58 protein-coding genes, 2 pseudogenes and 1 riboswitch (1 of these 61 running past the window's edge) are annotated in these 57,671 nt (G+C 36.9%); of the genes and pseudogenes, 45 read left to right on the top strand and 15 right to left on the bottom strand.

Going from position 1 to position 57,671, the window contains the following annotated elements; all coding sequences use genetic code 11:
* The 13 genes from A2U94_RS10455 to A2U94_RS10395 all read left to right on the top strand — a co-directional run.
* Window positions 1-187, top strand: partial view of a copper homeostasis protein CutC gene (locus A2U94_RS10455; RefSeq protein WP_231882756.1) — the final stretch only. It extends 503 nt beyond the left edge of the window; 187 of the gene's 690 nt are visible here — the last part of the coding sequence; its start codon lies beyond the left edge, outside the window; the stop codon is at window positions 185-187.
* Window positions 188-384: 197 nt separating this feature from the next.
* Window positions 385-1,749 (top strand): aspartate aminotransferase family protein, encoded by a 1,365-nt coding sequence (locus A2U94_RS10450; protein WP_035320144.1) that lies wholly within the window; start codon window positions 385-387, stop codon window positions 1,747-1,749.
* 1 nt (window position 1,750) lies between these two features.
* Window positions 1,751-3,274 (top strand): pyridoxal phosphate-dependent decarboxylase family protein, encoded by a 1,524-nt coding sequence (locus tag A2U94_RS10445; RefSeq protein ID WP_025908297.1) that lies wholly within the window; start codon window positions 1,751-1,753, stop codon window positions 3,272-3,274.
* Entirely contained in the window at window positions 3,252-4,994 is a 1,743-nt protein-coding gene (locus A2U94_RS10440; protein ID WP_025908298.1) for an IucA/IucC family protein, read from the top strand. The genes A2U94_RS10445 and A2U94_RS10440 overlap by 23 nt, the downstream gene beginning before the upstream one ends.
* Window positions 4,994-5,590, top strand: a complete 597-nt coding sequence (locus A2U94_RS10435; protein WP_090752718.1) for a GNAT family N-acetyltransferase — start codon at window positions 4,994-4,996, stop codon at window positions 5,588-5,590. The genes A2U94_RS10440 and A2U94_RS10435 overlap by 1 nt, the downstream gene beginning before the upstream one ends.
* Complete coding sequence (locus A2U94_RS10430; RefSeq protein WP_025908300.1) at window positions 5,569-6,852, top strand: lysine N(6)-hydroxylase/L-ornithine N(5)-oxygenase family protein; 1,284 nt, start codon at window positions 5,569-5,571, stop codon at window positions 6,850-6,852. Before A2U94_RS10435 ends, A2U94_RS10430 begins: the two co-directional genes overlap by 22 nt.
* Window positions 6,853-6,858: 6 nt before the next feature.
* Entirely contained in the window at window positions 6,859-7,431 is a 573-nt protein-coding gene (locus A2U94_RS10425; RefSeq protein ID WP_025908301.1) for a hypothetical protein, read from the top strand.
* On the top strand, window positions 7,428-9,233 hold the full coding sequence (locus tag A2U94_RS10420) for an IucA/IucC family protein (protein ID WP_025908302.1): 1,806 nt from the start codon (window positions 7,428-7,430) through the stop codon (window positions 9,231-9,233). Before A2U94_RS10425 ends, A2U94_RS10420 begins: the two co-directional genes overlap by 4 nt.
* A 412-nt stretch (window positions 9,234-9,645) precedes the next feature.
* The gene (gntK, locus tag A2U94_RS10415; protein ID WP_025908303.1) at window positions 9,646-11,196 is read left to right on the top strand and encodes a gluconokinase; all 1,551 of its coding nucleotides are present in this window, start codon (window positions 9,646-9,648) and stop codon (window positions 11,194-11,196) included.
* A gap of 63 nt (window positions 11,197-11,259) precedes the next feature.
* Window positions 11,260-12,162, top strand: a complete 903-nt coding sequence (gene purU, locus A2U94_RS10410) for a formyltetrahydrofolate deformylase (RefSeq protein ID WP_025908304.1) — start codon at window positions 11,260-11,262, stop codon at window positions 12,160-12,162.
* 355 nt (window positions 12,163-12,517) lie between these two features.
* A complete protein-coding gene (locus tag A2U94_RS10405; RefSeq protein WP_025908305.1) occupies window positions 12,518-13,312 on the top strand; it encodes a thymidylate synthase in 795 nt (264 codons plus the stop codon).
* Window positions 13,309-13,788 carry a dihydrofolate reductase gene (locus tag A2U94_RS10400; RefSeq protein ID WP_025908306.1) on the top strand — a complete coding sequence of 160 codons (480 nt, stop codon included), beginning with the start codon at window positions 13,309-13,311 and terminating at the stop codon, window positions 13,786-13,788. Before A2U94_RS10405 ends, A2U94_RS10400 begins: the two co-directional genes overlap by 4 nt.
* Before the next feature lie 27 nt (window positions 13,789-13,815).
* On the top strand, window positions 13,816-14,166 hold the full coding sequence (locus A2U94_RS10395; protein ID WP_025908307.1) for a lysophospholipid acyltransferase family protein: 351 nt from the start codon (window positions 13,816-13,818) through the stop codon (window positions 14,164-14,166).
* A gap of 48 nt (window positions 14,167-14,214) precedes the next feature.
* Here the strand turns inward: A2U94_RS10395 and A2U94_RS21510 are convergent, their stop codons facing one another.
* Window positions 14,215-14,739, bottom strand: a complete 525-nt coding sequence (locus A2U94_RS21510) for a hypothetical protein (protein WP_064484035.1) — start codon at window positions 14,737-14,739, stop codon at window positions 14,215-14,217.
* Between the two features lie 164 nt (window positions 14,740-14,903).
* Between A2U94_RS21510 and ilvA the strand changes: the two genes are divergently transcribed.
* The 7 genes from ilvA to A2U94_RS10355 all read left to right on the top strand — a co-directional run bounded on the left by ilvA (window position 14,904) and on the right by A2U94_RS10355 (window position 21,653).
* Complete coding sequence (ilvA, locus tag A2U94_RS10385; protein ID WP_025908503.1) at window positions 14,904-16,175, top strand: threonine ammonia-lyase IlvA; 1,272 nt, start codon at window positions 14,904-14,906, stop codon at window positions 16,173-16,175.
* Between the two features lie 190 nt (window positions 16,176-16,365).
* Window positions 16,366-16,617 carry a DUF2535 family protein gene (locus A2U94_RS10380; protein ID WP_025908502.1) on the top strand — a complete coding sequence of 84 codons (252 nt, stop codon included), beginning with the start codon at window positions 16,366-16,368 and terminating at the stop codon, window positions 16,615-16,617.
* 167 nt (window positions 16,618-16,784) lie between these two features.
* Complete coding sequence (locus tag A2U94_RS10375) at window positions 16,785-17,627, top strand: DegV family protein (protein ID WP_025908501.1); 843 nt, start codon at window positions 16,785-16,787, stop codon at window positions 17,625-17,627.
* A gap of 146 nt (window positions 17,628-17,773) precedes the next feature.
* Complete coding sequence (locus A2U94_RS10370; protein ID WP_025908500.1) at window positions 17,774-19,396, top strand: ATP-binding protein; 1,623 nt, start codon at window positions 17,774-17,776, stop codon at window positions 19,394-19,396.
* Window positions 19,397-19,444: 48 nt separating this feature from the next.
* Window positions 19,445-20,002, top strand: coding sequence for an SCO family protein (locus tag A2U94_RS10365; RefSeq protein ID WP_035320222.1), 558 nt, complete (start codon window positions 19,445-19,447; stop codon window positions 20,000-20,002).
* 214 nt (window positions 20,003-20,216) lie between these two features.
* Window positions 20,217-21,068 (top strand): SGNH/GDSL hydrolase family protein, encoded by an 852-nt coding sequence (locus tag A2U94_RS10360; protein ID WP_025908498.1) that lies wholly within the window; start codon window positions 20,217-20,219, stop codon window positions 21,066-21,068.
* Between the two features lie 12 nt (window positions 21,069-21,080).
* A complete protein-coding gene (locus A2U94_RS10355) occupies window positions 21,081-21,653 on the top strand; it encodes a YpmS family protein (RefSeq protein WP_025908497.1) in 573 nt (190 codons plus the stop codon).
* 45 nt (window positions 21,654-21,698) lie between these two features.
* Here A2U94_RS10355 and A2U94_RS10350 read toward each other — a convergent pair whose 3' ends face one another.
* Window positions 21,699-22,454: a DUF4397 domain-containing protein gene (locus tag A2U94_RS10350; protein WP_025908496.1), complete on the bottom strand. Its 756-nt coding sequence runs from the start codon at window positions 22,452-22,454 to the stop codon at window positions 21,699-21,701.
* 302 nt (window positions 22,455-22,756) lie between these two features.
* On the opposite strand from A2U94_RS10350, the gene A2U94_RS10345 reads away from it, so the two are divergent.
* The 4 genes from A2U94_RS10345 (at window position 22,757) to A2U94_RS10335 (ending at window position 26,619) form a co-directional block, all read left to right on the top strand.
* Window positions 22,757-23,167, top strand: a complete 411-nt coding sequence (locus tag A2U94_RS10345; RefSeq protein WP_025908495.1) for a hypothetical protein — start codon at window positions 22,757-22,759, stop codon at window positions 23,165-23,167.
* Between the two features lie 87 nt (window positions 23,168-23,254).
* Window positions 23,255-23,395: a YjcZ family sporulation protein gene (locus A2U94_RS20625; RefSeq protein ID WP_081801821.1), complete on the top strand. Its 141-nt coding sequence runs from the start codon at window positions 23,255-23,257 to the stop codon at window positions 23,393-23,395.
* Between the two features lie 383 nt (window positions 23,396-23,778).
* The gene (locus A2U94_RS10340) at window positions 23,779-24,951 is read left to right on the top strand and encodes an ATP-binding protein (RefSeq protein WP_231882755.1); all 1,173 of its coding nucleotides are present in this window, start codon (window positions 23,779-23,781) and stop codon (window positions 24,949-24,951) included.
* Between the two features lie 198 nt (window positions 24,952-25,149).
* On the top strand, window positions 25,150-26,619 hold the full coding sequence (locus A2U94_RS10335) for an NAD(P)/FAD-dependent oxidoreductase (protein WP_025908493.1): 1,470 nt from the start codon (window positions 25,150-25,152) through the stop codon (window positions 26,617-26,619).
* Between the two features lie 34 nt (window positions 26,620-26,653).
* On the opposite strand, the gene A2U94_RS10330 is transcribed toward A2U94_RS10335, so the two are convergent.
* The 4 genes from A2U94_RS10330 to A2U94_RS10315 form a co-directional block, all read right to left on the bottom strand.
* Window positions 26,654-28,564, bottom strand: coding sequence for an ABC transporter permease (locus A2U94_RS10330; RefSeq protein WP_025908492.1), 1,911 nt, complete (start codon window positions 28,562-28,564; stop codon window positions 26,654-26,656).
* Window positions 28,539-29,309, bottom strand: coding sequence for an ABC transporter ATP-binding protein (locus tag A2U94_RS10325; RefSeq protein ID WP_025908491.1), 771 nt, complete (start codon window positions 29,307-29,309; stop codon window positions 28,539-28,541). The genes A2U94_RS10330 and A2U94_RS10325 overlap by 26 nt, the downstream gene beginning before the upstream one ends.
* A gap of 130 nt (window positions 29,310-29,439) precedes the next feature.
* Window positions 29,440-30,441, bottom strand: a complete 1,002-nt coding sequence (locus A2U94_RS10320) for a sensor histidine kinase (protein WP_025910006.1) — start codon at window positions 30,439-30,441, stop codon at window positions 29,440-29,442.
* Window positions 30,438-31,139 carry a response regulator transcription factor gene (locus A2U94_RS10315; protein ID WP_025910007.1) on the bottom strand — a complete coding sequence of 234 codons (702 nt, stop codon included), beginning with the start codon at window positions 31,137-31,139 and terminating at the stop codon, window positions 30,438-30,440. Before A2U94_RS10315 ends, A2U94_RS10320 begins: the two co-directional genes overlap by 4 nt.
* A gap of 571 nt (window positions 31,140-31,710) precedes the next feature.
* Window positions 31,711-31,865, top strand: a riboswitch (cyclic di-AMP (ydaO/yuaA leader).
* Between the two features lie 213 nt (window positions 31,866-32,078).
* Between A2U94_RS10315 and A2U94_RS10310 the strand changes: the two genes are divergently transcribed.
* From A2U94_RS10310 to A2U94_RS10275, 8 genes are all read left to right on the top strand, one after another.
* A complete protein-coding gene (locus A2U94_RS10310) occupies window positions 32,079-33,305 on the top strand; it encodes a dicarboxylate/amino acid:cation symporter (protein WP_025910008.1) in 1,227 nt (408 codons plus the stop codon).
* Window positions 33,306-33,506: 201 nt separating this feature from the next.
* Window positions 33,507-34,871: an aspartate aminotransferase family protein gene (locus A2U94_RS10305; RefSeq protein ID WP_025910009.1), complete on the top strand. Its 1,365-nt coding sequence runs from the start codon at window positions 33,507-33,509 to the stop codon at window positions 34,869-34,871.
* The gene (locus A2U94_RS10300; RefSeq protein ID WP_025910010.1) at window positions 34,864-35,565 is read left to right on the top strand and encodes a CoA transferase subunit A; all 702 of its coding nucleotides are present in this window, start codon (window positions 34,864-34,866) and stop codon (window positions 35,563-35,565) included. Before A2U94_RS10305 ends, A2U94_RS10300 begins: the two co-directional genes overlap by 8 nt.
* Complete coding sequence (locus A2U94_RS10295) at window positions 35,550-36,212, top strand: 3-oxoacid CoA-transferase subunit B (protein ID WP_025910011.1); 663 nt, start codon at window positions 35,550-35,552, stop codon at window positions 36,210-36,212. Before A2U94_RS10300 ends, A2U94_RS10295 begins: the two co-directional genes overlap by 16 nt.
* A 12-nt stretch (window positions 36,213-36,224) precedes the next feature.
* A complete protein-coding gene (locus tag A2U94_RS10290; RefSeq protein WP_025910012.1) occupies window positions 36,225-37,493 on the top strand; it encodes a peptidase in 1,269 nt (422 codons plus the stop codon).
* A 27-nt stretch (window positions 37,494-37,520) separates the two neighbouring features.
* Window positions 37,521-38,357 (top strand): putative beta-lysine N-acetyltransferase, encoded by an 837-nt coding sequence (gene ablB, locus A2U94_RS10285; protein WP_035320758.1) that lies wholly within the window; start codon window positions 37,521-37,523, stop codon window positions 38,355-38,357.
* Between the two features lie 92 nt (window positions 38,358-38,449).
* Window positions 38,450-39,853, top strand: coding sequence for a lysine 2,3-aminomutase (gene kamA, locus A2U94_RS10280; RefSeq protein ID WP_025910014.1), 1,404 nt, complete (start codon window positions 38,450-38,452; stop codon window positions 39,851-39,853).
* Window positions 39,854-39,869: 16 nt separating this feature from the next.
* Window positions 39,870-40,145: a YokU family protein gene (locus tag A2U94_RS10275; protein ID WP_025910015.1), complete on the top strand. Its 276-nt coding sequence runs from the start codon at window positions 39,870-39,872 to the stop codon at window positions 40,143-40,145.
* 330 nt (window positions 40,146-40,475) lie between these two features.
* Here the strand turns inward: A2U94_RS10275 and dat are convergent, their stop codons facing one another.
* Both dat and A2U94_RS10265 read right to left on the bottom strand, forming a co-directional pair.
* Entirely contained in the window at window positions 40,476-41,324 is an 849-nt protein-coding gene (gene dat, locus A2U94_RS10270; protein WP_025910016.1) for a D-amino-acid transaminase, read from the bottom strand.
* Window positions 41,325-41,452: 128 nt separating this feature from the next.
* Window positions 41,453-42,490 (bottom strand): acyltransferase family protein, encoded by a 1,038-nt coding sequence (locus A2U94_RS10265; RefSeq protein WP_025910017.1) that lies wholly within the window; start codon window positions 42,488-42,490, stop codon window positions 41,453-41,455.
* Window positions 42,491-42,871: 381 nt separating this feature from the next.
* Here A2U94_RS10265 and A2U94_RS10260 point away from each other — a divergent pair, with 381 nt between their 5' ends.
* The 3 genes from A2U94_RS10260 to A2U94_RS10255 all read left to right on the top strand — a co-directional run bounded on the left by A2U94_RS10260 (window position 42,872) and on the right by A2U94_RS10255 (window position 44,884).
* Window positions 42,872-43,087 carry a YozE family protein gene (locus A2U94_RS10260; RefSeq protein WP_025910018.1) on the top strand — a complete coding sequence of 72 codons (216 nt, stop codon included), beginning with the start codon at window positions 42,872-42,874 and terminating at the stop codon, window positions 43,085-43,087.
* 172 nt (window positions 43,088-43,259) lie between these two features.
* Window positions 43,260-43,397: a YodN-related protein gene (locus A2U94_RS21505; RefSeq protein ID WP_175384188.1), complete on the top strand. Its 138-nt coding sequence runs from the start codon at window positions 43,260-43,262 to the stop codon at window positions 43,395-43,397.
* A gap of 11 nt (window positions 43,398-43,408) precedes the next feature.
* Complete coding sequence (locus tag A2U94_RS10255) at window positions 43,409-44,884, top strand: recombinase family protein (RefSeq protein ID WP_025910019.1); 1,476 nt, start codon at window positions 43,409-43,411, stop codon at window positions 44,882-44,884.
* 8 nt (window positions 44,885-44,892) lie between these two features.
* Here the strand turns inward: A2U94_RS10255 and A2U94_RS10250 are convergent, their stop codons facing one another.
* The 4 genes and pseudogenes from A2U94_RS10250 to A2U94_RS10235 form a co-directional block, all read right to left on the bottom strand.
* The gene (locus tag A2U94_RS10250; protein WP_281999035.1) at window positions 44,893-45,234 is read right to left on the bottom strand and encodes a CBO0543 family protein; all 342 of its coding nucleotides are present in this window, start codon (window positions 45,232-45,234) and stop codon (window positions 44,893-44,895) included.
* A gap of 350 nt (window positions 45,235-45,584) precedes the next feature.
* A pseudogene (locus tag A2U94_RS10245) lies at window positions 45,585-46,229 on the bottom strand (phospholipase D-like domain-containing protein); the annotation flags it as partial.
* A 134-nt stretch (window positions 46,230-46,363) separates the two neighbouring features.
* A complete protein-coding gene (locus A2U94_RS10240; RefSeq protein ID WP_035320762.1) occupies window positions 46,364-47,743 on the bottom strand; it encodes a S8 family peptidase in 1,380 nt (459 codons plus the stop codon).
* Between the two features lie 485 nt (window positions 47,744-48,228).
* Window positions 48,229-48,558: a hypothetical protein gene (locus A2U94_RS10235; RefSeq protein ID WP_062954519.1), complete on the bottom strand. Its 330-nt coding sequence runs from the start codon at window positions 48,556-48,558 to the stop codon at window positions 48,229-48,231.
* Window positions 48,559-48,742: 184 nt separating this feature from the next.
* Here A2U94_RS10235 and A2U94_RS10230 point away from each other — a divergent pair, with 184 nt between their 5' ends.
* The 3 genes from A2U94_RS10230 to A2U94_RS10220 all read left to right on the top strand — a co-directional run bounded on the left by A2U94_RS10230 (window position 48,743) and on the right by A2U94_RS10220 (window position 49,736).
* Window positions 48,743-49,024 (top strand): hypothetical protein, encoded by a 282-nt coding sequence (locus A2U94_RS10230; RefSeq protein ID WP_025910021.1) that lies wholly within the window; start codon window positions 48,743-48,745, stop codon window positions 49,022-49,024.
* A gap of 13 nt (window positions 49,025-49,037) precedes the next feature.
* Window positions 49,038-49,385: a spore coat protein gene (locus A2U94_RS10225; protein ID WP_025910022.1), complete on the top strand. Its 348-nt coding sequence runs from the start codon at window positions 49,038-49,040 to the stop codon at window positions 49,383-49,385.
* Window positions 49,386-49,541: 156 nt separating this feature from the next.
* Window positions 49,542-49,736 (top strand): hypothetical protein, encoded by a 195-nt coding sequence (locus A2U94_RS10220; RefSeq protein ID WP_025910023.1) that lies wholly within the window; start codon window positions 49,542-49,544, stop codon window positions 49,734-49,736.
* 706 nt (window positions 49,737-50,442) lie between these two features.
* On the opposite strand, the gene A2U94_RS10215 is transcribed toward A2U94_RS10220, so the two are convergent.
* Both A2U94_RS10215 and A2U94_RS10210 read right to left on the bottom strand, forming a co-directional pair.
* Window positions 50,443-50,970, bottom strand: coding sequence for an IS630 family transposase (locus A2U94_RS10215; RefSeq protein ID WP_025910024.1), 528 nt, complete (start codon window positions 50,968-50,970; stop codon window positions 50,443-50,445).
* Window positions 50,967-51,512: a helix-turn-helix domain-containing protein gene (locus A2U94_RS10210; protein ID WP_226372929.1), complete on the bottom strand. Its 546-nt coding sequence runs from the start codon at window positions 51,510-51,512 to the stop codon at window positions 50,967-50,969. The genes A2U94_RS10215 and A2U94_RS10210 overlap by 4 nt, the downstream gene beginning before the upstream one ends.
* Window positions 51,513-51,972: 460 nt before the next feature.
* Here A2U94_RS10210 and A2U94_RS10200 point away from each other — a divergent pair, with 460 nt between their 5' ends.
* The 6 genes and pseudogenes from A2U94_RS10200 (at window position 51,973) to A2U94_RS10175 (ending at window position 55,671) form a co-directional block, all read left to right on the top strand.
* Window positions 51,973-52,179: a DUF1657 domain-containing protein gene (locus A2U94_RS10200; RefSeq protein ID WP_025910027.1), complete on the top strand. Its 207-nt coding sequence runs from the start codon at window positions 51,973-51,975 to the stop codon at window positions 52,177-52,179.
* Between the two features lie 90 nt (window positions 52,180-52,269).
* Window positions 52,270-53,205: pseudogene (spoVAD, locus tag A2U94_RS10195) on the top strand (stage V sporulation protein AD); the annotation flags it as partial.
* Between the two features lies 1 nt (window position 53,206).
* Window positions 53,207-53,557, top strand: a complete 351-nt coding sequence (spoVAE, locus tag A2U94_RS10190) for a stage V sporulation protein AE (RefSeq protein WP_025910029.1) — start codon at window positions 53,207-53,209, stop codon at window positions 53,555-53,557.
* 12 nt (window positions 53,558-53,569) lie between these two features.
* The gene (locus A2U94_RS10185; RefSeq protein WP_025910030.1) at window positions 53,570-53,776 is read left to right on the top strand and encodes a DUF1657 domain-containing protein; all 207 of its coding nucleotides are present in this window, start codon (window positions 53,570-53,572) and stop codon (window positions 53,774-53,776) included.
* 17 nt (window positions 53,777-53,793) lie between these two features.
* The gene (locus tag A2U94_RS10180; RefSeq protein WP_025910031.1) at window positions 53,794-54,654 is read left to right on the top strand and encodes a DUF421 domain-containing protein; all 861 of its coding nucleotides are present in this window, start codon (window positions 53,794-53,796) and stop codon (window positions 54,652-54,654) included.
* 432 nt (window positions 54,655-55,086) lie between these two features.
* On the top strand, window positions 55,087-55,671 hold the full coding sequence (locus A2U94_RS10175; protein WP_231882753.1) for a YitT family protein: 585 nt from the start codon (window positions 55,087-55,089) through the stop codon (window positions 55,669-55,671).
* Between the two features lie 687 nt (window positions 55,672-56,358).
* On the opposite strand, the gene A2U94_RS10170 is transcribed toward A2U94_RS10175, so the two are convergent.
* Window positions 56,359-56,724: a hypothetical protein gene (locus A2U94_RS10170; protein ID WP_025910033.1), complete on the bottom strand. Its 366-nt coding sequence runs from the start codon at window positions 56,722-56,724 to the stop codon at window positions 56,359-56,361.
* Between the two features lie 535 nt (window positions 56,725-57,259).
* On the opposite strand from A2U94_RS10170, the gene A2U94_RS10165 reads away from it, so the two are divergent.
* Window positions 57,260-57,671, top strand: a 412-nt coding sequence (locus A2U94_RS10165) for a transposase (protein WP_231882752.1), incomplete at its 3' end; no start/stop codon positions are given.

The raw sequence follows: 57,671 nt of genomic DNA, 5'->3' as shown, positions 1-57,671 counted from the left end.
AAACGAAAATCTTATATTTGTCGGAGCCAAGGGGTTAAAACCAGAAAATTTACAGACTTTTCTATCGGTTACCAATCTAACAGAAGTATGCATTGGAGCAGGTATACGAGTTAATTGCCAATATACACAGCCAATAAATGAGAAAAGTGTGCAAAAAGCAAAAGAAATTATGAATAAAATGCAATAAGAGAAAAAGTGCTACGAAGTAAAGTAGCACTTTTTTTAGTAGAATCAGCATTAAAAACTGCCAGTTAACACAGATGAGTTTAGGAAAAAATGCATATTTTTAGAAAATTAGTTGACGTTGAAAATCATTATCATTTATCCTTATACATGTAATTAGTAATGAAAATCATTATCATTTAAAAAATAGGAGGATTATTCATGTCTATTTCAATAACAAATCAATCTACAAACGAAGCGTTACTTTCACAGCAAGAACTTCGAGAATCGAATGCAAGATCTTATCCAAGAAGAATTCCAATTGCTATTCAAAAAGCGGAGGGAGCCATCATCACAGATATGAACGGCAAAGAGTATATTGATTGTTTAGCAGGAGCGGGCACTTTAGCGCTTGGTCATAATCATGAAGTAGTCCATGAAGCGATTCAACAGGTACTAGCTGATCGTATTCCTTTACATACATTAGATTTAACTACGCCGGTTAAAGAAGCGTTCGTAGATGAGTTGTTTGCAAGTTTACCAGCTAATTTTGCCCAAAAAGCAAAAGTGCAGTTTTGTGGACCTACGGGTGGAGACGCCATTGAAGCAGCGTTAAAGCTTGTAAAGACGGCTACGGGGAACCGCACAATTTTATCGTTCCAAGGCGGCTACCATGGTTCTACTCACGGCACATTAAGTATTAGCGGAACAACAAGCCCTAAAGCGCGCATTCATGCTTTAGTTCCAGATACACATTTCTTACCTTATCCTTACGAATATCGTTGTCCTTTTGGAATCGGTGAAGGTGGTCATGAAGCAATTAGCACATACATTGAAAACTTATTAGACGATCCAGAAAGCGGTATTGTTAAACCAGCAGGAATTGTAGTTGAAGTTGTTCAAGGTGAAGGAGGTTCAGTACCTGCTCCTATCGCGTGGTTGAAAGAGCTTCGTCGTATCACAAAAGAGCGTCAAATTCCGTTAATTATTGATGAAGTGCAAACTGGAATTGGTCGAACGGGTAAAATGTTTGCTTTTCAGCATGCTGATATTGAGCCCGATGTTCTTGTGCTGTCAAAAGCAATCGGGGGTAGCTTACCACTATCTGTTGTTGTATACGATAAAGCGTTGGATCAGTGGGAACCAGGTGCTCATATTGGAACTTTTCGTGGTAATCAGCTCGCAATGGCAACGGGAAAAGCAACGCTTAGCTTTGTGAAAGAGCATGCTTTAGATGCACATGCGCATGATCTTGGAATATACATGCAAATGCAGTTAAAAGCCATCCAGTCCGATAGCTTTTCTATTGGAGATGTTCGTGGTCGAGGGTTAATGATTGGAGTGGAAATCATCGATTGGTCTAAGCCGGCAAATAAGATTGGAACCCATCCTGGAAATGGAGAGCTAGCGAAGGTGATTCAGCAAGAGTGCTTTAAGCGAGGGGTTATCCTAGAAGTTGGAGGCAGACATGGAGCAGTCATTCGCTTATTACCACCTTTAATTTTAAGTCAAGCTCAGGCTGATGATGTGCTAGAGCGCTTTAAAGAAGCGGTAAAAGCAGCAGAAGCTAAGTGGGTGACAAGGTAAGATGGAACAAGATTATCAACAATGGTTTCTATCTAAGGACAATCAAAGCGTAAGAACGTATAAGCAGTTAATGAATCAGTCTATAGAGATGATTTCGAACTATTATGAAACAATTGAAAAGCCTTATCATCATTGGGAGCTAGAAGATCGCTTTGAACACTTTAATGATGAAATGACATTCAAAGAAAATGGACGTGCGTTCGCAGAACTGAAAAAGTCAATAGAACAGCTTGTTTTAAGGCATTCTCTGCATATTTCTCATACTGGAGCAATGGCGCATTTGCATTGTCCACCAGCTATACCTGCTTTGGTCGCAGAAGTCTTTATCACAGCTCTCAACCAATCGATGGACTCTTGGGACCAAAGTCCAATTGCGACTTATATAGAAGACGCAGTTATTAAAGAGTGCGTTAAACAAATCGGCTATGAAGAAACCGCAAGTGGCGTATTTACAAGCGGTGGCACGCAGTCAAATTATATGGGGATGCTACTAGCTCGCAATGATTATTGTAAGCGAAAGCTTAAAGCAAATGTACAGGAAGAAGGTCTACCCCCTGAAGCAAATAAACTGCGAATCTTTTGTTCTGAAAAAGCGCACTTTACGGTTCAGCAATCCGCTGCGCAGCTTGGTTTAGGGATGAATGCAGTTATTCCAGTTAAAACAAATGAACGCTACGAGATGTGCATGGATGATTTATGTGCAAAGGTAGAGCTTTCTAAAGAAAGTGGAGAGCTTCCGATGGCTATTGTAGCCACAATTGGAACCACTGATTTTGGAAGTATTGATTCTCTTCATGATATTCATCAGCTGGCAGCAACTTATGATATGTGGATTCATGCCGATGCTGCGTATGGAGGCGGCCTGTTGTTTTCAAAAGCTAATAGACACCTAGTTCAAGAGTTAAAGCTTGCAGACTCTATTACGATTGATTTTCATAAATGGTTTTATCAGCCCATTAGCTGTGGTGCTTTCTTTGTGAAAGCTGAAACAGCTTTTCAGCATATTCAGCTTTATGCAGATTACTTAAATCCAGAAGAAGATGAGCATCTTCACCTTGTTAACCGCAGTATTCAAACAACTAAACGGTTTGATGCTCTCAAAGTTTGGCTAACGTTTCAAATGATGGGCACATCAGCCTTTGGTAAATTGATTGACCAAACTATTCAAAATGCGAGACAGCTAGCTGGATACTTACAAGAAAATTCAATGGTTAAAGTTATGAACGAACCGATGATGAACGCTGTTGTATTTAAGTATCAGTGTAAAAGGATAGCGAAAAGTGCGGAAAATCAAAAGTATATTGAAAATAAGATTAATACAATGATCCAGCAGCAGTTATATGAAAAAGGAACGTATATTATAGCGAAAACAAAAGTAAACCAAGAAGCATGTTTAAAAGTAACAATGTTGAATCCAATGATTGAGTTAGAGAACCTAAAACAACTTATAAAAGAAGTGATTCAGCTTGGAAACGAGTTGGAGCAGAAGGAGGAAGCATTACGTGAATGCGCAACAATCAGCTAATTTTATTACAATGCAAAATGTAGTGAACTGCTATGTCAGAGAAACAGGAAAGGGGAAATGGATAAAAGTAGGGGAAGGTGAAGAACTTATTTTAACCCTGGAAAAGCAGCCCGTCACGCTCTATTTCCCAGCTTATTATCGTTCTCTAACAGGGCGTCATTTATTAAACGAGCAAATGGCATACCAAGTAGAAGGTCATCAGCGCCAGGAGCTAGATTTGTTAACGCTATTAGCGCTGCTAATGAAAGAAGTAACGGAAGACTTGCTTCAAATAAACGAATTGATTGTTCGCGTGCTATTAAGCTACGAAAATATGAAGCAATTTATCGAAGTGAGACAAGCGGAACTTCAAGAGTGTTACGGGGCTGATAAAAGCTTTTTACAATCAGAACAAGCACTTTTAATTGGACATCAGCTTCATCCAACCCCAAAAAGCAGACAAGGCATTTTGCCTGAAGAAGAAACAATATTTGCTCCAGAGCTAAAGGGGAAGTTTCAACTACACTATTTTTACGCAGAAGCTTCATTGGTCAAAGAGGGGTCTGCGCTGGAACAAGCAAGGTTAGTTATTAAAAAGCAGTTGGTAGAAGATGAAGAAGTATCAGATGAATTCAAAACTAACTATTGCCAAGACGATGAGAATGTATTGATTCCAATGCATCCACTTCAAGCAAGATATTTACTTGGGAAATCAGAAGTTTGTGATTGGATTCAAAGCGGGAGACTTTCATATCTAGGTCCTCAAGGGCAAGCGTTTTATCCTACTTCTTCTGTACGAACTGTATATAACTCAAGCGCAGACGTCATGTATAAGTTTTCGATACCAGTAAAAATTACAAATTCACTTCGAGTCAACAAACGAAAAGAGCTGTACCGAGGTGTAGAGGTAACGGAACTTTTACGTGCTGGTTTAGAAGAAGAGCTACAAATTTATCATCCTGCTTTTCACATTATTAAAGATTTTGCATACGTAACGCTTGGTGAAGAAGAGATTGGCTTTGAGGTTGTGATTCGAGAAAACCCTTTTAAAGGCTCACAAGGTGATTCAACGACTCTTTTAGCGAGTTTGTGTCAAGATCATGTGTATCGTCATCATACACAGCTTCAAGAGATTGTTCATCGTTTAGCCAAAGCTGAAAATCGATCACTGGAAGCTGTTAGTCAAGATTGGTTTAAGCAGTATTTAGACATTTCATTAAAGCCAATGATGTGGCTGTATACAGAAAAAGGAATTGCGCTTGAAGCTCATCAACAAAACTCGATTATCAAATTGACAAAAGAAGGCTATCCACAAGCGTTTTATTATCGTGATAACCAAGGATATTATTTTATGCGCTCTAAACAAGAAAGCCTCAAAAAGCTTGTCAAAGACTTGAATCAGATGAGCGATACAGTTTGTGATGATGCGGTTGCTGAAGAAAGATTCCGTTATTATGTTATCTTTAATCATTTATTTGGCTTAATTAATGCTTTTGGTACAAGTGGACTAATTGAAGAAAGCAAGTTGATTGAACAGATGCGTACGGTCATTTCAGAATATGCAAAGAATGATCATACAAATCTAGTCAAGAGTATGCTTTCTCAAGAGAGTTTGCCTTGCAAAGCCAATTTATTAACGCGCGTTCATGATATGGATGAACTAGTTGGAAGTCTAGAAACACAATCTGTTTACGTAGACGTTACGAATCCGCTTGCGGTTCTAGAAGGTGTATATAAATGATGGTACTGGCTCAAAGTGACTACCCTATTACAGTATGGGATACCAACACAAAAAAAGAAATTACGTTTCGCTATGTAACGTATGAACAAGATTTTGACCGCTTGCATAGCTGGATGCATCAAGACCACGTCATTCCGTTTTGGAGTTTGGACAAGCCAAGAGCCGAGTATGCCTCTCATTTAAAACGTTTTTTAGCGAACAAACATCAGCAATTATTAATTGGTGAAATAGATGGGCAAGCGATGAGCTACTGGGAGTCGTATATCGTCTCCCAAGATCTAATCCGTCATTATTATGACTATGAGAAAGGAGATCAAGGCATTCATCTATTGATTGGCGAGCCAAATTATCTTGGCAAGGGGTTTATTTATCCATTAATGCTAACGCTCATGAAGAGAATGTTTGAAGTGACAGAAACCAAGCGTATTATGGCTGAACCGGATATTCGAAATGAAAAGATGATTTATGTTTTTGAAAAGTGTGGATTTCAACAGTTAAAGACGGTAGATCTTCCTGATAAAACAGCAATGCTTCTTTATTGTCAACAAGAAGTGTTTCAAAGTAGGTGGAACGCATGGATTCAAGGAGAATTTTAGAGGTTATTGGAGTGGGCATTGGGCCATTTAACCTTGGCCTAGCAGCTTTATTAGAAGAAACAGAATACTCGTATAAATGCTTTGATCAAAAGTCTCAGTTTAACTGGCATCCGGGTATGCTTTTAGAAGGAGCCACGCTACAAGTTCCGTTTATGGCGGACTTAGTGACAATGGTTAATCCGTCCAGCCCGTATAGCTTTTTACGTTATTTACACGAGCATGCGCGATTGTATCAGTTTTATTTCTTTGAAAAATTTCACATTCCACGAACTGAATATAATCACTATTGTCAATGGGTGGCTAGTCAGTTAAAAGGGCTACAATTCAACAGCAGGGTTCAGAAAATTGAAATAGAAGAAGAGCAGCTATATAAAGTAATAGTTGAGGAAGATGGTGAATCAACTGTTTACTACGCGAAAAATGTAGTAGTAGGGGTAGGTACAAATCCAACCGTTCCAGCTGATTTTAAAGATTTGCAAAATAATCGATTCTATCATTCGGCTTGCTATAAGCAAAATCGTGATGAAACAGTTAAAGCTCGTCATATTACGGTCGTTGGTTCTGGGCAAAGTGCCGCTGAAGTTGTGTATGACTTGTTGCAACATCAAGAGGAAAACAACTATGAACTCCATTGGTATACAAGGTCTAAAGGGTTTTATCCAATGGAGTATTCAAAGCTCGGGTTAGAGCATTTTTCACCAGAATACACGCGTTATTTCTATCACTTAAATCAGGATAAAAAAAGAGATGTGTTAAAAAATCAAGCTCTCTTATATAAAGGAATTAGCTTTGATACGATTGCTGACATTTATGAACATTTGTATGAACGAACCGTTGGTGGAAAAGCTTCTCCTATTCATATGCAAGCACTAACGGAGGTTCAAAGTGTTAGTCGAGAAGAAACTGGCTATAAACTCACCCTTTATCAATATGAGCAAGATGAAGTGAAAGAGTTGAAAAGTGATGTTGTTATTATGGCTACAGGATATGCTAGCAGCTTTCCATCATGCTTAGAAAGTTTACAATCTCATCTACTAGTTGATGAAAGTGGGCAGTTGCAAATTGATGAGCAGTTCAAAGTCAGGACTCAACCCGTTGAAGCCAATTTGTTTATTCAAAATGGAGAACTTCATACACACGGCGTGGGAGCTCCAGATTTAGGGCTTGGTCCTTACCGGAATGCGATTATTATTAATCAAATTGCAGGAAAAGAAATTTATAAAGTTTATAGTAAGAATGTATTTCAACAGTTTGGTGTGTAAAGTAAAATGATTCGCTCGTGGATTATATTTACGTGCTTGTTTATGACGGTGGTGTCAGAAGTTCTTCTGTCACCTTTTCACCCCCAATTTTTCACAGATTTCTTTCAAGTTAATGGCTTACAGGCAACATCCTTATTTATTATTTGTTGTCGAATAGTCGTCATTATTATGACACCAATTTGGGGGTTGCTTTTAAAAAAGTGGAAGATTGAAAAAGTGAGCGTCTATGCTCTTGTTAGTATATCCATTTGTAAATGGATGTTGAGTGAAAGCAGCAGCTTTTCCATGTTTCTAGCTTTTTCACTTCTACTACTTGTATTTCAAAGTTGCCTAATTATCGATCTTTATCTGTTTAAGCAAAGCAATGCGGAGACGGTTTCTTATTATAGTTGGATGCTAACGGCACAAAATGTTGGCTTGCTTTTAGCGCCGCTACTTGCGCTAATACTTGTTCAAAATGGCAAGCTACATATACCTCTTATTGGTGGTGGAATGGTATTACTGGCAGCAGTTCTATCATTTATCATGGCTCAGCAGAGGTTAAAATTCTATAAACCGGTAAAGGAGAATAAAGGATGAAAATAACAGATACGAATTTAACGGTATTTACAAAAGAGCGCTGGAATAAAGCAAATAATCAATTGCTTGCTAAAATGTTAGAGGAGTTTATGTATGAAAATATTATTACTCCACACGAGGTGAAGGTAAACGAGGAAAGCTCGTTGTATGAATGGAAAGACCCTCGTGGAATTGTCTATCGGTTTGAAGCGAAAAAGCGCTTGTTTGATAGTTATGAAGTGTTAGTAGAAACAATTTATATAGAAGAAAATAATATGCTGATTAACTCTTCAAGAGCACTACAGCTATTAATTAGTCTGTCTGACCTTGATGAAATGTCGTTTTCAACAGCTGGACATTTAGCTAAAGAGTATATGCATACCCTTGTGGCTGATCTTCATTTACAAGAACGTCTCAGTGCTGATGAACTAGCAAATCTTGACTACGCAGAGCTTGAAGGTGAAATGACGGGACACCCTTGGATTACATATAACAAAGGACGAATTGGTTTTAACTATAATGACTATATGAAATTTGCTCCGGAACAAAAGCAAAAAATTCAGTTATCATGGATTGCTGTGTCGAAAACTGTGAGCTCTTTCCATTCACTCACATCACTTCAGTTCCAACAAGTAATGGAACAAGAGCTAGGTGAAAAAACAGTAGAAGTATTTGAAAATCAATTGCAGGAAAAAGGTTTACAACCAGCAGACTATTATTATCTACCTGTTCATGAATGGCAGTGGAAGAACATGATTATCCCTCTATATGCACACTATTTAGCGGAAAATCTCATTGTCCCAATGGGGGAAGGAGATGATTATTATCTTCCGCAGCAGTCAATTCGCACATTTGTTAATACAACAAATCGCAATAAATATCATGTAAAGCTACCAATGAGCATTTTAAATACGCTTGTATATCGAGGTCTTCCGAGTGAACGGACGGTTATTGCACCTCAGGTAACAAAGCATATAAAAGACATTCGCGACAATGATTCATTCTTGCGAGACATATGTAAAGTAGGCTTGTTAGGAGAAGTAGCCACTTTAAATGTAGACCATCCGACATTTGCAGCAATGAAAGATGCTCCTTATCAATATTTAGAAATGCTTGGCGTCGTGTGGAGAGAAAGTATTTATCAAGAGTTAGAAGAAGGAGAGCAAGCTATTACGCTAGCAGCACTCTTGCATGTGGACTCTAAGGGTAAAGCATTGGTATCGTCTTATATAGAACAGTCTGCCTTATCTGCTTCACAGTGGGTAGAAGCATTAATGAGCGCAACTCTTCCGCCGTTATTACATTACTTATATCAATATGGAACGGTGTTCTCACCTCATGGTCAAAATACAGTTCTTGTCTTAAAAGAAGGTAAGCCAGTCCGCATTATTATGAAAGATTTTGTTGATGACGTAAATATTAGTGATCAATCATTTAAAGAATTACAAAGTTTAACGCCCGAATTAAAAGCTGTATTGCGGAGCGAGAAACCAGATGGCTTAACACAATTTATCCTAACAGGTTTATTTATTTGTCACTTTCGTTATTTAGCGAAAGTGCTTGAAAATAAAGAAGGAATAAGTGAATATCAATTCTGGAATAGTGTTAGAAGTGAAATACTTGAATATCAAAAGCAATTTCCAAAGCTTCAAGAGCGCTTTGAACTGTTTGATTTGCTTCGTCCATCTGTGACTAAGCTCGCATTAAACCGAAATCGTATGTTTGATTACGGGTACAATGACGGTGAAGATCGACCACATGCGAGTGAACATGGGGAAGTAAGGAATGCGCTTCATGAAGTTGCAGTTATAAAACAAGTCTAAATATAAAGAGGCAGAAACATAAGTGTTTTAGCTAACGAGATATCCGAATTATTAGAAGTTAACGACTTTTGATAGTTTGGGTATCTTTTTGTTCATTCCAAAAACAAGTTGAAAAAACCTAGTGGAATGAAGCGTAGGACACGTAACTCCTCCCCGAGGAAAGCGAGTGTCTGCAGCGATAGGAAACAAACTGGTTATTGTAGCCTAATACTTTAAAAAAGGCATAATTCGTCTTGGAAAAGCCATCATTTCGTTATATCCCAACCTGTTTTTATGTTTTAAATGCAAGGCATCAGGTAAAAGAGTAATGTGTAATTCGTCTGCAGAAGCATGGTTTAAATCATTTTAGGAAAACCTCATAAATAAAGAACGCAGAGAGAAAAGGTTGGTGTTAAGTAACGTGACAATATATATGATAGGTGTTGATATTGGAACAACAACAACAAAGTCGGTTTTATTTACTGCTGATGGAAAAGTGAAGGAGTCACATCATGTTGGGTATCCTCTTCATACGCCGGATGCCCTAACAGCTGAACAGAAGCCAGATGAGATTTTTGCAGCTGTCCTATCAACAATTAAGAAAGTAGTGGCAAAGGGAAAGGTAAATAAAGAAGATTTAAAAGTTGTATCTTTTAGCAGCGCGATGCATAGCCTTATTGCTGTTGATGAAAGTGGTGAGCCACTTACAAATTGTATAACATGGGCTGATAAGCGAGCGGCTACATATGCAGATAAGCTTTGTAATCAACGAATGGAACTATACAAGCGAACGGGTATGCCTCTTCATCCTATGTCACCTCTTGTTAAGATTAAATGGTTAAAGCATGAGCACCCAGAAATCTTTGAAAAAACAGCTAAATTTATTTCAATTAAAGAATATATATTCCATAAATTATTTGATGAGTATATAGTGGATTACTCCATTGCTTCTGCAACAGGCATGCTTAATTTAGAAACAAAACAATGGGATGAAGTTGCGTTAACAAATGCAGAAATCTCTCCTTTGCAACTATCCACGATTGTGCCAGCAACTCATGTGAGCAAAGGCATTAAAAGCGAACTTGCTCACACGCTTAAAATTAATGAAGACACGCCTTTTGTAATAGGGGCAAGCGATGGCGTATTGTCTAACTTGGGCTTAGATGCTATCGACCAAGGTGAAATTGCCATTACAATTGGCACGAGTGGAGCAGTTCGAGCGGTTACAAAAGAGCCTGTTCTAGATAAAGAGGGCCGAACATTTTGTTATGCATTTACCGACGATCTCTGGGTTGTAGGCGGCCCTATTAATAACGGTGGGATGATTTTACGATGGGCAAAAGATGAATTGGCCAAAAGCGAAGCTGCAGTTGCCGAACGCTTAGATGTTAACGTATATGATTTACTTACGAAAATGGCTGATACGATTCCCCCTGGAGCTGGAGGACTCATTTTTCATCCTTATTTATCAGGAGAGCGGGCTCCTTTATGGGATGCAGACGCGAGGGGTTCATTCACCGGACTGTCTCTTCATCATGGTAAGGAGCACATGATTCGCGCGGTTTTGGAAGGGATTATGTACAACTTATACACGGTGTTAGAGCCTCTTGAAGAATTAATTGGGCCTGCTCGTGAAATTAAAGCTTCAGGTGGATTTGCTCGCTCTGAAGTATGGAAGCAAATGATGGCTGACATTTTTAATGCAGAAGTAAGAATTCCAGAAAGTTTTGAAAGCTCTTGTCTTGGCGCAGCCGTACTAGGCCTTTATGCAATTGATGAAGTTGAATCGGTAAACGTTGTAGAGAAGATGGTTGGGAAAACTACACACCTAAAGCCAATTCCTGAAAATGTGGAAGTATATAAAAAAATTCTGCCCGTCTATCGAGATATTATGAATAGTATGAAGCCTCATTACGCGAAGCTAGCAGAGCTTCAGCATGGAGAAGAATCGAATCCTTACTCTAAAAATAAGAATGACGCTTGATAATCGGTAGACTTTCATTATAATGATAGAATAGTCTGTACATTCAAAGAGAGAGGGAACTTTATGAAATCGCACATTGAGCAACATGTAACATCATACAAAGAAAAGTATAAAAACAGAGGTCGGTTGTTAATCAGCTGTTCAGATCAGCCTGGAATTGTGTCAGCTGTATCTACGTTTTTATTTGAACAAGGAGCAAATATCGTAGAGTCTAGTCAGCATTCAACCAATCCAGAAGGTGGAACATTTTTTATTCGTTTTGAATTTGAATGCGACCGCTTGGATGAAAAAGGATCAGCAATGGAAGAAGCTTTCCAATCAATTGCAGAATCATTTTCAATGGAAGCGAAATTCACGTACGCACATCGTTTAAAACGAACGGCGGTCTTTGTATCAAAAGAGCTACATTGTTTATTAGAACTCCTATGGGCATGGGAAAGCGGTGATTTAATGAGCGATATTGCTGTAGTCGTTAGTAATCACGAAGATGCGCGTGAAGTCGTTGAATCTTTTGGTATTCCGTTCTATCATATTCCTGCAACAAAAGAAATTCGTGCTGAAGCGGAAGCACAGCAGCTACAATTATTGAAGGACTACAACATAGATTTAATTATCTTAGCACGTTATATGCAGATTTTAACGCCGACATTTGTAGCAGAGAATCCATATCGTATCATTAATATTCATCATTCGTTCTTACCTGCTTTTATTGGTGCAAAGCCATACGAGCGAGCATACAAGCGTGGTGTTAAGTTAATTGGTGCTACCTCACACTACGTAACGGATGATCTAGACGAAGGACCCATTATTGAACAAGATATCGAACGAGTAAATCACCGAGATGATGCGGAAGAGCTGAAGAAAAAAGGACGCTTAATTGAGCGTACTGTCTTAGCAAGAGCAGTAAAGTGGCATTTAGAAGATCGAATTTTAGTTTACGGTAATCGAACAATTGTATTTAATTGATGAAAAGAGGCTGGGTCATAAGAATTTCAGCCAATGATCTATCCGAGCTATTTAAAGTTACCTACTTTTTATAGTTCGGATTTTTTTGTTGGTTCGGAAAACAATTTTGAAAACAGAGTGGAATGGAGCGTAGGACATTTGAATCCTGCGGGAAAGCGAGTGTCTGTGGCGCAACCGAACGAATGTGTTCTTACAACAACCTACATCGTTTAGAAACAGGATGATTCGTCTCCCAGAAGGAATCAGTTCGTTATGTCCCAGCTTTTTTCTATGAGAAACCCTGCACTTTCTCATAGACATGAGAAAAAATCGCCTATACAATAGAGAAAGACTTTTGAAAAAGGAAGTGTCGGAAGTGAAACAATATCTCGACTTATGTGAACATGTATTAAAACATGGAACGAAAAAAGAAGATCGGACAGGAACAGGAACAATTAGTACATTTGGCTATCAAATGCGATTTAACCTCCAAGAAGGTTTTCCTGCTTTAACCACAAAAAAACTTCATTTAAAATCAATTATTCATGAATTATTATGGTTTTTAAGCGGTGATACAAACATCAAATATTTACAAGATAACGGTGTACGTATTTGGAACGAATGGGCTGATGAAAACGGAGAATTAGGTCCTGTCTATGGTCACCAATGGCGCTCTTGGCCAACACCAGAAGGAAGTACGATTGATCAAATCACAAATGTCATTCATCAAATTAAAAATAATCCGGATTCAAGAAGGTTGATGATAAGCGCGTGGAACGTTGCGGATGTTGATAACATGGCGCTGCCGCCATGCCATTGCTTATTCCAATTTTACGTAGCAGACGGTAAATTATCTTGTCAGCTATATCAACGATCAGCCGATATTTTTTTAGGCGTACCTTTTAATATTGCATCCTATGCGCTTCTGACAATGATGGTTGCGCAAGTGTGTGATTTAGAACCAGGTGATTTTGTTCATACGTTTGGTGATGCTCATATTTATACAAACCATCTTGAACAAGTAAATCTTCAGCTAACGCGTGAACCTCGCTCCTTACCAAAAATGAAGATTAATCCAGATGTCAAATCTATCTTTGACTTTAAATTTGAAGATTTCGAGCTTGTTGAGTATGATCCGCATCCTCACATTAAAGGGGCCGTTAGCGTATGATTTCGTTAATTGTAGCAATGGACAACAACTGCTTGATTGGAAAAGAAAACGATTTACCTTGGCGTTTGCCAGCTGATTTACAGTATTTCAAACAAACCACAACGGGTCACACAATTGTAATGGGGCGAAAAACGTTTGAATCAATTGGTAAACCTCTTCCAAATCGAAACAACGTTATTTTAACAGGAAATAAAGACTATCACCATGAAGGTGTAAAAGTTATTCACTCTGTTGATGAACTAGTATCGCTTGAAGGAGAAAGTGAACTGTTTGTGATTGGTGGCGCAACAGTGTATGAGCAAACTATGCATGTGGCGACTCGTTTATACGTTACGCATATCGACGAGGTGTTTGAAGGAGATACATACTTTCCTGAAATTGATTCATCTGTTTGGAGAGAAGTATCAAGAAAGCAAGGTGTTAAGGATGAAAAAAATCCTTATGCCTACTACTTTACAGTGTACGAACGTGCATAATGAAATAACTACCCATAGCAAGTGAGTATGTTTATTGATTGGGTCAATCGCAGAGCATCGGTTCAAGCTTTAAAAGATAGTGTTTGTCTACTTAAAGAGGGACATTCAATGGTCATTTTTCCAGAGGGAACACGGAGTAAAGGCAAAGGAAATGGTGAGTTTAAAAAAGGAAGTATAAGAATTGCATTAGATGCTAAGGTGCCAATTGTACCTGTTGCTATTCAAGGAATATCGAACATTATGGAACAATGTAAAGTTGGATTTCAAAAAGCAGATGTAACCATACGGATTTTACCCCAAGTTACAACGGATTTAGATGCAGGAAGTGATCCAAACGTGATTCATCATCAAGTTCGTGAGCGAATTATTCAAGCTTAAAATAATCATCATCAAGTTCAATCAAAAAGAGGCTGGGACATAAGTAATTCAGCCAATGATAAACCTGAACGATTGAGAGTTTCTCACTTTTAATCGTTCAGGTTTTTTGTTGATTGTGAAAACAATGTTGGAAACAGGGTGGAATGGAGCGTAGGACACTCGACTCCTGCGGGAAAGAGAGGGAAAACTGAGATCCCACAGCGCAGCGAGGAAGCTCAGGTTCCTCCCCGCGGAAAGCGAGTGGCCGTAGCGCAATGGAACGAACGTGTTGAGACAAACCAAAAAGATTGGAACAGCTATTGTTCGTCTCTTAGAAGCAATCATTTTGTTATGTCCCAAACTCTTTTTTTGTTCAATAAATTCCTGTAAATGATGAACTAACTGTCTGAATTCTTCTGGGTTTACAAATTGTTGTTCATTCCAATGTTGTTGGACCCACTGTGTAAGCTCAGAAGCTGAGTTAAATATTTCTCCACTTGTATCCGCATTCCTCAGCATGTATCGTCCGTTATCATCATCAATAGTTACTTCACAAGGAATGGCACTATCAATGCTTTGTAACGTATACTCCATGTTAATCACCAGCTTTCTATCTTTCTTTTTTACTGTTTACTATACTGGTGAAAAGATGCTAATTAAAAAAAATCAAAAGATTAACTAAAAATAATGATTTTTCTAAATTTTATGTGATATAATGTACAAATTAAAAAAAGGTAGGAAGAGGAAGGAAGTTGGTTATGAAACAACAAGTAGATAATCGAACAAAACATGTACAGTTAGAGGACATCATGATTGCGAATCAAATGATTAAAGATGTTGTTGTACATACACCACTACAGCGCAACGAGGTGCTTTCTGAGCGTTATGAATGTAATGTGTACTTGAAGCGTGAAGATCTGCAAGTCGTTCGTTCATTTAAAATTCGAGGAGCGTATAATCGAATTAAGCAATTGACAAAGCAGGAATTAGAGCATGGAATTGCGTGTGCAAGCGCCGGTAATCACGCACAGGGAGTGGCTTACGCTTGTCGCCACTTGAACATTGATGGGAAAATTTTCATGCCTAGCACTACTCCTCGACAGAAGGTCAACCAAGTTAAATTTTTAGGGAGAGACAATGTAAAGATTGTTTTAACAGGTGATACGTTCGATGATTCGTATGAAACAGCTATTCAGTGCAGTGAAGAAGAAAAAAGAACGTTTATTCACCCTTTTAACGACGTTGATGTAATTGCGGGACAAGGAACGGTTGCTGTTGAAATGTTTAACGATTGTGAAGACGAAATTGACTATGTGTTTGGAAGTATTGGGGGAGGCGGTCTAATTTCAGGTGTAGGGACTTATGTGAAAAGCATTTCTCCTAAAACAGCAGTCATTGGCGTAGAGCCAGCCGGCGCAGCTGGAATGCAAACGTCTTTTGATAGAGGAGAAGTCGTAACCCTTGAGGCCATTGACCCGTTTGTAGATGGAGCAGCCGTAAAGACCGTTGGTAGCGTATCCTACGAAATCAGCCGAGAAGTGGTTGATGATATCGTTATTGTTCCTGAAGGGAAAGTCTGTACAACCATTTTATCTCTGTATAATGAAAATGCGATTATTGCAGAGCCAGCCGGTGCGCTTTCTATTGCCGCTTTAGACTCTTATCGCGAACAAATTAAAGGTAAAACAGTGGTGTGCGTTATCAGTGGAGGGAATAATGATATTGGTCGCATGCAAGAAATCAAAGAACGTTCCATGATGTATGAAGGTTTGCAGCATTATTTTATTGTGAACTTCCCTCAGAGAGCAGGAGCACTACGAGAATTTTTAGACGAAGTGCTTGGACCAAATGATGACATTTCACGCTTTGAATATACGAAAAAAAATAACAAAGATAGCGGCCCAGCATTGGTTGGCATCGAATTAAAACATAAAGAAGATTATTATCCATTAATTAGTCGAATGGATAAAAAAGGATTTCCTTATACGGAAATTAATAAAGAAAGCAGCTTGTTCCATTTATTCATTTAAGATTGATGCAATAACCTGTAATAAAATAACAGCATTACAAAGGAATGTCTCATTGTACGTCGAATAAGATGTCTAAGATGTCTAAGATGTCTATGAGACATTTTTTCTAAAAATAAAGTAAAAATGAAAAGACAAGTAATTAGTTTACCATGTATAATAAAAGAAACGGGTAAAAAGAGGGTTGATCGCCTTGCTATTGAAAAGCCTTGAATTTAAACATGAGAATGGTCAAAAAGTAAAAATTATTGATATTCCAGTATTGGAGGAAGATAGCACATTTCGGTTTATGATCTCTGTAAAGTTAAATACCTTAATAACAGACATTATGAAGAAATCAATGCCGAAAAAAACCTACTCGTTTCAAGAATATTTAAAACGCGTGTTGAAATGGAAAGATTATGAACAGCTATTTAAGTCTGACGCATTAAAACATAATGCTTAAAGAGAAAAAGTTGACTATTCTGAATTTTTCAGCGTAGTCAACTTTTTTATGTTTTACGTGAAATAGTTGTATTATACTAGCTTGATAATAAGTACTTTAGAATATTACTGTAATCAAGTTTAGAACAATGCTATAATGAGCGCAAAGGATTTTGTAGGGGTGAACTCATGACGAAAATTAAAGTGGTAACGGATTCAACGATAGATTTAACCGTAGAGCAAGCAGCTCAATATGGTATTGAGATTGTCCCGTTATCGATTAATATTGATAATGAAACATATTTAGATCGAGTTGAAATAACGCCAAGTGATTTTATTGAAAAGATGAAAAGGTCTGATGTATTACCAAAGAGCTCCCAGCCAGCGGTTGGAGCCTTTGTTGAAGTATACGAGCGCCTAGTGAATGAAGGGTACGATGTTTTATCAATTCATATGACAGGTGGTATGAGTGGTACAGTACGTTCTGCAGAAAGTGCTGCTAAGATGGTAGATGGGAATATTACCGTAGTGGATTCTATGTATATCTCAAAAGCTCTCTCCTTTCAGGTGTTTGAAGCTCTTGATATGATTCAACAAGGGTGTGAAATGAATGAAATTGTCCAACGTTTGGATGAAATTCGCCGTAATACGACGCTGTTTGTTGTAGTTGATACGTTAGAAAACTTAATAAAAGGTGGACGAATTGGTCGAGGTAAAGCGCTAATTGGTTCTCTACTAAATATTAAGCCTATTGCTTCACTTGCTGATGGTGTGTATACGCCTGTTGCAAAAGTTAGAAGTCATTCTCAAATCGTGAAATTTTTGACAAAGCAAATCATGGAGGAAACGGCAGGTAAGCAAATTAAAGGAATCGGATTGGTTCATGCGGAAGGATTTGAACTAGCTCAAAAGCTAAGAGAATCGATAATTGCTGCCTGTGGCTATGAAGATTTTACAATTGAAGAAACAACACCTGTTATTTCTACTCATACAGGAGTTGGTGCGATTGGATTTATGTACTTTGCTGAATAAACTGAAAGTGATCTGTCTGGTGAGCAGGTCACTTTTTTGTTGGAAAAATCATATAGACTTCAACGTTAATAGTGGTGAAAAGATGTTATAATAGTGAGAAAGTAACCATCGTATGTTTAGCAAAAATTTCTATATGGAGTGCAAACATGAGAAATTATATTCGAAACTTAAGCGTGTTTAACAAAACTGTTTTGTTCTCCATGTTAATTGTTATTATTGTTGGAGTTGGGACAGCTTCGGTTAGCTACTATCTCCAAAACGTAACGACCAAGCAGCTACTCACTCAGAATGCACTAACGACAACAAAGCTTTGGAAAGAGACGTTATCTCCTAATGAGGTTACGCAATTTGTTAAGGCAGAAGATTTACCTAGCTCTTTAGCTCGAACAGGGATAGAGAAACAGTTTGAGCGTATTTATAAAGCAAGTCCAGAATATTTACAAGGTCATCTATTTACAGTAGAACCTTATGAAAATCATGGATTTAAAATAGTTGTTACTGCTAATCAAAAGGTGCGTCAACAGCTTACACCTTCCATGATCTATTATGGCGAAAAAGAGTTTTATACCCATTTTATGAAAGCGAAAACAGAAAAAACGGAAGCGGTAACAGATACATATACGGATCAGTTTGGCACGTGGATTACTGCCTTTTCTCCCATTTTAAATGAAAAAGGCGAAGTCATTGCTATGCTTGTAATTGATGTTGATGCTAGCGTAATGACAACCTATCAGCAGCGCTTGTTTTCGTTACTATTTATTGCTCTTGTTTTTCTATTTACGATTATTATTTTTATTCAAGATCGGGGTCTACGCGTGGTTATGGCTCCTCTTAAAGAACTAGTAGAAGGTATTAAATCGGTTAGTCATGGTAACTTTCAAGTTAAATTGCAGCAGAAAGATGCTTCAGAAATCGGTCAAATCAGCCAGCAGTTTAATGTAATGACCCAAAGGTTACAGCATTTGTTTCAGCAGGTTGCTGCTACAAAAGAGCAGTTAGCAGTAAAACAACCGAGTTTGGAGTCTAGTGGAGACTTGGAAAAAGCTTTGGATGAGCTTGAAATTATTATGGAACGAACGAAACTTCAAAAGGAGCTTCAGCGTGCAGAAAAGATGAATGCAATTGGTCAGCTAGCTGCATCTGTCGCACATGAAATTCGAAACCCGATGACCGTGGTAAAAGGTTTTTTACAGCTGTTTCAAGATAACCAAAAGCTAACAAAAGCAGAGATAGGTTATATTCATTTAATGATTAGCGAAATGGATCGAGCCGAGGTTATTATTAATGATTATTTATCCTTAGCACGTCCAGGGGTAAAAGAAGTAGATATCATTGACTGCATCCTAAGCGTAACAAGTTTAGTAGATTTATTATCTTCATATGCACTGTTAACAAGCAATATTGAAATTGAAATTCAAACGAATCAGTTAGCATACGTTCGAGGCAATAAGAATGAATTTAACCAAGTGCTTCTCAACATTATGAAAAATGGTATTGAAGCTATGCAAGATGGTGGAAAGCTTTCTGTGTCTATTAATGTAAAAGATAATCAAGTTCATATTGCAATTAAAGATACTGGTGAAGGAATGACCCAACAAGAGTTAGATAGACTAGGAACAGCTTTTTACTCATTAAAAGAAAAAGGGACAGGGATTGGGTTAATGGTATCATACCAAATTGTAGAAGAAATGAGAGGCAAGATTACTGTTGAAAGTGAGAAAGGAAAAGGATCTACGTTTATTGTTTCAATACCAGCATATAAAACGTAAACCATTGTATCGGAGGAGAAAATATTGAAAAACAACAATCAAAAGCTTATGCTGCTGTATTTGGTTTTAGTTATCGTTTTAGCAGCTTGTGGCTCACAAATTAAAGACCCTTTAAACTGGAAGCTCAATTCTTTTATTTATACAAATCAGGAGAATAAAGAAGTTAGCCTAGATGATCTTAAGGGGAAGGTCTGGGTCTCTAACTTTATTTTTACCAACTGTGAAACGGTTTGTCCACCAATGACTGCTCATATGGCTAAGCTTCAGAAAATGGTGAAAGAAGAGGGACTCGATGCCAACTTTATTTCTTTTAGCGTAGATCCTGAAAACGATTCACCCGATAAACTGAAGGAGTTTGCCGCAAAATTTAATGCGGACCTTTCGAATTGGCACTTTCTAACGGGTTATACACAACAAGAAATCGAAAAATTTGCGTTGGACCAATTTAAAGCTGTTGTTAAAAAGCCAGAAAATGATCCGCAAGTTATCCATGCTACAACTTTTTATTTAATCGACAAAGAAGGTACCGTTATGAAGTCTTATAGTGGTGTGGGAGATACTCCGTATGACGAAATTATTAAAGATATGAAAACGTTAAGTAAGTAAAAAGAAGGTATCTATGAGTTAAAAGTTGTATTTTAATTCATGGTTACCTTTTTTTAGAATAAACATTCTTATCCATTTTTCTACATATACTATAAGCATGGGAAAGACCTTCCTTGACAATGTATGTTACTATATAAAGATATATAAATGCGCTATAGTAAATCTAGTCAAGTAAGGCGACAACTAGAATACAGCATAGTAAGTAGGTGTTGTGATGAAAAAATGGAGAAAAATAATCGTGGCAAGCGTGTGCTCTGTCACTTTAGCTAGCTGTTCTCAGCCTACCGTTCTTGTCAATCAAGAAGACGTTGTAGATCAAAAAGAAGTGCAGCTTACAGAAAAGGAACAAATACCAAAGGGCTTTTTCCCTGTAGAATTAGAAGCTGTTGCGATAGGTGATTCGTTAACGGAAGGTATAGGAGATGAATCCAAAAAAGGTGGATACGTACCTTTTATTGAACAGTATATTGCCAAGCAAAACGAAGTGGAAAATGTAACAATTTCTAACCTGGGTAAAAAAGGAAACCGTACGGACCAGCTGTTGGCAAGATTAAAGGATCCATCAATTGCGAGCAAAGTTTCAAGAGCAGATATGATTTATGTTACAATTGGCGGTAACGACGTAATGAAAGTTGTGAGAGACTATTTTTACGATATTTCAATTAAAACATTTGAAACAGAAAAATCAAAATATGAAAAACGTTTAAATGAGGTTTTTCAACGAATTCGAAAGCTAAATCCAAATGCACATATTTACTTAATAGGATTTTATAATCCATTTTTTAAAACGCTAAGCGATATGAAAGAGATTAATGTTGTAATTGATGAATGGAACCAAGCAAGTCAACAAGTAGCAATGAATTATGAAAACGTAACATATGTTAAAATTGATGATGTCTTTTACGATTCTTCTGACAATCTTTTAGGAAAAGATGAGTTTCATCCTAATAAAAAAGGGTATGAATTAATGGCGGAACGTATTAGCGATGCAATGGAAGAAGAAGATCCTTTATTGGGACAAAACAAAGAGAAAGCACGGGAAGAAGAACTGAACGGAAACGAGTAAGGAGCTTATGAAATGAAGAAGTGGAAATGGTTATTTATTGGATTATTAAGCGTTAACCTTCTCTTAGCGGTTATAATCATTGGTCTTATTTTTCAACCGGCTGATGAAGTAACACCGCTGAAGTCTGGTGAAATAGAGGGAGATGCTGAACTAACGATTTTAGCTAAAAAAGAAGATTTAAATATACTTATTGATAAATACTTAAAAAGAGAGCTTAATAATCAGCCTCTTAATTACGATATCACGCTAACAGATGTTGTGCAGCTAGACGGAACCATCGAGGTTTTTGGGGACGATATTGATATTCGAATGACCTTTACTCCTGAAGTGCAAGATAATGGAGATATTGTTCTTGAACAAGAAACACTATCGATTGGAAAAATCCAGCTCCCGGTAAAAACAGTACTTCGCTATGTTAATAATAATTTTAACCTTCCTGAATGGGTGACAATTGATCCGAAGAGCGAGTCTGTATATGTGGCTCTTCAAGAGATGGAGCTTCAAACAGATTTTAATGTGAAAGTTGAGAAGTTTGACTTAGAAAATGATGATATACGAGTCAAGTTAATTTCAAAGAAAGAATAGCAAAAAAGCTCTCAGTAATAGTTTATTACTGAGAGCTTTTTTGTGTTAGCGATCTTGTGAAATTAAGGCTTCTAATGCAGGATTTCCTTGTGCGTAGCCGACAGCATAAACGGTATAAGCTCGGTTTGGACGCAGGCTGAGAGGTGGGATAGATAAAACAACATCATCTGTTCCTGCTATGCGTACATCAAGCTGTACAAACATTGGAGATAATCCTAGATATTTAGTAATTTCTTTAAACGTAACGTCAGAAAAGATCACGTCTCCACCCCGAGCAGCAATATCAACTGCTGGTGCATCAGGAGACAAATGAATAAACCTCATTTTTGTTTCGCCATCTGGAACTTTACTATCATCATAAATAAAAAGTAATTCTAGCTGATTTAAATTATTTACGGCAGCAACCGTATATTTTTGGTTCCCTTCAAACGTAAACGACTTTGTGAGTAAAGGTTTTTCGGTTTGGCCAGCAGGATAAATTGAGATTGTGTAGCGACCCGGGTCCCCTAACGGTAAATAATCAGTTTCTTGTTTGTAAGTGAGATTCCTAATGATACGTCGGCCATTTAAATAAATATCGACGGACGGTGCATCGGGAGAAGCGTGGAAAATTCTAGCCATTGGTTTAGCTATTCGTGACCCTTGTGCATTTTTACCTGCTAAAATTGCTTGCTGCACATAATATAAATGCTTTTCGTAATAAGCAATGTGACGGGAAGGATCGCTATATTTATAGTAGTTTGATAAAAAATCATATTTCATTGCTTTTTTAATGTATTGGTCAAATGAATAATTAGCCATGCGTTCAGCTCCTCTGTTATACGGAGTAGGAAAAAGATGTCTATACGTAACCAAACATATGCTAAAACTCATAAATTATGCTGTGAAACAATTGACCAACTTTCATCTTGCTTTTAATTGAATAGAATGAAGCATAACCGTTAATGAATAATGGTTATAGGCAAAAGAGGTGAAGAGGATGAAGTTGTTTTATGAGAAGATGCTCAAAATCATGCTCATTGGATTTGGGTTCATTCTTCTATTACTGCATTTCATTGTCTTATCATTTTAGTTACTAATTTACGAAAAGGGGTGACTGCATTATGAAAGGAAGCGTGTGGTTCACCGTCTTTCGGTATGTACTTGTGTGTTATGCTGTTGTTTTCACCCTCATTGTCGCGAGTTTACTGCCGGCTCTCTTTGGATTTACTGTAACCTTACAGCAAGAAAATGGACCAGGAATTCCTAGTGGATCAGTGGTTGTGTTTCAGTCATCACAAGATATAGATACCGAAGGAGTTGTACTAGTTAATCAACAAGATTCATTAATAGTAATGAAAGCGAATAACCACTTGCCCGATGAAAGCATAATGGGAGTGTATTCTTATCATCTTCCATATGTAGGCTTCCTACTTACAATCATGAAGCAGCACTGGGCCGTTTTTTTATTTGTAACACTTTTTTGTTTTATTCTTCTTGGAACAAAGAGCTTACAGACGAAAAAAGGAGAGTGAAAATGGGTATTCGCACATACACATCGCATTTTCAAAACATAAAGTAACAATGTGCTAAACGAATATCACGAATGAGGAGAGATTGCTATGTATAATTATGGTTGTTATGATCAATGTCAATATCCGGTTGGGGGGTATCACCACCACTGTGGGTTAGGAAATTCATTTGCATTAATTCTTGTGCTGTTTATTTTATTGGTTATTATTGGATGCAGCTGCATCTGCTAGTTTATTTAAAGAGCTCTTTTCATACTTCGGGGTGAAAAGAGCTCTGTTTATGTAGAGAGTAAGACAATATTTTTGTTTGAAAAAATAAAAATATTTTGCCAAATGTTCTTTTTCCATATTATACTATAATTACTATCCTAATAACTGAAGGTGAATATATGGACCAAGAAAGGCTATATGAACAGCTATTTTTAATGTCGTTAACACCCATGCTTATCATGGATCTTAATGGAGAAGTTCAAGCTTGAAATGATGCTTGTGCACATCTATTTAAGAAGGAGAAAAAGCAACTTCTTTCTTCCAATGTTTTTCAGCATAGTAGTCAGTTTTTAATTAAAAAAGCTGATATTGCTCCTCTCCATAGTCATGAAGAAGAAGTGGTTGTGTTAAACAAGCAAATAAACCAACAAGTACCCGTACATATTCATATTCAGAGAATGAAAGAGCAGCCGCATCTTCTTGTTGTGCAGTGGAAAGAATTTTCTTCTAGTTTTGAAAAACAAGAGGAAGTTATTCGGAAAATGAAGCAGTACAAACAGTTTGTAAAGCAGAGTCAAGATGCTTTTATTGTCACCCAAGAAGGAAAGATTCAGTACATTAACCCCGCTGGTGTGGGCATGCTTGGAGGAACTAAAAAAGAGGACTATCTAGGACGATATTGGCTTCATTTTATTCATCCAGAACATCTAGAAATCGTTAAAAAACGAATGAATCAGCTGATGAAAGGAATGTCTATTCGTCCTCGTGCAGAAGTGAAGTTATTGACTAAGCGTGGAGTTGTGAGTATTGAATCTTCCGCAACGAAAATTAAATTTAAAGGCGAGGATGCTATTCAGTATATTATTCGTGATGTAACGGATCGGAAGAAGTATGATGAAATGGCAAGTAAATCTGAAAAACTCATGATGGTGAGCAAGCTAGCAGCGGGCGTAGCGCATGAAATAAGAAATCCATTGACTGCAGTTAAAGGGTTTGTGCAGCTATTAAATGCATCTCAGCAATATAATAAATCTTATCATGATATTATGCTAGAAGAGCTGAATCGCGTTGAATCAATTATCCAAGAATTTTTAACGTTAGCAAAACCTAAAAGTGAGCATCCTTTTAAGAAAAAGAGCCTTCACCAAATTTTAAGTCATGTAACGTTATTGCTTACTACTCATGCAAACTATAAGAATAGTGAAATCAAAAGCTTTCTCGAAGGGGATATTGAAATTCTCTGTGAAGAAAATGCATTAAAGCAAGTATTCATAAATCTTATTCAAAATTCATTGGAATCGATGGATAAAGGCGTGGTAACGGTTAGAACAGAAAAACGAAATGGATATGGCGTAGTAACAATTGAAGATCAGGGTTGCGGAATAGACGAACAATCATTAGCTCGTTTAGGAGAACCGTTCTTTTCTACAAAGCAAACGGGAACGGGTTTAGGGCTAATGGTTAGCTATCAAATTATTGAACAACATCAGGGGCATATTTCATTTACAAGTCAAATAGGAGTGGGCACAAAAGTTGAAATTGCAATTCCGCATGTAAAAGAGCCAGTGAATGTATAGTAGCAGTACTATTTATTCGCTGGTTTTTTTATTTGCGCTTAAAAGGCGAATGTTATATTTTTAATTTTTTGTAATGTTCGTGTTTATTGTTGACGTAAGCGTTTTTGTCTGATATAGTATCAAATGGCTAGAAGATAACCGAATAATAAATAAAAAACGGTTGATGAAAAATAAAAAGGTTAACGGGGGAATGTATCGATGAATCAAAACTATGATGTAATTGTTGTAGGAGCAGGCCCAGCTGGAATTTTTACTTGTTATGAATTAACGCTAAAACTACCTGAAGCAAAAGTGTTGTTAATTGATAAAGGACACGATATTTACCGAAGAAATTGTCCGATTCTTCAGAAAAAAATTGTGAAATGTCCGCCGGCGAATAATAAAAAAGATTTTGCAGGCTGTTTGCCCGCTTGTTCAATTACCAATGGATTTGGTGGAGCAGGCGCATATTCAGATGGGAAATTCAATATTACAAGTGAATTTGGGGGATGGATGACGGATTATCTCCCTGAATCACAGGTGGTAGATTTAATTAAATACGTAGATGAAATTAACTTAAAGCACGGGGCAACAGATTCGATTACAGACCCGTTAACTGATAAAGTACGTGAAATTGAAAAACGGGGCTACGCAGCAGGCTTAAAACTACTGCGTGCGCAAGTTCGTCACTTAGGGACGGAACAAAATTTAGAAATTTTGAAAAGCATTTATGAATATTTAAAAGAACGCATCGACATGCAGTATAAAACAGAAGTTGCTGATTTTGTTACAGAGAAAATTGATGGGAAGCACATTGTACGCGGAATTGAGCTTAAAAATGGGGAAATGCTAACTGCTGATAAAGTGGTAGTATCTCCAGGGCGAGATGGTTCAAAATGGCTGACTGACTTATTAAAAAAACGTCGATTAAAAATGATTAACAACCAAGTTGATATTGGCGTTCGTGTTGAGACTTCAGATATCGTAATGGAAGAGATTAATAAGCATCTATACGAAGGTAAATTCATTTATAATACATCAGTTGGTACGCGAGTAAGAACGTTCTGTAGCAACCCCTCAGGACATGTAGTTGTTGAGAATCATTCTGGAATCATGCTTGCAAACGGCCACGCTTATAAAGACCCGAAGCTTGGAAGTAAGAATACGAACTTTGCGCTGCTTGTATCTCATAAATTCTCAGAACCGTTTGATCAACCAAATGAATATGCACATGAAGTATCAAGATTAGCAAATATGCTATCAAATGGGGGATTAGTTGTACAGAAGTACGGTGATATTCTAAAAGGTCGTCGCTCCACACCAGCTCGTATTAAAGAAGGTTTCTTAGAGCCAACGTTAAAAGAAGCAGTCCCAGGAGATCTTGGGCTTGTTCTTCCTTACAACACAATGAAGAGTCTAATTGAAATGACGGAAGCATTAGATCATGTAACGCCAGGCTTAGCTTCTGAACACACGCTTTTTTACGGAGTAGAAGCGAAGTTTTACTCTGCACGTCCAAAACTAACGGATCGCTTTGAAACAGAGATTTCAGGCTTATATGTTGGAGGAGACGGAGCCGGCATCACGCGAGGATTGGCTCAGGCAAGTGCTTGTGGCGTATGGGTGGCACGAGATATTGTTGAAAAATTAAAAGATGAAAAAAGAAAAAAACAGCCAGCAATGGTATAAGAAAAAGCGGACGCATAGGGTCCGCTTTTTTTATTTACATAATAGCTTTTTTAATATGTTTTAAATAACGGAAGCGAATGAATAAGAAATACACTACTTGAACAGCTCCAAATCCAAGCAGAACGACTGCAGTTTCCTTAACAACTGAGAATTCAAATAAGCCTTGAAGAGCTTTAAACGCAAACACGCTGTGTACAAACGCTACAAGAATGGGAACAAAAAATAATAAAACAAGCTGAGGTGTAATAATTTTATTGAGCTCAGACTTAGTTAAACCAACTTTTGCAATCATTTGATACTGGCGTTTATCATAGTCAAGGTCTGTATACAAACGGAAGTATAAAAAGCTTCCTGCTGCAATGAAGAAGACACAGCCGACTAAAAGTGCCACGAAAAGAGCAGTGCGATACATTTCCATCATCATATTGTAATCATATCCAGCTGATGAGAAATAGAAAGCTGGATCACTCGTATAATCCCTAGTATAAATGCCGTCTTCTCCGTTATATAAACTTAAGCCAATGTCTTTTGTTTCGACCCAATCTTTAGTTGCAAATCCGTAATAGTGAGTTGTTGACGTAGGGTTTTTAATTTGTTTATAAAGCTCATTTGGAATGACGTACAAATCATAGCCGATCATTCCAGAAGAAAAGTAAGGTGCATCAATAATTTTTGTTGCGTTGAATGTTAGATTGCTTTCACTTAAAGTAATGGGTTTCATCTTTTCATCTAAAAACGTATTATAAGTGACTGTGCTGACATAATGACCTTCATTTTCTTTTAACTTAAGTGGTTTTTCACGAGCTGCAATAGCCATCGCATTATAATCAGACAAGGAGATAAGCTTAACCTTTTTATTCGTTTCTTTTCCTGTTTGTTCGATTAACGTTACTTTGATTTCATTATACGATAAGTCGTTTTTATTAAAATCATCTCGAATGACTTGTACCTGTGCTTTTTCGTTCGGGTTTTGATCCGATGATTGATAGACAACGGGAATTTGAGCACGTTCGTCGAATAGCTTTTTTGAGCCTCCCATCGCCGATAAGGTTCCAATTGCACAAAAAGCAACGGTTGATACGATTGTTACCATGAAAAACATACGAGCGTTATCTTTCATTCTGTAAGCTAAATCTGAAATGGTAATAAGACGAGTATGATTCCAGTAAAAGCGCTTGTTTTTCTTGAACATTTTTAATAAGAAAACACTTAGCTGCGTATAGAAAAAATAAGTTCCCACAATCGTCATAAGGATAACGATAAAAAAGCGATAGCCAATATTATACATGTTTGCTGTCCACGCTAAGTAATAGCCGCCAATTAATAAACCAGCAGCCAGTAATGATAAAATAATAGAGGTTTTAGGTTCAGGCTTTGGTTTTGATGTAGACTGAAACAAATCTAACAGTTTGTTTGTGCGTACAAAAACGCTTGTGAAAAATGAAATAACAAGAAATAAAACGGTAAATGCAGCTATTGTTAAGGCGAGTGCTTCCCAAGGAACTAAAAACGAAAGGGGTTTTTCCATGCCAATAACGTAAGATCCAACCATTAAGTAGAGCTTGCCGAGAAGCATTCCAACAAGAATTCCCGTAATGATGGCTGAAAAACCAATGATCATGTTTTCTAAAAAAATCATGGTGTTTAGCTGACGTTTAGACATTCCATGCATAATGAAAATTCCAAATTCACGCTTGCGAGACTTTAAAAATGCGCTGACAGAATACAGGACGAAGAAAAACGAAAATACATAGATAATATATTCAGCCGCCGTCATGCCCTTTTTTGCCATTTCTTTTGTTACACCTTCTGTGACCCCAGGATGAAAAATAAACATTGCATAAAGAAAAAAAACGGCTACAGAAAAGGCGCTGCTTAAAAAGTAAGCTGCATACGTACGCTTATTACGCATCACGTTTTTAAATGCGAGTTGTCGAAAGCTCATGTGCGTCTCCTCCTAAAACTGATAGCATATCAATAATTTGCTGATAAAAAGCTTGACGATTATTTCCGCGGTAAATTTCGTTATAAAGCTGTCCATCTTTAATGAAAATTACGCGATTGCAATAGCTAGCTGCGTGCGCATCATGAGTGACCATCATCATTGTTGCGCGTTCTTGTTCATTTAAATGCTGCAGGGTTTCCATCACATCTTTAGATGCTTTGGAATCTAAGTTTCCAGTTGGCTCATCAGCCAAGATAAGCTGTGGATGGTGGATAATTGCTCGGGCAATGGCGGCTCGTTGCATTTGTCCGCCTGAAATTTCGTACGTGCGCTTTTTTAAGATATGTTCAATGCCGAGTTTACTAGTAATAGCAGCTACTCTCTTGGTCATTTCGGAGCTTTTTACTTTGTCTAAAGCAAGCGGTAAAATAATATTTTCTTCAACAGTTAATGTATCTAATAAATTAAAGTATTGGAAGACAAACCCGAGCTCGCGGCGTCTAAAAAGTGCAATCTCTTTTTTCTTAAGTTGATGAGGATTGCGGTTGTTAATGATTACTTCTCCAGCCGTCGGTGAATCAATGGTAGAAACCATATTGAGCAGGGTTGTTTTCCCGCTTCCGGACGGCCCCATAATGCCAACAAATTCTCCTTTTTCAATTGAAAAGTTAACGCCTTCTAAGGCTTTGTAAGAAACGTTTCCTTCATATACTTTTGTTAAGTTATTGACTTGTAAAATAGGCATAGTCAAACTCCTTTGTAAATGTTTTTTCTTTATAGCCCTATCTTATTGAAATTTGATCTAACGTGCCATGTACTAAGCTTACAGGAATCTTACACTTTTGTAAGAAAGCAAGAGAAGGCTAATCTATATATTAGCCTTCTTGGGTACGAGCGATATTTTGTTGAAAAATTAAGCGTATGGTAGTTCCTTGTCCTTCTTTTGATTCAAGCTCTATCTGATGGTGGAGCTGTTTACAAATTTCTTTTACGAGATAGAGCCCCATCCCTGTAGATTCTTGATATTTCCGACCGTTTTCTCCAGTGAAATAGGGATCGAACACCCGCTTTAGGTCTTGTGATGGAATACCTATTCCTTGATCTTTTACTTCTAATATAACCTGTCTACCTCTTTCAAATGCTGAAATGGTGATGCTTTGATTAATTCCAGCAGAATAGCGGACGGCATTAGTAATAAGCTGTGAACAGGCAAAGTGAATCCACTTTTCATCAGAAGCGACGATGTACTGGGGCGGAACGTTAACTGTTGGAAATACGCGGTTTCGAATAAAAAAGCGTTTATAACTCGAAATAAGGCTAGTTACAACTTTATGTAGAGAAACACTTTCCGCTTGAAAATCATGAGTGAAATCATTCAATCTCGATGTATATAATACAGTCTCTAATCCTTTTTGAATTCGCTCCATTTCATCTTGAATGCTCATAAAGATAGGTTCATCTTCATTTTGAATCATAAGGTGAATAACAGATACAGGAGTTTTCATTTGATGAACCCACTGATTCATAAATGTAATATGTTGATTAAGCTTATTTTGATAGTGATACATTTCATTATGAAAGCTTCGAAATTGACTCTCCAGCAGTTCTTTTAACGCTTCTGAAAGCGGAGACTCCTCTTCAGACAATATGCTGTCTTCTGACTTATGTAAGGGATTTGACAGGTGTTTATAAAATGTTTTGTTTGTATAGTAGCGATAGCATAAATAAGTGATGTAGATAACGGTGCTGATTAAAATAGCATAAAGAACAGTAAAAATGTCTCGAAAACCATCTAACGCAAAAATCGTACATACTAAACCCAATTGGATAAGATAAAAAAATGTAAGAGGAAGATGTTCTTTAAAAAACAGCTTCATGCTTTATTTTCCTCTTGAATCCGCAGCATATAGCCTGTACCTCTAATTGTTTCAATCGCTTTTTCGATACCAACATCCCCTAGTTTTTTACGCGTACGCGTCATGTAGACATTTAGAGTATTATCATCAACAAAAAGCTGGTCGTCCCAAATTTTTTCGAGTAATCGATCTCTGCTAACAACTCTTTCTGCTTTATCTAACAATGTTTCAATGAGCTTGCTTTCTGTTTGGCTAAGCTCAACTTCTTTGCTTTGGTAGCGTAATAGTAACCTTTCAGGATATAAAGTTAAGCCGGCGTGCTCTACAATTCGCTCCTGGTTAGTAGGTGCATAGGACCCGTATGCGCGTCGTAGTTGGCTATTTACCTTGGCAATCGCGACGTCGTAGTCAAAAGGCTTGGTTAAATAATCATCTGCTCCACTTTCTAACGCCATCACTTGGTCCATTTTTCCATCGCGTGCTGAGATGAAAATGATAGGGCAAGTGGAAAGAGTACGGATTTGTCTGCACCAATAAAAGCCATCATATTTTGGTAAATTCACATCCAATAAGACAAGGTTAGGGTGGTGCTTTTGAAAATCATCAAGTACATCTGTAAATGACGTAACGATATGTACGAGTAAATTATATTTTTCAAGATGTTCTTTTAATAAAGAAGCAATTTTTTGATCATCTTCTACAATTAAGACGGTAAACATGGTTAGGACTCTCCTCTATAGATAAAAATCAATATATTGTTCTTTATAGTTTATCAAAAAGAAAGGGGAGATTGAAATGGATTTTAGAAAAAAATGTAATTTATGAAATTGCTCGCCAAAAAAGTAAAGTTTAAATTAGCTAAACTTAATTATGGTGAAATTCAGAAAAAAACATTTACATATATACATTAAACCAGTATAAAATATGAATATAAAAATGATAATGCTTACAATTATTGTATAAAAATAACATTTAATGAATATTAATTATTTTGTTTTAAATGTTATAAAATGGATTTCTTCTTTATGTGTTTAGTATTACTATACAAATTGTTAGTTGTTATTGGTATGAGGTGCTATTTTAAGTTGGAATGTCATTTGGTAAAGAGTAGTTTAGTTTATAACGAACATAAATACGAATATAAAATATACATAAAATGTGATAAAATGTGACATGAAAATAAAAAAAACGACAGTGTTTTGAATTTTTTTTGTATATTATCTTGACAAAGTGATAGGAAATGAATTTTAATAAAGAAGTAAGTTATTGCAGTTTAAAACTATTACATCAAAATAACAGTTGCTTAATTTCAGATTGAAAGAAAGCGGGGGACCCAAATTTGTGCAGACAAGCACTAGGGGTGAATCTTAACTTAATAGTTAAGTAGGGTAACTCACATACCCGAATCCGACAGCTAACCTCGTCAGCATTTTGTGGGAGAGTACATGGAAGGTTTGAAAACCAGAGAGGGCTCTCATGGTTTTTTTTGTACACTTTTTTCGATGATTTTAAAAAAAAGCAGCTGGAGCTCGTTCTATTCTGAAAATTTCAAAAATAATATAAATTAAAAGTAGTTATTCTTTTTGGAATATTCAACTTGTTAATCTTGGTAGTTATTAAATTAATAATATAATTTGTTTATATGAGGGGGTCCATCAATGAAACTATCAACAAAGATTATCATTGCACTAATTATTGGTGCTGTTGTAGGTGTCTTGTTAAATACGTTTTCACCAGGGACGTTTACAACACTAGATAAATATTTATTTACGCCGCTTGGGCAAATCTTTTTAAATCTTATTAAGATGCTTGTTGTACCGATTGTCTTTTTCTCAATTGTACTTGGCGTTGCAGGTTTGGGAGATCCGAAGAAACTTGGCCGCATCGGCGGTAAAACAATTGGTTACTTTTTAATTACGACAACAATTGCTATTACAATTGCTATTATCTTAGCATTTATTATTAAGCCAGGCACAGTTGGAACATTCGACACAGCAAATGCTTCCTTTGAAGCACAAGAAGCACCTCCTGTAGGTGAAACATTACTAAACATGATTCCTACTAACCCAGTTCTAGCAATGACTGAAGGAAACATGCTTCAAATTATCGTATTCTCAATCTTTATTGGATTTGGAATTACGATGTTAGGTAATAAAGCAAAAGGACTATATAACATTATCGATCAAGGTAATGAGCTTATGATGTACCTTGTAAACTTAGTGATGAAGTTTGCTCCATACGGTACGTTTGGTTTAATCGCAACTGCGGTTGGTAGCCAAGGATGGGGAGCGATTAAAGCAATGGGGCTTTACATGTCAGTAGTTGTGCTTGCGCTATTTGTTCACGCTATCTTAACGTACGGTGGATCTATAGCGCTGTTAGCAAAGCGCAACCCAATTGAGTTCTTTAAAGGCTTTGCACCAGCTATGACTGTTGGTTTTAGTACATCAAGCAGTAATGCGACGTTGCCAATTGCAATGAACGTAGCTCAGAAAAATCTTCGTGTACCGGAATCCATCAGTAGTTTTGTTCAGCCATTAGGTGCAACAATTAACATGGATGGAACAGCAATTATGCAAGGGGTAGCAACTGTTTTCATCGCTCAGGTGTACGGAGTAGATTTATCATTCAGTGCACTAATTACAGTTGTTGTAACAGCAGTTCTTGCAAGTATTGGAACAGCGGGTGTTCCAGGTGTTGGACTTATCATGTTAGCGATGGTACTTTCAGCAGTTGGCTTACCAGTAGAAGGTATCGCATTAATCATCGGTATTGACCGCTTGCTTGATATGATTCGTACATCGGTTAACATTACAGGGGATGCTGCGTGTGCAGTAATTGTTGCCGAGTCTGAAGCAAGAAGAGCTGAAAAAGCAGGAGCTTAATGTAATGCATTAACCAGTAGGGGATGACTGGAGAATGACAAACAAAGGATTTCTGATACGATAAAAAGGCTCACTCTTTACGTTTAAACGTAAGGAGTGAGCCTTTTTCTGTTTTAGTGAAAACAATCCTTTTTATTTAGCAAAAACAGTGTCCATATGGCATAGAATCTAATAGAAGTCTGCTGACAAGGAGGAATCGCGATGAATGATAAGTCTTTATCGAACTTGATCAAACCACTGTTAAATGCTTGGTATCCTACGATTTCTCACGGAACGGGAGTTTATTTGTATGACGTGGAAGGCAAAAAATATTTAGATGGATCATCTGGTGCCGTGACGGCAAACGTTGGACATAGTGTTCAAGAGATTATTGATAAAATGAATGACCAAGCAAAAAAAGTTGCGTTTGTCTATCGCTCTCAGTTTACAAGTGAACCTGCTGAAAGCTTAGCAGCACGGCTCTGTGAACTGAGCAATCATCATTTTCAGTTTGTGTTTTTTGTTAATAGCGGGACAGAAGCAACAGAAACCGCAATGAAAATGGCTATTCAGCATTGGCAGGAAAAAGGGAAGCCTCAAAAAATAAAAGTATTATCAAGATGGATGAGTTATCACGGCATTACGATTGGTGCTTTGTCCATGTCAGGGCATGCGGGTAGAAGAAAAAGATTTGTACCTTTACTAGAAGAATACCCTTCTGTTTCACCACCTTATTGCTATCGATGTCCATTTGAAAAAACGTATCCATCCTGTGATTTAGCGTGTGCAAATGAACTCGAAAGAGTCATTAAGCGTACAGGAAGCGAGCAAATTGCTGCTTTTATTACGGAGCCTATCATTGGAGCAGCTGGAGCAGCTATAACGCCACCTGATGGATATTACGAGCGAATTCGAGAGATTTGCGATAAATATGATGTTTTATGGATTGTAGATGAAGTGATGACGGGGATGGGGCGTACAGGAAAGGTCTTTGCTTATGAACATTGGAAAGCCAAGCCGGATCTTTTGACTCTTGGTAAAGGTTTAAGTGCTGGATATACTCCAATTGCAGCAACAGTTGCTACTAAAAGCGTACTAGCGCCCGTATTAAATGGATCTAATCTCATTATGAGTGGGCATACATTAAGTGCAAATCCGCTTTCTTCAGCCGTTGCGTTGGCCGTGCTGGATTATATACAGAATCATTCTTTAATAGAAGCAGTGGAGAGTAAGGGAGCATATTTATATGCGAAGCTTAAGAGCTTGCAACAGCAAGTAAACATTATCGGAGATATACGAGGGAAAGGGTTATTGCTAGGATTAGAGCTTGTTCAAAACCTGAATTCTAAAGCTTCATTTCCTTCATCGTTTGAATTAACGTCTAGGGTTATTCAAAAAGCTCAAGATAAAGGCCTTTTATTATACCCATCTCAAGCTGGAGAAGATGGAGTAGAAGGAGACGGAATTATTATTTCACCTCCATATACTATTACGTCACACGAAATTGATGAGCTGGTGGGATTATTAACTGTGACGATGGTTGAGATTGAAAAAGAATTGGGGGGAGAGGAAGAGAAAAATGAATAATCTTCAAAATAGGTTTCATAAAATGATTAAAAGCACAGATGTTATGAGCTATGTTCAAAATGATATGACAATCATGTTTGGAGGGTTTGGAGGGGTAGGTACAGCTCCTACTGTAATTGAAGAAATTTTAAAAAGTGATGTTAACGGGTTAACGCTTATTTGTAATGATGCAGGTTTCCCAACCATTGGTGTAGGAAAGCTTGTATGTGAACAGCGAATTAAAAAGCTCATTGCTTCGCACATTGGTTCGAATCCGGTTGCTGGTAAACAGATGAACGATGGAATACTAGAAGTAGAATTTTCTCCTCAAGGAACGCTTGTTGAGAGAATTCGAGCAGCCGGAGTGGGCATCGGTGGGGTATTAATTGATGTGGGGATTGAAACTGACGTAATTTGTGTGGGAAAGCAAATGATCACTCTATCAGGCAAAACGTTTTTAGTTGAGACGCCGTTAGAAGCAGATGTATCGATTGTTTACGCTAAGAAAGCAGATGAATTTGGAAACTTGCTGTATGATAAAAGCGCTCGTAATACGAATCCGCTTGTAGCTATGGCTGGAAAAGTAACGATTGCTGAAGTAGAAGAAATTGTCCCATTAGGTGAACTTAATCCTGATTCAATTATGACTCCAGGTGTATTTGTAAACTATATTGTACAGTCAAAAGGGGTGAATTGGAAATGGGTTTGGGAATAGATAATCGTCATCGAATTGCTAAGAGAGCTGCTCAGGAAATTGAAAATGGAATGATTGTAAATCTAGGTATTGGAATTCCATCGCTTATTCCAAACTATGTTCCTTCGGCGATAGCGGTTATGTTTCATGCGGAAAATGGAATTGTTGGAATCGGTCCTTCTCCATTGGAAGGGCAAGAAGATGAAAATGCTTGCAATGCAGCGGGGTATCCTATTACTACGCTTTCAGGGTCTTCCTATTGTGATAGTGCAATTGCTTTTGGAATGATTCGAAAAGGATACGTTGATATGACTATTCTAGGAGCGCTAGAAGTCAGTGAACAAGGGGATTTGGCAAATTGGATTGTACCAGGAAAGCGAGTACCTGGTATGGGAGGAGCGATGGAATTAGCGCAAAAGGTTAAGAAAGTTGTTGTGCTAATGAATCATACCAATAAAAATGGTGAACCAAAGCTTGTGAAAACGTGCTCTTTACCTCTTACTGCTAAGCGCTGCGTGGATTTAATCATTACGGACCGAGCTGTCTTAAAAATAGAGAAAAATCACTTGCTTTTAATAGAAGTAATGTCTCCTTATACTGTGGAAGATGTGCTGCAAGCAACTGATGCAACAGTAGAGCTGAGCGATAGCATCAAAATAATTCCCTAAGGAGGTTGAGATATGACAAATTGGCAAGGGGAAATTCAGAGCTGGTTGACGGAACATAAATATGAAATAGTTCGGTTGTTGCAACGTTTTGTACAGGAAGCAAGCGTCCAAAGAGATGAAAAATATGTTCAGGCGATTGTGATTGAAAAGCTAAGACAGCTTCAGTTAACCATTGACATATGGGAACCGGATATTAAAGAACTGCGTAAAAATGAAGCATTTGTCTCTACTCGAACTAACTTTCAAGATAGTCCTAATGTAGTAGGTACCTTAAAAGGAAGAGGAGGAGGGAAATCTATTCTATTAAACGGTCATATTGACGTGGTACCAGCAGGAGATTTAGCACACTGGAGAGACGAACCGTATAGTGGAATGGTAAGAGACGGTAACGTATATGGACGAGGAAGTACAGATATGAAAGGAGGAAATGTAGCTCTTCTTTTTGCTATTCAAGCGTTACAAGAGCTCGGTATTTTATTAAAAGGTGACGTTATCTTTCAAAGTGTAATTGAAGAAGAAAGTGGAGGAGCGGGTACGCTTGCCTGTGTGTTAAGGGGGTATAAAGCAGATGGAGCAATAATTCCTGAGCCTACAAGCATGAAAATCTTCTCTAAGCAACAAGGTTCGATGTGGTTTCGTTTAACCATACATGGTCGATCTGCTCACGGAGGTACAAGATATGAAGGAGTGAGTGCAATTGAGAAAGCAATGCTTCTTATTGAGCATCTCCAGCAGCTAGAGAAAAATCGCAATGCTCGCATTGTTGATCCGTTGTACAAAAATACGCCCATCCCTGTGCCAATTAACATAGGCACGATAAAAGGCGGATCGTGGCCGTCTTCAGTTGCAGATGAGGTGATAATTGAAGGGAGAATTGGGGTAGCACCTCATGAAAAGATGAAGGATGTGAAGGAAGAAGTAGAAGAATGGTTGAAAAAAATTAGCGTGCAAGATTCTTGGTTTGATTTTCACCCTGTGGATTTAGAGTGGTTTGGAGCGCATTGGCTGCCAAATGAGTTAGATACACAGCACCCCCTTATTTCATCTCTCTCTCAAAGCTATGAGCGAGCAATGGGTCACCCTCCTACTATTGAAGCGTCACCTTGGGGAACGGATGGAGGGATTTTATCTCAGGTTGGTAAGATTCCAACAGTTGTTTTTGGTCCAGGAGTTACGGAAGTTGCTCACTTTCCAAACGAATATATTTCTATTGAATCTGTTATAAAAGCCACTGAAATTATTGCTCTTACTATTATTGATTGGTGTGAAATTGCCGACTGATAAAGGAGGGGAAGCAATTTGATTGAAGTGAATAGACGGGACTTCAGCGCGCTGTGCATACAAGACTCTTTTAATAAAAGACTTCGAATTGAGGATTACCGAGGGAATATTTCTAGCATGATTTACTATATAAAGAGAGAGCTGAATAAGCACCAGTTAGAAAAGGTAATTATAAAGTCTCGCTACGAACAAGTTCAAAGCTGGTTGCAACATGGGTACCGTTTGGAAGCCACCATTCCATCTTATTTTAATGGAAGCACTGCTTACTTAATGACTTTTTATGAAAGCCAAGAGCGACAAGTGCACAATCATTATGCAAAAGAAAATAATCTACTTCAAAAAGTCCAGTTATTACCGCTAAAGTGCCCAGAAACATTGTTGTCACCTTACAAATTAAGGAAAGCTATAAAGAGTGACGCCAAACAGCTAGTAACATTATATAAAACGGTATTTACTATTTATCCATCTCCCTTACATGATCTAGTCTACGTTCAAAGCATGTTAGAAGACGGAACACCTTTCTTTATTGTTGAATATGAAGAAAAAATTGTAAGCGCAGCTGCTGCAGAAATTAATACGCTTTATAATAATGCAGAATTAACAGATTGTGCCACCCTTCCATCTCATCGCTCGCTTGGCTTAATGAAGCATTTGATGGTTGAAATAGAGAGAGAATTGAAAAAGAAGTATGTTTATTGTGTATATACAATAGCTAGAGCGCTTTCATTTGGGGTGAACGCAGCTTTTCATCAGCTTGGCTATGCGTACAGTGGGAGACTTATTAACAATTGTTTGATTTCCACGGCGCTAGAAAATATGAATGTATGGTCAAAGGATTTATCAACCTTAACAAGTGAGTCTTAGGATAAGAAAGTCACATAAAATATAACCATTTACTAGGCGTTCACATATAAAGTAGTAGCACAGTCTAAATTGTAATTAAGGGAGGAGTTTTTGTGTTACATGACTTATATAAGCCGTCACGTCATTGGAAAGACATCGAACTTTGGAAAGATGTACCGGAAGAGAAGTGGAACGATTGGATTTGGCAATTAACCAATACGATTCGAACTCTTGAGGATTTAAAAAAGGTCATTCATTTAACATCCGAAGAAGAAGAGGGTGTTCGAATTGCAACCAAAACGATTCCATTAAATATTACACCTTACTACGCTTGGCTAATGAACCCAGGTGACCCGCGATGTCCAATCCGCATGCAGTCTGTGCCAATTGGCCAAGAAATGCATAAAACGAGATATGATTTAGAAGATCCTTTAGAAGAAGATGAAGATTCACCTGTACCTGGGCTTACACATCGTTATCCGGACCGAGTTTTATTTCTTGTTACTAATCAGTGCTCGATGTACTGTCGTTATTGTACTCGAAGACGATTCTCAGGACAAATTGGAATGGGTGTTCCTAAAAAACAACTGGATATGGCAATTGAATATATTGCTCAAACAAAAGAAGTGCGAGATGTTCTAATATCTGGTGGGGATGGATTGCTAATTAATGATCAAATTTTGGAATATATCTTAAAAAATTTACGCGCTATTCCCCATGTTGAAATCATTCGTATTGGCACAAGGGCACCGGTTGTTTTTCCGCAACGTATTACAGAAAATTTATGCTCCATTTTAAAAAAGTACCATCCAGTCTGGCTCAATACTCACTTTAATACATCAATTGAAATTACAGAAGAAACGAAAAAAGCATGTGAAATGCTTGTAGATGCTGGAGTGCCTGTGGGCAACCAAGCAGTTATCTTATCTGGCATTAACGATAGCGTACCAATTATGAAGAAGTTAATGCATGATTTAGTGAAAATCCGTGTCAGGCCTTATTATATTTATCAATGCGATTTATCAGAAGGAATCGGTCACTTTAGAGCACCTGTATCAAAAGGCCTTGAAATTATTGAAGGGCTAAGAGGACATACGTCTGGCTATGCTGTACCTACCTTTGTAGTAGATGCTCCTGGTGGAGGCGGTAAGATTGCTATTCAACCAAACTATTTAATTAGTCAAAGTGCTGGTAAGGTTGTACTTCGAAATTTTGAAGGGGTCATTACGACTTATCCAGAACCGGAAAACTATGTCCCTAACCGAGCGGATGACTATTTTTATTCAATTTATCCAGACGCGAAGCAAAAGGAATCTTCCATTGGAGTAGCAGGGTTGATGAATGAAACAAACTCAACGCTTATTCCAGAAGGTTTAGGGAGAGTAAACAGGCGTAAGTCGTATGAAGCAGATACAGCACATGCGACCCTAAAAAATAAGCGTGAAAAGCGCGACGAGTTAAAGGAGAAAAAGTTTCAAGCGCAAGCACAAAAAGAAAAAGATTCCACTTCATCTTGAGGAGGCAAATACAATGATGGTAGAATGCGCATGGTGCGGCGAAAGCGCTGGAGAAAAAAGCGTTCATACCGCTTTTTGGGAACTTCCAGATGGAACAAGAGGAATTGAAATCACAGATGTACCTTGTATTAAATGTTCTGCCTGTGGAATGTATTATCAAGAAGAAGAAGTGATTGAAGAAATAGAAACACAGCTGCTGCTTGTAGATACAAAACTGTTGCCAAAGGTTATTTCCTATAAAGAGTTACTAGCAACACCGCGTTTGTTAAAGCGTAATTACTTTAAATTTTAATAAAGAGTTTGGGACATAACAAAATGATTGCTTCTAAAAGGCGAACACTAGCTGTTCCCATCTCTTTGATTTGTCTCAACACGTTCGTTCCATTGCGCTACGGCCACTCGCTTTCCGCGGGGAGGAACCGGAGCTTCCTCGCTGCGCTGCGGGATCTCCGTTTTCCCTCTCTTTCCCGCAGGAGTCGAGTGACCTACGCTCCATTTCACCCTGTTTCCAACATTGTTTTCACAATCAACAAAAAACCTGAACGATTAAAAGTTATGAACTCTCAATCGTTCAGGTATAGTAGAGGCTGAACTACTTATGTCTCAGTCTCTTTATTTTTTATTAGCTTTGTATGTGTACTTGCTGTTCTCGAAATATTTGATACGCATTGGTTAATTTATCAATAATGGGACGTGTTGATGACAAATGCTGCTCATCAATACGTGCGATCGGTAAAATACCAATGGATGTACTCGTGACAAACGCTTCATCAGCTTGTTTAATAAAATCAATTGTCATATGCTGTTCTCGTACTTGAATGCCTTCTTCTTTTGCGCAAGCAAGGACATTGGTTCGAGTAATGCCACATAAAATTTGTTTTGTGGCTGGAGTTGTATATAAAATTTGATCCTTGATGACGAAAACATTGCTGCTAGAACCTTCCGTTATGTATCCGTCTTTTACAAGGATGGCTTCTTTGCATCCTTTAGAGGCAGCTGCTTGCTTTGCAAGGATATTTGGAAGTAAGTTTAATGATTTAATGTAGCAGTTTGCCCAGCGCTCATCTTCTAAAAGTAAAGTGGAAATACCTTTTTCGTAAGCCTCATCAGGCATTTGACGCGGGTGTCTAATCGTCATAGATAGCTCTGCTTTGGTATCTGGAAATAAATGATTACGAGGAGAAATTCCACGCGTTACCTGCATGTAAATATCTGCTTCTTCCAACGTAGACTTTTGTATTCCTTCTTCAATTATTTTCTCCAAATCAGTTCTGCTAAACGGCAGCTCAATTAATAACGCTTTTGCGCTTCGCTCAAGACGATCTAAATGTTGAGAAAGTGCTAGAGGTGTTCCCTTGTATACGCGAATGAATTCATATACACCATCGCCAAATTGATGTCCGCGTTCATCAATAGGAATTACTTTTTCGTTAATATCTCGAAATTGTCCATCATAGTAACCGAGTTCCATTTCTATACACTCCTTCTTTCTCTTATAGTGAAACGTTACCACAAAATTCAGTAAAATGAAATTAGAAAGTATTTGAGTCATATAGACAAAAATCTCACCTCTTGCTAGAAGGTGAGATTTTTTCTTGTTTATGGGAACGTTCGTTTAATGGCTAATGAGAATTTTTCAATTGCCTTCTTTGGCGTAATGAACTGAATGAATAGTTTCGTACCAGTAATGATCCAATCAACAATACGACTACCTAATAGAAGCGTTACTAAAATAGACATGGCTGTTAAAACCATAATGCTCCAAAAGCTAGCATCTAAACTTTTGGCAAATTCGGTAGTGAAAAACCACTTTAAAATAAATCCATGTAAAAGGTAGACATAAAGCGAACGCTGTCCGATGCTAGTTAAAGCAAAAGGACGGGTTGGAATTAAGGCCATAAATGCAAAAGATACAATAAACGCAATGCCATAGTGAGACAAGCGCATTAAAAATTCGCCTACGCTATTGTATGTGTTTGTACCATAAAGCATGTCCGTATAAACGGTTTCATTTAAAAAGTAATAACTTGCTGCTAGTGTTACAACTAAGATAGTGGAAGCAATGACTCGATTTTTAGCTGTTAAAAGATTTTTAAATGGTTCTTCTCTCTGTGACAAGTAATACCCCGTCAAAAAGAATGGGAAGAACACAAACATGCGACTAATACTTAGTATTTTTTCAAATCCATCAATGTTAACAAAACCAATTCCAACACCTAGTAGAATAGAAGCTGTCATGCTGATCCACATTGGGAACTTTGCGAAAAATGGCAGCATTAATTTCCAAAAGATTAAGCTAAGTAAGAACCACATTGCCCATCGCGGTACTAAATACTGTAGTGTGTACGTTTCATTCGTATAAAGGGCACTATAGTAAAAAGTGTAGATGGTTTGAAATGCTAAGTAAGGGATAGCCACTTTGGTAAAGATTTTTTTGTAATATCCTTTTTTATGAAAGTTTTTTGAAAAATAACCAGCTAGTAAGATAAATACTGGCATGTGGAAAATAAAGATAAAGTGATAAATGGATAACATACCTTCGCTATCTGTACGATAAGGTGAAATCATATGTCCAAATACAACTAAAAAAATTAATACAAATTTAGCGTTATCAAAATAAGCATTTCGTGTACTCATAGTATTCATCTTTCCTTATTCTTTGCTGATTTAAACGTGCTTCAGCAATTTTTTATTGTGCTTTCAGTAGCAAATTAAATCATGAAAGTGAAAAATTTGCAATTTATATTTTTACTATAAAAACTGTCGAAACAGCATTTTTGTTACATTTGTGCATCGTTTTTGTCACATTCACTTAAAGTGAAAAACAAAATGCTTGATATGACAACTTGTCTTCTTTACTATACAATGCAACTAGAACATAAATCTGTAACCATAATGTAATGTTTCTCATGTGTCTAGGTCAGAATTCGACGTCATTCACAAGAGACTGTTTAAATGGTAGTCTTATAGCAAATAAAACGTGAGTAAACAACGCATAAAATACAGGGGGAACAACGTATGAAGTCATTTTATCACTACATGATGAAATTTAGGTTAAATCCAAAAAATGATCTAATAGGACAGTTAGCACGATTTGTGTATGAAGACCATAGCTTTCCTAAAACGGCAGATGATTACAATGAGATCAGCTCCTATCTCGAATTAAACGGTGATTATACGATGAGCATGTCTGTTTTTGATGAGGCATGGGAGCTATATGAAATGAATCAGTAAGGTGTTTAAAACAAAGGGCCTCTATACGCTGCGTATAGAGGCCCTTTGTTTTTTTGTGAAAATCAGCGTATTTCAGGCTTGATTGAGGTGATGTTATACTTCCCCTTTTACTATTTTTGCATATACTATTGTAACTTTTCAGTAGGTGTTAGTTTAACAAGGAGGTGCGACGATGGCAGGCAAGAAAAAGCCTAAATACCGCATTGGGGATACAATCGTTGTAACGATCTATGGGACCGTTGGCACCATTACAGATATTAACTTTCTATTATTATTGGTCATGTGTTATGATTTTATTATGACACATTAGGGGGATAAGAAATGGCATTGGCTGCGATTTATTTACGATTATCAAGGAATGAGGAACAATTAGATATTGAGGAAATTTTAACACATCATCGAAATGCTCTTGTCAAACTTGCAAAGCAACATAACTTGACTTATGACGTTTATCAAGAAATTTCTAGTGGTATCAATACTCAAAGAGCTCAATTAACTCAATTGCTAAATAAATTAGATGAATACGATTATCTTTTGGTTATGGATATTGATCGGATTTCCCGTGACAATGCCTATGCAGAACAAATTAAAACCATGCTAATAGCAAATGACATAAAAATTTTGACACCCCAAGGGGCAATTGATCTTACTCAGGAAAGTAATGAGATGTTATATTCGTTCCAGGCAATGTTGGCAAATTTTGAGTATAAGCAAATCAAAAAACGTCTAAGTCGAGGTCGATTAGCTGCTGCAGAACAAGGTAGATGGACAAACAGTAATAAGACACCCTTGGGATATGAAAAGGACAAAAATCAAAGATTGGTCATTGTTGAAGAAGAAGCAAAAATAATTAGGTACATATTCCAAAAGACATTAGAAAGAGTTAGCGCGAATGAAATAGCCAAACAATTAGATACGCTAGGTTGGAGAAGTAGAATTGGAAAAGTCTTAACTTCCTCCCATATATCATCATTAAGAAGAAATGTTGTTTACTATGGTGTAGTTCAAGCATGTAGAAGGGTAAACGGTAGAGTTGTTGATGAGGTTTTCGTTGAAAATGCACACGAACCGATCATTGAAAAGCAACAATGGTTAGATGTGCAAAAAATTCTTGAAGAAAACACAGCAGGAAAATTTTTCAACAAAAAGAAAGCAACACGAAAACTACAAAACCTAATTTATTGTAATTGCTGTGAAAGAAAAAGATATATCCAAATAGATGGAAACGAAACGGATTATATCAAATCTTGTAGTTATAAAATAAGCAATAATACTTGCAGAGATAGGGGACATAAATATCTTCCGGTGGAAGATTATGTGATTAATAAGGTCAAAGAAAAGAAGGTAGACTTTGAAAAGGCAATTCAGAAATTAAAATCTCTTGATACTTCGGATGAAGAAAATAAATTAAAAAATCAAGTCGATTCCTTAGGAAAGCAATTAGAAAAATTTGAAAAGAGACAAAAAAATTTAACAATAATGAGAGCAGACGGCGAAATTAGTAAGAGTGATTTTCTTGTAATGAGTGAGGAGAATGAGAGACAAATTAAACAGGTAAAGCAACAGCTGGAATTAGTGGATATTCAAATAAAAAACTTAAAAAACACTGAAAAAGAACAAAGAAGGTTAGAAAAAATTATTGATGTAATAGATAGGATAGAGATGCTTGACCCAGAGGAGTGTAATGCTTTCCTAAAAACGTTCATTAAAAAAATTTGGTTTTCAACAAATGCGATTGCAAATCATAATACTAAAACAGAGGTTCCTGAAGTAACAATTGAAATTGAGTGGCTATAAACAGCATGCTATGTACTTTTTAGTCTAGCATCAGGTTCACCAATAAAGGCGTATGTGAGTGCCATAGTGATTTGTGCGATTATAAAAAATTTCCATGTTCTAAAATATTGATATAACAACATGTAAGCTACAGGTACCATTGAAAAATCAAAGGGAAAGGCCCTAGGAATAATAGGTAGGAATGCAATTGGATAATCCCAAAAACTATATTGTAAGCCAACTACATCTAATAAGGTTGTTGTTATGATAATTATGGTACCAAATAACAAAATTTCTAAAATAATGTCTCGTTTAACGAGTTTAGACCATATAATCCAAGGCACAACTAAAAACCAACTAATATCCACCATTCCCAAGTTAAAAATTCATTCTTTAGCCAATTATTTAATTCTAAAAGGTACAGTTTATCCTATAATAAACGTAATTCCTTAAAATTTTCAAATATATTATCTATTGTTATCATCCCTTATATTTAAATTAAAAAGTAACAGATATTTTTGAATTCAAACACTTTGAGCTGTCTTTTTAGGATTACCGTTTTTTAGTAATGAATTACCATCATAAATAAAAAAAACCCACGATAGAAGTTCTTCTAACACGGGTTTTCGACTCTTTTCAAATGAATCAGAAATATTTTAAAAACAATGAAATTTTTTAAATCTAGATTTAAGATAGAACAATAAAAACAGGATACATCAACTCATAATAATGGAGAGAGCAGGCGAGAACCCTGTTCAACAATGCGCTCGGTCAGGGATCGTTGCAACAAGTCTTCAATTCTTAATGGTACAGAATGAGTAAGATCCCTCTCGAACTGCTCTGTGAGTTCCCTTGCCACATCAGCACTGTACACGACTTGACACACTTCATAATTCAGGCGAAAACTTCTCATATCATAGTTTGCTGCGCCTACTTCTGCGATTTCCTCATCAATGGTCATCAGTTTCGCATGTAACATTCCTTTATCGTACTGGTAGATTTGGACCCCTGCTTCTATAAGTTCCCCGTAATAGGTACGACTTGCAAAGCCCACGATTTTTTGATCAATCTGGCGAGGAACAAGTAATCTTACGCGTACACCACGAGCCACAGCTGTCTTTAATGCCATAATAATATCTGTTTCTGGTATAAAGTATGGCGTTGTTATATCAATGGTTTTGGTCGCTTGTGTTATACATATAAAGTAAGCTTGACGAATAACTGGGGTAGGAATTCCAGGGTTTCCTTCCAACGTATGGATGTATGCTTTTTGCAATTCTCCTGTCTTTGTTCGGGTATTGTCTGTTTTACCTTCTATAGGCCATAACTCAGATCCTAATTCGGCAGACCATCTTGAAAGATCTATGCTGCCGGTTGGATTGATTTCCTTTGATTTATATTTTGGGATTTTAGTGGGCTTTTTCGTATCCTCAGAGTTTGGACTATTTGGGGTCACCATGTAGATGTTTTACAACTAGAGGCAACGGTCTCAAAAAGGGATCATTGCCTTTTGCTTTGGGCTGCTTCCAAACCATTCTTTACATTAATTAAGCCATTACCGAACTCGTTATCAGTTCCAGGGATACCTAAATCATAAGTAGAATTCTTAATAATTTCTATTACTTCTTGGTTAGTTAAATTAGGGTTTGCAGAAAGCAAAAGACCTGCTAGTCCTGCTACATGTGGTGAAGCCATAGAAGTGCCTGAAAGGGCAGCATACTGCTGGTTAAAATAGGTGCTCGGAATTTGAACTCCGGGAGCTGAAACATCAATATAATCTCCATAATTTGAGAAAAAGGCACGTTGTCCTGTGTAACTTACGGCAGCGACACTTAGAACATTAGGAAAAGCAGCTGGATAGCTCGGTTGCATAGTATTTTCATTTCCTGCTGCAGCAATCAAGACAACATTTTTATTGTATGCATAATCGATTGCCTCTTTTAAAAGTGAAGAATGCTGATAATTGCCTAAACTCATATTAATGATATCTGCTCCATGATCCACTGCCCAAAAAATCCCTTTTGCTATATCAAAGGTCGTCCCATACCCTTTGGCACCCATTGCTTTTATAGGCATTATTTTGTTATACCAGGTGACACCAGCAAGGCCTTCATGGTTGTTTGTTTCCGATGCAATGATTCCTGATACATGGGTACCATGCCCGTTGTCATCATCAGGGAAATTATTATTCAACAGTACATTATAACCATTTGTTAATCGTCTTCTCAAATCAGGATGGTCCAGATCAACGCCAGTGTTTATAACAGCAATAATAATATGTTCATCCCCTTTTGTGATATCCCAGCCTGCTTCTGCTTGAATTGCCGATAAGTTCCATTGGTATTGTTCTTTATACAGCAAATCATTAGGAAGTCCAATTTGATTTTGCAGATAAAGATAATTGGGTTCAGCAAATTCAACAATAGCCTGTCTGTTAAAATATTCAATAAGTTCCTTGGTCGAAAGCTCATTAGAACGAAAAACAATCGTAGTATTTAGATTTTTAATGATATTGCCATTTATCTCCTGTGCCATTCTTTCTAATTCCTCTGTTGGTAGAAGAGTCTTGAATGTAACGTTTACTTCTTTCTTAATATAATGACTCTCAGTTTTTTCATTGTGTTTAATTAGAAAAACGGAAGGATCATTTCTTAATTGATTCTTTATGGTTTGACCCATGGAAAGGCTGTTTATTTGAAGAACATTTTTTTCGTTTTCAACATTTTGGACACTGGTTGTAGGTGGATTGTTTTTGACAGCAACAGTTTTATTTCTGTGATTCTCATTGTTTCTTGTATTTGGTACTAAGAATAATAACCCTATAAATAAAAGAATAAGAATGGAAACAGTAACCATTAAGGACCTTGGTATTTTTGACATGAGACACCTCTATATAATTTTATTATTAGCTTGTTTTGTGGCATGAATTTTAATTAAAGGGATAAGTGGAAAAATAAAAAAGTGCTTTCGTTAAGAAAGGAGTAAAAAAAACATCAAAATTATAATCAAATGTCTTATTATCATCCTCGAATCTTGATACAAAGAGGAGTTTGGGACATAACAAAATGATTGCTTCTAAGAGACGAACACTAGCTGTTCCAATCTCTTTGGTTTGTCTGAACACGTTCGTTCCATTGCGCTACGGTCACTCGCTTTCCGCGGGGAGGAACCTGAGCTTCCTCGCTGCGCTGCGGGATCTCCGTTTTCCCTCTCTTTCCCGCAGGAGTCGAGTGTCCTACGCTCCATTCCACCCTGTTTCCAACATTGTTTTCACAATCAACAAAAAACCTGAACGATTAAAAGTGAGAAACTCTCAATCGTTCAGGTTTATCATTGGCTGGATTACTTATGTCCCAGCCTCTAACTTATTCATCATTATTATCGGGGTCATTTACATCATTAGGATCTTCAATAGGTTCTTCAGTATCAGTGTTTACATTATTTTCATCAATATTATCTGTATCTGCTGCGTCTTCAGGATCTTCAATAGGTTCTTCAGTATCAGTGTTTACATTATTTTCATCAATATTATCTGTATCTGCTGCGTCTTCAGGATCTTCAATTGGTTCTTCTGTACCTGGACTTACATCTACTTCTGGTGGTGGATTATTATCCTCATCTCCATTATTACACCCCAATAACGGGAAGATAGAAAGAAATACTACTGTTAATAGTCTTAACCACTTAAGATTCATTTTTACCGCCCTTTCCATTGTGATTTCTAAATTATTTTCTCCGCTTATTCTTTTTTTATTCTACCGATGATATGTCCAGGGTGGCGTGTTCTTTAAAACTAGTCCTCATTCCCTGCATATTTTTGACCATTGTGTGGCAATATACCCAAGTGATTAACAACAATGTTAACAAGGAGGATAAATAATGCAACAAATGCAGACGGGTATGGTTAATCAACAAGCACAAGCTTTAATGACGGAACCGCCTAAAATAATGTCAACAAAGGATCATCTGTATGTAAAGGATATGTTAAGCTGGAATCTACTCGCGATGAAGAAAATGCACTTTTTTGCTCAACAATGTCAAAATCCGGATGTGAAAGCAGCACTTGAACAAGCTGGACAAATGCACGATCGACACTATCAACAGCTGCTTCAACAGATGCAACAGTATTTAACTCAACCTTCACAAAATATGAATCAATAAGGAGGATACTATAGTGGAAAAAAATACTCCAAACGGGATTAAGAATCTTGAAACACCAGTTCCTAAGACGCCGCAAATGAATGATAGAGATTTTCTAAACGATGCCTTAAATACGGAAAAATATATAACTTCCTCATACTCGATTGCATTGAAAGAAGCAAGCCATGAGTCATTGTATCGTACGATTGCATCTGTTTCCCAAGAAACGCAAGACTGTCAGCGCAATCTATATAACTTAATGTTTAAAAACGGATGGTACGGTTTGGAAAAAGAAACTCCACAAAATATTCAACAATCGGTTCAGCAATTTTCTAACTACATGGAAAGTCAAGATCCATATAGAGGCAATGTAATACAATAAAGTAGAAATTCAAACAACAATAATTATGCGAGACAAAAGGTTGGTTGGATGTTAACCAACCTGTCTCTTCTTTAGAACATTCCTACAAACAAGTATTCAAAGTATAAAAGTACTCAAATCCTACCTTATAAATATTAAATAAAGGTTGTGTTAATAATGAATCAAGAAAATAAAATTGCAAATGAGCTTCAGAAAATGTTGATTGAAAATCTAATCCCTGTTTCCGTCCAGGAAGATATTAATGTACTCTCTGAAAAATTAGCCAATGGAGATATTACACTTGGTGAATTAGAAAATAAAGATCAGTTTGTAGTAGAGGTTATTCAGAAAGCAAAAAACAGAATCGGATAAAATAGGGAAACTTTGTAATATTATCTATCATGGTCTATACATAATTGCCTCATTTTCTTGAAATTTTATTGCTGTATAAATACATGTTTTTGGGCAGAAATTTTGAGGGGATCGACAAAACGTGGTTATTATACGCTAATACTTTTTCTGGAGGTTAAACACTTACCTTACTCCCTGGAGGAAAAAATCAAGGTATCATTAAATGTACATATGGAAATTTATAGGGCTTGAAACAGTTTGGGACAAAAATTTGTCCTTTTTTATATGCATTTTTTTCATCAAATTTCTTTTTAGACGACCATCCTTTTGGTTTCACCATAAGCGTTAAATACTCCCCACCTTTAAGCAGATGGGGAGTATTTGACGCTTACGTAATAAGTATACGTTTGGAATACGAAGGAATTGTTTAGATAGACATTTTCTTATGAGCGGTGAGACATTCTAAATAATTTTGTAATTAGTTTGTTTTGTCAAAGGAATTTTAACGTTGGAAATGAATTGAAACATAAGAGGTTCGTTTTACATTTTTTCTATTTAACCCCAATACCTTCCATAATTAACCAAATTTTAATTTATCCTATTCCAGATTCTGTCTAGATCCAAGGCAACATATATTTTTTTACCATGAATTTCCTTATGTATTATAGGATTGGAAAAATACTGATTTAAATTTTTATTAAATTGCTTATACCTATATAAGTTTTACTTAATAATCCGTCATATGAACACCGGCTATTCTTTTTAAAATTTGCTCAGATGCCCCCTCCAAAAAAGCTAGAAAAGAAGAAACAGACTCTTGAATAGCTGCTTTGTTAGGATGGAATCGATTTTGGATGACGGTTTCTTTCAGCCATTTCCAAATCCGTTCAACGGGGTTCAAATTGGGCGAGTACTTCGGCAGAAAGAAACGAATGAGTCGATCCTCATGCTGTTCAAAAAAGGGCTGTAACTCTTTTGCATCATGAATACGAGCACGATCCAACACCATAATGATGACTTTATTTGGGTAATAGTCGAGCACATACTTCATAAAGGAATGAAAAGCTGGGGCTTTACAATTGTCAGCTACTTGGCAGAGAAAGTCGCTATTTAAGACATTGACAGCTCCAAATAGACTAACAGCTGCATGGTGCCCAAAAGTAGAGACTTGTTTTTGTTTCCCTTTTTGAAACCATGTGGATCGTAAAGCTTGATAGGCGTGGATTCGACTTTCATCTTCATAAAGTAAAATCATATCGCCCGAGAGGTTTTTTTTACCATCTCCATGTTTTGCAGGAATTGCTTTTGTTCGTTTTGATCCGCCTTTGCTAAGGTATAAGTAGGTCTAGTGTAACTCAATCCCATGCCCGTCAACATTCGATAAATGCCACTTCGACTCATGGTGACTGAAAATTTTTCGTAGATGACATGTTGAATCACACGTGTATCCCAGTTAGCGTCAATCCCAAATCCTTCTTTTTCCGGTGTACTTTCTAAGATCATGCGTCGAAGTTCTTCTTTTTCTTCTTGGGTTAAATAAGCAGGTTTACCGGTAGAATACTGACGGGTGACTAAACCATCCATCCCATATTGATTAAAGGTTTTGACATAGATAGACACGGTTTCACGGTGAAGATTCAAAAGCTGAGATACTTCTTTTCCTGTATAGCGTTCCATGATGAGCCGAATCGTCATGACGCGTTGTCTCATTTTCACGTTTTGAATGGTTTTTTCGTATTGACGTAAGTCAGCAGGTGTCCATCCATGGTCATTTGTAATACGTAGAACTTTCATCATCCATCTACTCCCTTATGATTATCTTAGGAACAGTATGGACGCATTTTTTTAAAAATAAGCACGTCGGAAATTAAAATCAAACTTATATAGCTCGTGGTTTTGGTCCTGAAATAGTTTCAAGATAGTCCTTATACATACTCCGTCTACCTCTTTTTTATTATTTATAAAAAAAATACAAACTGCATCAATACTCCATTTCTAAATAAAAAAGCATACCAGTCCATGCTTCTCAAAATCAAAAGGAAAATTCCCCTCGAATTGTAAAACAATTGTACTTTAATCAGTTTTTTTAAAAGTTCAACTGTCCAATTTACACTATCCTTCCTCCCTTGATTTTTTCTTGTCAAGAGTATTTTTTCCTAAAATATTATAAATATATTATTCGATTTGAATGAATAAAAATCTCTATCTTCAGACATTCTAAGAAAGGTTCCAAAGAAAAATATAGGAGGTGATATTCATGACAGTTATTAATGACGTTAAGACAGCTCTAGCGGGATTGAAAAGTGCGCAGGCTAGCTTTGAAACTTTTGCTCTCAGTACAGAGAATCAACAAGCAAAGCAACTTTACCAAGATGCCGCTAACCAAACTCAATCCGTTGTAGACAGCATTGAGCCACGTGTTCAAGAAATTGAACAAGAAGAACCTCAATACAAACAACAATAATTAATAAGGCAAAAAAAAGGTTGGTTAAGTTTTTACCAACCTTTTTTAGACCCTTCAATATTGGATAAAAAACAGAGGTGAATTCATGTTGAAGCAGATGGGGCGATTGCAGAAGATTTTGATCTTCTTCATGCCGATTTATGGCTAAAACAGGATTCCTATGAAAAGGCGCATAAAGTTCTTTTTGAAGAAGCCTGTCAAAAAGCCATGGAAAAAGGGGGAATCCAAAAGGAACAGGTTCAGTTCATCCTCGCAGGAGACCTAATCAACCAGATTACCCCGACTAGTTTCGCAAGCCGAACGATTGGAGCTCCTTATTTTGGTTTGTTTGGTGCTTGTTCTACCTCTATGGAAGGATTGGCTCTAGGCGCCTATATTATTAATACAAAAGGAGCTAAATATTTGTTAACAAGAGCTTCTAGTCATGATACTGCTGTTGAAAAACAATTTCGTTATCCAACTGAATATGGCGGGCAAAAGTCCCCTACTGCACAATGGACCGTTACAGGTGCTGGCGCAGCATTATTAAGTGACTCCGGAGAGGGGCCGCGTGTGACTTCTGCCACAATAGGACGTGTTATTGATATGGGACTGACCGATCCTTTTAATATGGGAGGAGCAATGGCACCAGCTGCGGTTGATACCATTGGAGCACACTTAACGGAACGAAACATTGATTCAACTTATTATGATTTAATCGTAACCGGAGACCTTGGTCAAATTGGACAAGAAGCGTCATTGGATTTATTTAAAAAGCATGGAACCCCTATTAGTAAAGAACAATACCAAGATTGCGGTCTCATGATCTATCGAGAGGGGCAACCAGTCCTCGCAGGAGGAAGTGGCGCGGGGTGTTCAGCAACAGTAGTGTATGGTCATTTATTAAATCGCATGAAAAAAGGTGAATTTAAAAGAATGTTAGTAGTGGCTACAGGCGCTTTATTATCACCCCTATCCTTCCAGCAAAACGAAACCATACCTTGTATCGCCCATGCGGTCTCGATTGAATATGGGGGTGGACTATAAAATGATTTATTTTTGGGCTTTTGTTGTTGATGGTTTGATTTGTGTAATCGGGCAAATTATGTTTGACGTATTTAAACTGACACCGGGACATACCTTAAGTACCCTTGTAGTGGTCGGTGCCATTTTAGATGGGGTAGGTTTATATGAACCCTTAATTGATTTTGCTGGGGCTGGAGCTACCGTACCCATTACAAGCTTTGGGAATGCACTTGTACATGGTGCCATGCAAGAAGCTGAACAACACGGCTTAGTTGGCATTCTTACAGGGGTGTTCGAAGTAACAAGTGCCGGTATTTCAGCTGCCATTATATTCGGTATGTTAGGGTCGTTGATTTTTAAACCAAAAGGATAAGGAGAATACTGAATGACTATTGCATCAAATGTAAAGCTGTCTCTTGCCTGTCTTAAAGGCGTAGAAGCCGATTTATCTAGTTTAGCACTCCGCACCGAGGATACCGAATCGAAGCGTTCGTTACATGAAATGATTATGATTGTGCATGAAGTTGTGACGGATTTAAAAAAACGCGTTGGAGAAATAGAACGAGAGGAATTGCAGTATAAAGGATTTTAAGATAGGAGGGTCTATTAATGCCTCTTTGGCTAAATGTTGTCTCACGAGTTATTGTGTTTATGATTGTTCTGTTTTTTATCACAAAATTTCTAGGCAAAAAGCAACTATCCCAACTTTCCTTCTTCGAATATGTAACAGGTATTACAATGGGAGGAATTGCAGCAATCGTTATCCTTGAAGTAAGACATAGTATCATTATAGGAGGATTAGCCATTCTAGTTATGGCAGCTATACCATATATAGTTGGTCTTATTGCTTTAAAAAGTAAAAAATTCCGTGATTTTATAGAAGGGAAACCAACTGTCTTTATTAAAGATGGAAAAATTATGGAAGATAACTTAAAAAAGGAAAGATACACAACAGATGAATTACTAGAATTACTCCGAAAAAAGGATGTTTACCAGGTTTCTGATGTAGAATTCGCGATATTAGAAGCAACCGGTGATTTTTCTGTCATGTTGAAAAAAGAAAATCAACCTTTAACAGCAAAGGATGTAAACTTATCGCTTGCATCAATCAAGGAGCCTCAAACCGTCATTATGGATGGCGAAGTATTGGATGAACCACTTTCGACAATTGGACGAAGTCGAGCTTGGTTACATATCGAATTGGAAAAACTGGGGGTAACGATTGAAAATGTTTTTCTTGGACAGGTAAATTCTTATGGAGAGTTAACGGTTGATCTATTTGACGATAAATTACAAGTGGCATCTCCTCAAGAAAGAGCTTTAATTCTTTCGAGCATGAAAAAATGTCAAGCGGATTTAGAGATGTTTGCTCTTGGAACAGAAGTAAAGGAAGCAAAGGAAATGTTTACTAAAAATAGTGAAAAATTACAAGAAGCCATTGATAAAGTATTTCCAATTTTAAAAGGATAATCGTTTTATTTCATTGTGATGTACCTTTTTCGATTTTGGTCGTAATAATAGATGGATGTTTGGAAATAGACGTAAAAATAGAGGCATGATGCTTACAATTTGCCTAATAAAAATTTTAGATCTTAAATTTTTGATTCATTGCATCTACATTTAAATGAGGATAAATAAAACCCTTAGTCCCAATTTTGGACTAAGGGAGAACTTTCTTTACGAGGTGTTCAAAGTGTTCTTTTTTTAGTTAAATCAATTTTTATATATATTGTGATTAATGGAGCCGTGAAAATTTTAGGGAAATCGGCAATTGCACAGCTTACCCCTGACGATTTTGGGGCCATTCTTCAAGAATTACAGAACGATCAACTCATTCCCAATCTTAGCCTACTTCTGAAATATAATGCTTGTACATATAATAAGGTAAACAAATGATAAAAGGTGATTTATATTTTTCAAAAAGTAGCAGCTATTCTTATAGGCAGTTTACTAATAAGCATTGGAATAAACGGTTTTTTAGTTCCCCATCATTTATTAGATGGAGGGGTTACAGGAATTGCTCTTATACTACATTATTACTTTAGTTTTCCAACAGGTTTAGCAATGTTCCTTTTAAGCATTCCTCTAAGTATATATGCATGGATCTATGAACGAACATTCTTTTATAATAGCTTTCTAGGTTTGATTGTTTCTTCTATACTCATTGATTGGTTAGCGCCTTTAAGAAATCAATTTTCGCTTCCTACTTTTACGAGTTCGTTATTAGGAGGAGTATTCATTGGTATAGGGGTGGGAATCATGCTTCGATATAAGGCAAGTACTGGAGGAACAGACCTGTTAGCTCAATTTATTTCAGAATCTTTTTCTGTAAATATAGGGATTTTTATTTTGATGATTGATGGCCTTATCGTAATAGCAGCGTTTAATACGTTAGGACTAAAAGTATTTCTTTTTTCTTGCTTAACTATATGTATCGTAGGAATAATTACTTCATTGATCGCTAGACCATCGAATATAACTATTTGAAATAACTGTAGCTTTAAGCGAAAAAAAGGTGTTTGGATGGAGTCTCTTTCACCCCTCTAAGAAACCAATCCATAGAATAACACACTTTAAATCTACATTTGAGACAAATGCCTAGTTCTTGGGGCATAAGCGGAACATCGAAGAACATAATAGAGGGATTTTTTTGAAAGTGATATCCATATCATAAAAGTATATAATCCCTGGCCAAATCGCATGGTATTAATCTGGAAAACAATGTAAGTTTTGCTTTAAAAAGTGTTCTTTCAAATTGAAATACAACCGTTTCGCCCCTGACACAAAGCAAATGGAGCGTTTACAAGCCAGTATTAGTAGATGAAAATGATACTTTTATTAGCTCTTAGTTTTATGATTAATTGATGACTAAAAAACCTGAAAATCAAATCCCTAGATCTTCAGGTTTTTTTGTTATTCTTTTTTTTCATCTTCAATAACTTTAAAAGCTTTGTCATCTTTTTTCTCTTCGCTATCTAATCCAATGCTCTTATAGTACTCAGAACATTTAACGTTGATTCTTATAACATGTGTTAGGTAACGGTGGAGATATGGGGGTGCTCATATTCTACTTCGATTTCCTTCCTGGTCCGAATATCTGTTCTTGGTAGTGCTACGAAATTTTTGTAAAATTCCTGTTTGGGTATTTCTAAATTAAAAGCCATTTGGATAAGTTCAATTATCAAGTTCTTCTACTGTGTCATTTTCCTGACCTAGTATTTCTATTCCCCTATCAAAGTTAGAGGACAACTCACCTATCTTCCTCACATCAGATTCAACTTCTTCTTTACAAGGTTGTGATTCTCTATATAACAGTTTATACTGATCATACAGGTTTTGAGCTTTCTGATAGTGATCAAAGTCTTCTTTTAAATCTGCCTGTAATTTTCCTTTTAATTCGTTATATGATTCTTCCCATTCCTCCAAACTTTTTAGATCAAATTGTTTTGAAAACCTCGGTTTCATTCTTTCCCAATCGGAATAAGTATCATTGCACCAATCTAATAACTTTTCAAGATATTGTTTTTGTTCTTTTTCCATTCATATCCCTCACTTAGTTAAATTTATTTTTAATATTCTTTCAAAAAATTAATAAAGCATTTTGGGCAGTATCTCCGATTAAGACGAAACCAATCGTTTGGTACCACAAAAGTTGACTTTTCCAGGAATAATATTCAAAACAAATGCACATCTCTATGTTTTCCTTCAAATAAATAACTCCCCATTATAATTTCATCTTCGTGAAGACCTTTAGCCTATATTACGTACGATTTTTGTCCTAGGTGTAGGCGTTTTCGTTATAATTTCTTTTTTTGGGCTAAATTACCAAAAGTAACATTTGCTTGGAGACAACATACATTTAGGTAGATGCCTCTCTTTTTATAACAAACAGGCAAGATATTAAATCTGATAATAAGAAGAGGCTGGGACAAAACCCTCCTCTGAACCGAAAAAGCCGGTGAAATTTTACGACGAGTAAAATTTCACCGGCTTTGTTTATTTTTACATTAAAATAAGGACCACTTCTGATAAAATAAAGTTACCATACAAAATCTTATCGGAAAGAAGGGTCCTTATGTTTAAAGATTATAACATGAATCAAGTGGTTTTGCCTTTAGATTTAGAAATAAAATTACAAGAAAATGATATTGCCTTCGCCGTTCACCATCTCGTTGAACATATTCCAGATGAAGCCTTTGCCGGCTTCTTACAGAAAACGGGGTGTCCTGCTTACCATCCACGCATGATGATGAAAATCATTTTATGTGCCTACACACAGTCAGTTTTTTCAGGAAGAAAAATTGAAGCGCTTCTCAAAGATCGTATACGTATGATGTGGCTAGCTCAAGGTTACGAACCGAGCTATCGGACAATCAATCGATTTCGTGTTCACCCAGAAGGTCAATATACACTTGCTTACGATGTCTTTTCAAATCCAACGGACACACGAACACTTTGTCCGTTTCTTGACGCAATTGAACATCACT

The sequence above is a fragment of the Bacillus sp. VT 712 genome, from assembly GCF_001614195.1.
In the GTDB taxonomy this organism is placed as follows: Bacteria; Bacillota; Bacilli; order Bacillales; family Bacillaceae_H; genus Priestia; species Priestia flexa.
Note: the sequence above shows the minus strand (reverse complement) of the source record. Positions and strands in the feature narration are given on the sequence as shown.

Bases quoted from the DNA above. Each gene is read 5' to 3' on its own strand.
- A2U94_RS10450 (WP_035320144.1), top strand. From the start codon at position 385: ATGTCTATTTCAATAACAAATCAATCTACAAACGAAGCGTTACTTTCA.
- A2U94_RS10445 (WP_025908297.1), top strand. From the start codon at position 1,751: ATGGAACAAGATTATCAACAATGGTTTCTATCTAAGGACAATCAAAGC.
- A2U94_RS10435 (WP_090752718.1), top strand. From the start codon at position 4,994: ATGGTACTGGCTCAAAGTGACTACCCTATTACAGTATGGGATACCAAC.
- A2U94_RS10430 (WP_025908300.1), top strand. From the start codon at position 5,569: ATGGATTCAAGGAGAATTTTAGAGGTTATTGGAGTGGGCATTGGGCCA.
- A2U94_RS10425 (WP_025908301.1), top strand. From the start codon at position 6,859: ATGATTCGCTCGTGGATTATATTTACGTGCTTGTTTATGACGGTGGTG.
- A2U94_RS10420 (WP_025908302.1), top strand. From the start codon at position 7,428: ATGAAAATAACAGATACGAATTTAACGGTATTTACAAAAGAGCGCTGG.
- gntK (WP_025908303.1), top strand. From the start codon at position 9,646: ATGATAGGTGTTGATATTGGAACAACAACAACAAAGTCGGTTTTATTT.
- purU (WP_025908304.1), top strand. From the start codon at position 11,260: ATGAAATCGCACATTGAGCAACATGTAACATCATACAAAGAAAAGTAT.
- A2U94_RS10400 (WP_025908306.1), top strand. From the start codon at position 13,309: ATGATTTCGTTAATTGTAGCAATGGACAACAACTGCTTGATTGGAAAA.
- A2U94_RS10395 (WP_025908307.1), top strand. From the start codon at position 13,816: ATGTTTATTGATTGGGTCAATCGCAGAGCATCGGTTCAAGCTTTAAAA.
- A2U94_RS21510 (WP_064484035.1), bottom strand. From the start codon at position 14,739: ATGGAGTATACGTTACAAAGCATTGATAGTGCCATTCCTTGTGAAGTA.
- ilvA (WP_025908503.1), top strand. From the start codon at position 14,904: ATGAAACAACAAGTAGATAATCGAACAAAACATGTACAGTTAGAGGAC.
- A2U94_RS10375 (WP_025908501.1), top strand. From the start codon at position 16,785: ATGACGAAAATTAAAGTGGTAACGGATTCAACGATAGATTTAACCGTA.
- A2U94_RS10370 (WP_025908500.1), top strand. From the start codon at position 17,774: ATGAGAAATTATATTCGAAACTTAAGCGTGTTTAACAAAACTGTTTTG.
- A2U94_RS10365 (WP_035320222.1), top strand. From the start codon at position 19,445: ATGCTGCTGTATTTGGTTTTAGTTATCGTTTTAGCAGCTTGTGGCTCA.
- A2U94_RS10360 (WP_025908498.1), top strand. From the start codon at position 20,217: ATGAAAAAATGGAGAAAAATAATCGTGGCAAGCGTGTGCTCTGTCACT.
- A2U94_RS10355 (WP_025908497.1), top strand. From the start codon at position 21,081: ATGAAGAAGTGGAAATGGTTATTTATTGGATTATTAAGCGTTAACCTT.
- A2U94_RS10350 (WP_025908496.1), bottom strand. From the start codon at position 22,454: ATGGCTAATTATTCATTTGACCAATACATTAAAAAAGCAATGAAATAT.
- A2U94_RS10345 (WP_025908495.1), top strand. From the start codon at position 22,757: ATGAAAGGAAGCGTGTGGTTCACCGTCTTTCGGTATGTACTTGTGTGT.
- A2U94_RS20625 (WP_081801821.1), top strand. From the start codon at position 23,255: ATGTATAATTATGGTTGTTATGATCAATGTCAATATCCGGTTGGGGGG.
- A2U94_RS10335 (WP_025908493.1), top strand. From the start codon at position 25,150: ATGAATCAAAACTATGATGTAATTGTTGTAGGAGCAGGCCCAGCTGGA.
- A2U94_RS10330 (WP_025908492.1), bottom strand. From the start codon at position 28,564: ATGAGCTTTCGACAACTCGCATTTAAAAACGTGATGCGTAATAAGCGT.
- A2U94_RS10325 (WP_025908491.1), bottom strand. From the start codon at position 29,309: ATGCCTATTTTACAAGTCAATAACTTAACAAAAGTATATGAAGGAAAC.
- A2U94_RS10320 (WP_025910006.1), bottom strand. From the start codon at position 30,441: ATGAAGCTGTTTTTTAAAGAACATCTTCCTCTTACATTTTTTTATCTT.
- A2U94_RS10315 (WP_025910007.1), bottom strand. From the start codon at position 31,139: ATGTTTACCGTCTTAATTGTAGAAGATGATCAAAAAATTGCTTCTTTA.
- A2U94_RS10310 (WP_025910008.1), top strand. From the start codon at position 32,079: ATGAAACTATCAACAAAGATTATCATTGCACTAATTATTGGTGCTGTT.
- A2U94_RS10305 (WP_025910009.1), top strand. From the start codon at position 33,507: ATGAATGATAAGTCTTTATCGAACTTGATCAAACCACTGTTAAATGCT.
- A2U94_RS10300 (WP_025910010.1), top strand. From the start codon at position 34,864: ATGAATAATCTTCAAAATAGGTTTCATAAAATGATTAAAAGCACAGAT.
- A2U94_RS10295 (WP_025910011.1), top strand. From the start codon at position 35,550: ATGGGTTTGGGAATAGATAATCGTCATCGAATTGCTAAGAGAGCTGCT.
- A2U94_RS10290 (WP_025910012.1), top strand. From the start codon at position 36,225: ATGACAAATTGGCAAGGGGAAATTCAGAGCTGGTTGACGGAACATAAA.
- A2U94_RS10275 (WP_025910015.1), top strand. From the start codon at position 39,870: ATGGTAGAATGCGCATGGTGCGGCGAAAGCGCTGGAGAAAAAAGCGTT.
- dat (WP_025910016.1), bottom strand. From the start codon at position 41,324: ATGGAACTCGGTTACTATGATGGACAATTTCGAGATATTAACGAAAAA.
- A2U94_RS10265 (WP_025910017.1), bottom strand. From the start codon at position 42,490: ATGAGTACACGAAATGCTTATTTTGATAACGCTAAATTTGTATTAATT.
- A2U94_RS10260 (WP_025910018.1), top strand. From the start codon at position 42,872: ATGAAGTCATTTTATCACTACATGATGAAATTTAGGTTAAATCCAAAA.
- A2U94_RS21505 (WP_175384188.1), top strand. From the start codon at position 43,260: ATGGCAGGCAAGAAAAAGCCTAAATACCGCATTGGGGATACAATCGTT.
- A2U94_RS10255 (WP_025910019.1), top strand. From the start codon at position 43,409: ATGGCATTGGCTGCGATTTATTTACGATTATCAAGGAATGAGGAACAA.
- A2U94_RS10250 (WP_281999035.1), bottom strand. From the start codon at position 45,234: ATGGTGGATATTAGTTGGTTTTTAGTTGTGCCTTGGATTATATGGTCT.
- A2U94_RS10240 (WP_035320762.1), bottom strand. From the start codon at position 47,743: ATGTCAAAAATACCAAGGTCCTTAATGGTTACTGTTTCCATTCTTATT.
- A2U94_RS10235 (WP_062954519.1), bottom strand. From the start codon at position 48,558: ATGAATCTTAAGTGGTTAAGACTATTAACAGTAGTATTTCTTTCTATC.
- A2U94_RS10230 (WP_025910021.1), top strand. From the start codon at position 48,743: ATGCAACAAATGCAGACGGGTATGGTTAATCAACAAGCACAAGCTTTA.
- A2U94_RS10220 (WP_025910023.1), top strand. From the start codon at position 49,542: ATGAATCAAGAAAATAAAATTGCAAATGAGCTTCAGAAAATGTTGATT.
- A2U94_RS10215 (WP_025910024.1), bottom strand. From the start codon at position 50,970: ATGATTTTACTTTATGAAGATGAAAGTCGAATCCACGCCTATCAAGCT.
- A2U94_RS10210 (WP_226372929.1), bottom strand. From the start codon at position 51,512: ATGATGAAAGTTCTACGTATTACAAATGACCATGGATGGACACCTGCT.
- A2U94_RS10200 (WP_025910027.1), top strand. From the start codon at position 51,973: ATGACAGTTATTAATGACGTTAAGACAGCTCTAGCGGGATTGAAAAGT.
- spoVAE (WP_025910029.1), top strand. From the start codon at position 53,207: ATGATTTATTTTTGGGCTTTTGTTGTTGATGGTTTGATTTGTGTAATC.
- A2U94_RS10185 (WP_025910030.1), top strand. From the start codon at position 53,570: ATGACTATTGCATCAAATGTAAAGCTGTCTCTTGCCTGTCTTAAAGGC.
- A2U94_RS10180 (WP_025910031.1), top strand. From the start codon at position 53,794: ATGCCTCTTTGGCTAAATGTTGTCTCACGAGTTATTGTGTTTATGATT.
- A2U94_RS10170 (WP_025910033.1), bottom strand. From the start codon at position 56,724: ATGGAAAAAGAACAAAAACAATATCTTGAAAAGTTATTAGATTGGTGC.